55 protein-coding genes (2 of these 55 cut by a window edge) are annotated in these 57671 nt (G+C 51.8%); 37 read left to right on the plus strand and 18 right to left on the minus strand.

Annotated elements, in window-relative coordinates:
- From hrpB to fhuB, 6 genes are all read left to right on the plus strand, one after another.
- On the plus strand, positions 1-577 hold the final stretch of the coding sequence (gene hrpB / locus C7B16_RS02785; protein WP_107179330.1) for an ATP-dependent helicase HrpB. The gene continues 1853 nt to the left of window position 1, outside the view; only the last 577 of its 2430 coding nucleotides appear in the window; its start codon lies beyond the left edge, outside the window; it ends in the stop codon at positions 575-577.
- Between the two features lie 148 nt (positions 578-725).
- Positions 726-3236, plus strand: coding sequence for a bifunctional glycosyl transferase/transpeptidase (gene mrcB / locus C7B16_RS02790; protein ID WP_107179331.1), 2511 nt, complete (start codon positions 726-728; stop codon positions 3234-3236).
- Between the two features lie 225 nt (positions 3237-3461).
- Positions 3462-5720: a ferrichrome porin FhuA gene (gene fhuA / locus C7B16_RS02795; RefSeq protein WP_107179332.1), complete on the plus strand. Its 2259-nt coding sequence runs from the start codon at positions 3462-3464 to the stop codon at positions 5718-5720.
- 49 nt (positions 5721-5769) lie between these two features.
- Positions 5770-6567, plus strand: coding sequence for a Fe3+-hydroxamate ABC transporter ATP-binding protein FhuC (fhuC, locus tag C7B16_RS02800; protein ID WP_105268228.1), 798 nt, complete (start codon positions 5770-5772; stop codon positions 6565-6567).
- Positions 6567-7457, plus strand: a complete 891-nt coding sequence (fhuD, locus tag C7B16_RS02805; RefSeq protein WP_038354977.1) for a Fe(3+)-hydroxamate ABC transporter substrate-binding protein FhuD — start codon at positions 6567-6569, stop codon at positions 7455-7457. The genes fhuC and fhuD overlap by 1 nt, the downstream gene beginning before the upstream one ends.
- Positions 7454-9436, plus strand: a complete 1983-nt coding sequence (fhuB, locus tag C7B16_RS02810) for a Fe(3+)-hydroxamate ABC transporter permease FhuB (protein WP_107179333.1) — start codon at positions 7454-7456, stop codon at positions 9434-9436. The genes fhuD and fhuB overlap by 4 nt, the downstream gene beginning before the upstream one ends.
- Before the next feature lie 34 nt (positions 9437-9470).
- Here fhuB and hemL read toward each other — a convergent pair whose 3' ends face one another.
- A complete protein-coding gene (gene hemL, locus C7B16_RS02815) occupies positions 9471-10751 on the minus strand; it encodes a glutamate-1-semialdehyde 2,1-aminomutase (protein ID WP_000045318.1) in 1281 nt (426 codons plus the stop codon).
- Positions 10752-10916: 165 nt separating this feature from the next.
- Between hemL and C7B16_RS24970 the strand changes: the two genes are divergently transcribed.
- From C7B16_RS24970 to erpA, 4 genes are read left to right on the plus strand one after another with little or no spacing between them, the layout of a single operon-like run.
- Complete coding sequence (locus tag C7B16_RS24970) at positions 10917-10964, plus strand: hypothetical protein (RefSeq protein ID WP_214678600.1); 48 nt, start codon at positions 10917-10919, stop codon at positions 10962-10964.
- An 11-nt stretch (positions 10965-10975) separates the two neighbouring features.
- The gene (gene clcA / locus C7B16_RS02820; protein WP_000845418.1) at positions 10976-12397 is read left to right on the plus strand and encodes a H(+)/Cl(-) exchange transporter ClcA; all 1422 of its coding nucleotides are present in this window, start codon (positions 10976-10978) and stop codon (positions 12395-12397) included.
- Between the two features lie 23 nt (positions 12398-12420).
- Positions 12421-12486 carry a small protein YadW gene (gene yadW / locus C7B16_RS24480; RefSeq protein WP_122983118.1) on the plus strand — a complete coding sequence of 22 codons (66 nt, stop codon included), beginning with the start codon at positions 12421-12423 and terminating at the stop codon, positions 12484-12486.
- Positions 12479-12823 carry an iron-sulfur cluster insertion protein ErpA gene (gene erpA, locus C7B16_RS02825; protein ID WP_001295564.1) on the plus strand — a complete coding sequence of 115 codons (345 nt, stop codon included), beginning with the start codon at positions 12479-12481 and terminating at the stop codon, positions 12821-12823. Before yadW ends, erpA begins: the two co-directional genes overlap by 8 nt.
- 44 nt (positions 12824-12867) lie before the next feature.
- On the opposite strand, the gene C7B16_RS02830 is transcribed toward erpA, so the two are convergent.
- Genes C7B16_RS02830 through mtnN form a run of 3 tightly spaced genes read right to left on the minus strand, consistent with a single transcriptional unit; the run spans position 12868 to position 15020 of the window.
- Positions 12868-13491, minus strand: a complete 624-nt coding sequence (locus C7B16_RS02830; protein ID WP_000964219.1) for a TRIC cation channel family protein — start codon at positions 13489-13491, stop codon at positions 12868-12870.
- A 37-nt stretch (positions 13492-13528) separates the two neighbouring features.
- Positions 13529-14329, minus strand: coding sequence for a vitamin B12 ABC transporter substrate-binding protein BtuF (gene btuF, locus C7B16_RS02835; RefSeq protein WP_001129924.1), 801 nt, complete (start codon positions 14327-14329; stop codon positions 13529-13531).
- Positions 14322-15020 (minus strand): 5'-methylthioadenosine/S-adenosylhomocysteine nucleosidase, encoded by a 699-nt coding sequence (gene mtnN / locus C7B16_RS02840; RefSeq protein ID WP_000689856.1) that lies wholly within the window; start codon positions 15018-15020, stop codon positions 14322-14324. The genes btuF and mtnN overlap by 8 nt, the downstream gene beginning before the upstream one ends.
- An 83-nt stretch (positions 15021-15103) precedes the next feature.
- Between mtnN and dgt the strand changes: the two genes are divergently transcribed.
- The 3 genes from dgt (at position 15104) to cdaR (ending at position 19487) form a co-directional block, all read left to right on the plus strand.
- Positions 15104-16621 carry a dGTPase gene (gene dgt, locus C7B16_RS02845; RefSeq protein ID WP_000192051.1) on the plus strand — a complete coding sequence of 506 codons (1518 nt, stop codon included), beginning with the start codon at positions 15104-15106 and terminating at the stop codon, positions 16619-16621.
- Between the two features lie 129 nt (positions 16622-16750).
- On the plus strand, positions 16751-18175 hold the full coding sequence (gene degP, locus C7B16_RS02855; protein WP_001517772.1) for a serine endoprotease DegP: 1425 nt from the start codon (positions 16751-16753) through the stop codon (positions 18173-18175).
- A 154-nt stretch (positions 18176-18329) separates the two neighbouring features.
- Positions 18330-19487, plus strand: a complete 1158-nt coding sequence (gene cdaR, locus C7B16_RS02860) for a DNA-binding transcriptional regulator CdaR (protein WP_000929415.1) — start codon at positions 18330-18332, stop codon at positions 19485-19487.
- A 63-nt stretch (positions 19488-19550) separates the two neighbouring features.
- On the opposite strand, the gene C7B16_RS02865 is transcribed toward cdaR, so the two are convergent.
- The 5 genes from C7B16_RS02865 to map all read right to left on the minus strand — a co-directional run bounded on the left by C7B16_RS02865 (position 19551) and on the right by map (position 25463).
- Positions 19551-19937 carry a DUF3461 family protein gene (locus tag C7B16_RS02865; RefSeq protein WP_000272188.1) on the minus strand — a complete coding sequence of 129 codons (387 nt, stop codon included), beginning with the start codon at positions 19935-19937 and terminating at the stop codon, positions 19551-19553.
- A 158-nt stretch (positions 19938-20095) separates the two neighbouring features.
- Positions 20096-20908, minus strand: coding sequence for a phosphodiesterase YaeI (gene yaeI, locus C7B16_RS02870; protein WP_107179334.1), 813 nt, complete (start codon positions 20906-20908; stop codon positions 20096-20098).
- Between the two features lie 53 nt (positions 20909-20961).
- On the minus strand, positions 20962-21786 hold the full coding sequence (gene dapD, locus C7B16_RS02875) for a 2,3,4,5-tetrahydropyridine-2,6-dicarboxylate N-succinyltransferase (RefSeq protein WP_107179335.1): 825 nt from the start codon (positions 21784-21786) through the stop codon (positions 20962-20964).
- A gap of 30 nt (positions 21787-21816) precedes the next feature.
- A complete protein-coding gene (gene glnD, locus C7B16_RS02880) occupies positions 21817-24489 on the minus strand; it encodes a bifunctional uridylyltransferase/uridylyl-removing protein GlnD (RefSeq protein WP_107179336.1) in 2673 nt (890 codons plus the stop codon).
- Between the two features lie 179 nt (positions 24490-24668).
- Positions 24669-25463, minus strand: coding sequence for a type I methionyl aminopeptidase (gene map / locus C7B16_RS02885; protein ID WP_107179337.1), 795 nt, complete (start codon positions 25461-25463; stop codon positions 24669-24671).
- A 367-nt stretch (positions 25464-25830) separates the two neighbouring features.
- Between map and rpsB the strand changes: the two genes are divergently transcribed.
- The 20 genes from rpsB to tilS all read left to right on the plus strand — a co-directional run bounded on the left by rpsB (position 25831) and on the right by tilS (position 48052).
- On the plus strand, positions 25831-26556 hold the full coding sequence (gene rpsB, locus C7B16_RS02895; protein WP_000246882.1) for a 30S ribosomal protein S2: 726 nt from the start codon (positions 25831-25833) through the stop codon (positions 26554-26556).
- Positions 26557-26812: 256 nt separating this feature from the next.
- Positions 26813-27664, plus strand: coding sequence for a translation elongation factor Ts (gene tsf / locus C7B16_RS02905; RefSeq protein WP_000818112.1), 852 nt, complete (start codon positions 26813-26815; stop codon positions 27662-27664).
- A gap of 146 nt (positions 27665-27810) precedes the next feature.
- On the plus strand, positions 27811-28536 hold the full coding sequence (gene pyrH / locus C7B16_RS02910) for a UMP kinase (protein WP_000224575.1): 726 nt from the start codon (positions 27811-27813) through the stop codon (positions 28534-28536).
- A 291-nt stretch (positions 28537-28827) separates the two neighbouring features.
- On the plus strand, positions 28828-29385 hold the full coding sequence (frr, locus tag C7B16_RS02915; RefSeq protein WP_000622419.1) for a ribosome recycling factor: 558 nt from the start codon (positions 28828-28830) through the stop codon (positions 29383-29385).
- Positions 29386-29476: 91 nt separating this feature from the next.
- Positions 29477-30673 carry a 1-deoxy-D-xylulose-5-phosphate reductoisomerase gene (ispC, locus tag C7B16_RS02920; RefSeq protein ID WP_105276092.1) on the plus strand — a complete coding sequence of 399 codons (1197 nt, stop codon included), beginning with the start codon at positions 29477-29479 and terminating at the stop codon, positions 30671-30673.
- Positions 30674-30861: 188 nt separating this feature from the next.
- Entirely contained in the window at positions 30862-31620 is a 759-nt protein-coding gene (gene ispU, locus C7B16_RS02925; RefSeq protein ID WP_001517776.1) for a (2E,6E)-farnesyl-diphosphate-specific ditrans,polycis-undecaprenyl-diphosphate synthase, read from the plus strand.
- A 12-nt stretch (positions 31621-31632) separates the two neighbouring features.
- The gene (cdsA, locus tag C7B16_RS02930; RefSeq protein WP_000922453.1) at positions 31633-32490 is read left to right on the plus strand and encodes a phosphatidate cytidylyltransferase; all 858 of its coding nucleotides are present in this window, start codon (positions 31633-31635) and stop codon (positions 32488-32490) included.
- 11 nt (positions 32491-32501) lie between these two features.
- On the plus strand, positions 32502-33854 hold the full coding sequence (gene rseP / locus C7B16_RS02935) for a sigma E protease regulator RseP (RefSeq protein ID WP_000948226.1): 1353 nt from the start codon (positions 32502-32504) through the stop codon (positions 33852-33854).
- Between the two features lie 29 nt (positions 33855-33883).
- The gene (gene bamA / locus C7B16_RS02940) at positions 33884-36316 is read left to right on the plus strand and encodes an outer membrane protein assembly factor BamA (protein WP_001240903.1); all 2433 of its coding nucleotides are present in this window, start codon (positions 33884-33886) and stop codon (positions 36314-36316) included.
- A 121-nt stretch (positions 36317-36437) separates the two neighbouring features.
- Complete coding sequence (gene skp, locus C7B16_RS02945) at positions 36438-36923, plus strand: molecular chaperone Skp (RefSeq protein ID WP_000758958.1); 486 nt, start codon at positions 36438-36440, stop codon at positions 36921-36923.
- A gap of 3 nt (positions 36924-36926) precedes the next feature.
- On the plus strand, positions 36927-37952 hold the full coding sequence (lpxD, locus tag C7B16_RS02950; protein WP_107179338.1) for a UDP-3-O-(3-hydroxymyristoyl)glucosamine N-acyltransferase: 1026 nt from the start codon (positions 36927-36929) through the stop codon (positions 37950-37952).
- Positions 37953-38056: 104 nt separating this feature from the next.
- On the plus strand, positions 38057-38512 hold the full coding sequence (gene fabZ / locus C7B16_RS02955) for a 3-hydroxyacyl-ACP dehydratase FabZ (RefSeq protein ID WP_000210739.1): 456 nt from the start codon (positions 38057-38059) through the stop codon (positions 38510-38512).
- 3 nt (positions 38513-38515) lie between these two features.
- Positions 38516-39304 carry an acyl-ACP--UDP-N-acetylglucosamine O-acyltransferase gene (lpxA, locus tag C7B16_RS02960; RefSeq protein WP_000565976.1) on the plus strand — a complete coding sequence of 263 codons (789 nt, stop codon included), beginning with the start codon at positions 38516-38518 and terminating at the stop codon, positions 39302-39304.
- Complete coding sequence (gene lpxB, locus C7B16_RS02965; RefSeq protein WP_107179339.1) at positions 39304-40452, plus strand: lipid-A-disaccharide synthase; 1149 nt, start codon at positions 39304-39306, stop codon at positions 40450-40452. The genes lpxA and lpxB overlap by 1 nt, the downstream gene beginning before the upstream one ends.
- On the plus strand, positions 40449-41045 hold the full coding sequence (rnhB, locus tag C7B16_RS02970; protein WP_000569435.1) for a ribonuclease HII: 597 nt from the start codon (positions 40449-40451) through the stop codon (positions 41043-41045). The genes lpxB and rnhB overlap by 4 nt, the downstream gene beginning before the upstream one ends.
- A gap of 36 nt (positions 41046-41081) precedes the next feature.
- Positions 41082-44564, plus strand: a complete 3483-nt coding sequence (gene dnaE / locus C7B16_RS02975; protein ID WP_016249634.1) for a DNA polymerase III subunit alpha — start codon at positions 41082-41084, stop codon at positions 44562-44564.
- Between the two features lie 12 nt (positions 44565-44576).
- Positions 44577-45536, plus strand: a complete 960-nt coding sequence (accA, locus tag C7B16_RS02980; RefSeq protein ID WP_000055741.1) for an acetyl-CoA carboxylase carboxyl transferase subunit alpha — start codon at positions 44577-44579, stop codon at positions 45534-45536.
- A gap of 222 nt (positions 45537-45758) precedes the next feature.
- Complete coding sequence (locus C7B16_RS02985) at positions 45759-46013, plus strand: DUF4282 domain-containing protein (RefSeq protein WP_000644312.1); 255 nt, start codon at positions 45759-45761, stop codon at positions 46011-46013.
- 289 nt (positions 46014-46302) lie between these two features.
- Positions 46303-46692 (plus strand): VOC family protein, encoded by a 390-nt coding sequence (locus C7B16_RS02995; protein ID WP_000901101.1) that lies wholly within the window; start codon positions 46303-46305, stop codon positions 46690-46692.
- A gap of 64 nt (positions 46693-46756) precedes the next feature.
- On the plus strand, positions 46757-48052 hold the full coding sequence (gene tilS / locus C7B16_RS03000) for a tRNA lysidine(34) synthetase TilS (RefSeq protein WP_105269568.1): 1296 nt from the start codon (positions 46757-46759) through the stop codon (positions 48050-48052).
- 51 nt (positions 48053-48103) lie between these two features.
- Here tilS and rof read toward each other — a convergent pair whose 3' ends face one another.
- Together rof and C7B16_RS03010 are read right to left on the minus strand one after the other, a co-directional pair.
- Positions 48104-48364: a Rho-binding antiterminator gene (gene rof / locus C7B16_RS03005; RefSeq protein WP_001517780.1), complete on the minus strand. Its 261-nt coding sequence runs from the start codon at positions 48362-48364 to the stop codon at positions 48104-48106.
- Positions 48351-48551, minus strand: coding sequence for a YaeP family protein (locus tag C7B16_RS03010; RefSeq protein ID WP_000417058.1), 201 nt, complete (start codon positions 48549-48551; stop codon positions 48351-48353). The genes rof and C7B16_RS03010 overlap by 14 nt, the downstream gene beginning before the upstream one ends.
- Before the next feature lie 165 nt (positions 48552-48716).
- Here C7B16_RS03010 and C7B16_RS03015 point away from each other — a divergent pair, with 165 nt between their 5' ends.
- The 3 genes from C7B16_RS03015 to nlpE are packed head-to-tail and all read left to right on the plus strand — an operon-like array spanning position 48717 to position 50405.
- Positions 48717-49262, plus strand: a complete 546-nt coding sequence (locus C7B16_RS03015; protein ID WP_001185278.1) for a YaeQ family protein — start codon at positions 48717-48719, stop codon at positions 49260-49262.
- Complete coding sequence (gene arfB / locus C7B16_RS03020) at positions 49259-49681, plus strand: alternative ribosome rescue aminoacyl-tRNA hydrolase ArfB (RefSeq protein ID WP_000635552.1); 423 nt, start codon at positions 49259-49261, stop codon at positions 49679-49681. Before C7B16_RS03015 ends, arfB begins: the two co-directional genes overlap by 4 nt.
- A 13-nt stretch (positions 49682-49694) precedes the next feature.
- Entirely contained in the window at positions 49695-50405 is a 711-nt protein-coding gene (nlpE, locus tag C7B16_RS03025) for an envelope stress response activation lipoprotein NlpE (protein ID WP_107179341.1), read from the plus strand.
- Positions 50406-50660: 255 nt separating this feature from the next.
- Here nlpE and C7B16_RS03030 read toward each other — a convergent pair whose 3' ends face one another.
- From C7B16_RS03030 to metN, 7 genes are all read right to left on the minus strand, one after another.
- Entirely contained in the window at positions 50661-51485 is an 825-nt protein-coding gene (locus C7B16_RS03030) for a YaeF family permuted papain-like enzyme (protein WP_107179342.1), read from the minus strand.
- Between the two features lie 52 nt (positions 51486-51537).
- Positions 51538-53256, minus strand: a complete 1719-nt coding sequence (gene proS / locus C7B16_RS03035; RefSeq protein WP_001260711.1) for a proline--tRNA ligase — start codon at positions 53254-53256, stop codon at positions 51538-51540.
- Between the two features lie 110 nt (positions 53257-53366).
- The gene (gene tsaA, locus C7B16_RS03040) at positions 53367-54074 is read right to left on the minus strand and encodes a tRNA (N6-threonylcarbamoyladenosine(37)-N6)-methyltransferase TrmO (RefSeq protein WP_107179343.1); all 708 of its coding nucleotides are present in this window, start codon (positions 54072-54074) and stop codon (positions 53367-53369) included.
- Positions 54071-54475 carry an Rcs stress response system protein RcsF gene (gene rcsF, locus C7B16_RS03045; RefSeq protein ID WP_001202319.1) on the minus strand — a complete coding sequence of 135 codons (405 nt, stop codon included), beginning with the start codon at positions 54473-54475 and terminating at the stop codon, positions 54071-54073. The genes tsaA and rcsF overlap by 4 nt, the downstream gene beginning before the upstream one ends.
- Positions 54476-54592: 117 nt before the next feature.
- Positions 54593-55408, minus strand: coding sequence for a methionine ABC transporter substrate-binding lipoprotein MetQ (metQ, locus tag C7B16_RS03050; protein WP_000874673.1), 816 nt, complete (start codon positions 55406-55408; stop codon positions 54593-54595).
- Between the two features lie 39 nt (positions 55409-55447).
- On the minus strand, positions 55448-56101 hold the full coding sequence (locus tag C7B16_RS03055) for a methionine ABC transporter permease MetI (RefSeq protein WP_001517783.1): 654 nt from the start codon (positions 56099-56101) through the stop codon (positions 55448-55450).
- The gene (gene metN / locus C7B16_RS03060) at positions 56094-57125 is read right to left on the minus strand and encodes a methionine ABC transporter ATP-binding protein MetN (protein WP_000593986.1); all 1032 of its coding nucleotides are present in this window, start codon (positions 57123-57125) and stop codon (positions 56094-56096) included. The genes C7B16_RS03055 and metN overlap by 8 nt, the downstream gene beginning before the upstream one ends.
- 187 nt (positions 57126-57312) lie before the next feature.
- On the opposite strand from metN, the gene gmhB reads away from it, so the two are divergent.
- A protein-coding gene (gmhB, locus tag C7B16_RS03065; RefSeq protein WP_001140179.1) for a D-glycero-beta-D-manno-heptose 1,7-bisphosphate 7-phosphatase crosses the window boundary here: on the plus strand, positions 57313-57671 show its 5' portion. It continues 214 nt past the right edge of the window; the window shows 359 of its 573 coding nt (coding positions 1-359); the start codon lies at positions 57313-57315; its stop codon lies beyond the right edge, outside the window.

The raw sequence follows: 57671 nt of genomic DNA on the forward strand, positions 1-57671 counted from the left end.
TAAAGGTCTAAACGTTCTTAACTGGACGCCGGAAGCGGAGCAGCTACGCTTGCGTTTGCTGTGTGCTGCAAAGTGGTTACCGGAATATGACTGGCCAGCAATGGATGAGGCGAGCTTGCTGGCGTCGCTGGAAACGTGGCTGCTGCCACATATGGCCGGCGTACATTCGCTGCGTGGCCTGAAATCTCTTGATGTTTATCAGGCGCTGCGCGGATTACTTGATTGGGGAATGCAGCAACGTCTGGATAGTGAATTGCCTGCGCATTACACTGTGCCGACGGGAAGCCGGATCGCCATTCGTTATCATGAAGATAACCCACCCGCGCTGGCGGTGAGAATGCAAGAGATGTTTGGCGAAGCCACTAATCCGACTATCGCTCAGGGGCGCGTGCCGCTGGTGCTGGAATTGCTTTCACCCGCCCAGAGGCCGCTGCAAATCACGCGTGATTTAAGTGCCTTCTGGCAGGGAGCGTATCGCGAGGTGCAAAAAGAGATGAAAGGGCGTTATCCCAAACACGTCTGGCCGGACGACCCGGCGAATACCGCACCGACGCGACGGACGAAAAAGTATTCGTGAGGTTGGTAAACGGGCACGGGCAGTCCCTTCGCCCCGGTTCTCTCCCATAGGGGGAGGGCGAAAAGTACTTTGAGAGATATCTTCTTCTGTCTTGTCACAGAAGAATAGAAAATCGGGCTTTTGCGCCTGAATATTGCGGAGAAAATGTATGGCCGGGAATGACCGCGAGCCAATTGGACGCAAAGGGAAACCGACGCGTCCTGTCAAACAAAAGGTAAGCCGTCGTCGCTACGAAGATGACGACGATTATGATGACTATGAGGATGAAGAACCGATGCCACGCAAAGGTAAGGGCAAAGGGCGTAAGCCTCGTGGTAAACGCGGCTGGCTATGGCTGCTACTGAAACTGGGGATCGTATTTGCGGTGTTAATCGCCGTTTACGGTGTTTATCTCGATCAAAAAATTCGCAGCCGTATTGATGGCAAGGTGTGGCAATTGCCAGCGGCAGTTTATGGTCGGATGGTAAACCTTGAGCCAGACATGACCATCAGCAAGAACGAGATGGTGAAATTGCTGGAGGCCACGCAATATCGTCAGGTGTCGAAGATGACCCGTCCTGGCGAATTTACCGTGCAGGCCAACAGCATTGAGATGATCCGCCGTCCGTTTGATTTCCCGGATAGTAAAGAAGGACAGGTGCGTGCGCGTCTGACTTTTGAGGGCGATCATCTGGCGACTATTGTCAATATGGAGAACAACCGTCAGTTCGGTTTCTTCCGTCTTGATCCGCGTCTGATCACCATGATCTCCTCACCAAACGGCGAACAGCGTCTGTTTGTGCCGCGTAGTGGCTTCCCGGATTTGCTGGTAGATACTTTGCTGGCGACAGAAGACCGTCATTTCTACGAGCATGATGGTATCAGTCTCTACTCCATTGGACGTGCGGTGCTGGCGAACCTGACCGCCGGGCGCACGGTGCAGGGGGCGAGTACGCTGACTCAACAGTTAGTGAAGAACCTGTTCCTCTCTAGCGAACGTTCTTACTGGCGTAAAGCGAACGAAGCCTATATGGCGTTAATCATGGATGCGCGTTACAGCAAAGACCGCATTCTTGAGCTGTATATGAACGAGGTATATCTCGGTCAGAGCGGTGACAACGAAATCCGTGGTTTCCCGCTGGCAAGCCTGTACTACTTTGGTCGTCCGGTAGAAGAGTTGAGCCTTGATCAGCAGGCGCTGTTAGTCGGTATGGTGAAAGGTGCGTCTATCTATAACCCGTGGCGCAACCCGAAACTGGCGCTTGAGCGACGTAACCTGGTACTGCGTCTGCTGCAACAGCAGCAGATTATTGATCAAGAACTCTACGACATGTTGAGCGCACGTCCGCTGGGCGTACAGCCGCGCGGTGGGGTGATCTCTCCGCAGCCTGCCTTTATGCAACTGGTGCGCCAGGAGTTGCAGGCGAAACTGGGCGATAAAGTGAAAGATCTCTCTGGCGTGAAGATCTTCACTACTTTTGACTCGGTGGCTCAGGACGCGGCAGAAAAAGCCGCCGTGGAAGGCATTCCGGCACTGAAGAAACAGCGTAAGTTGAGCGATCTGGAAACGGCGATTGTAGTTGTTGACCGCTTTAGCGGTGAAGTTCGCGCGATGGTCGGTGGCTCCGAACCGCAGTTTGCGGGTTACAACCGTGCGATGCAGGCGCGTCGTTCGATTGGATCACTGGCAAAACCAGCGACCTATCTGACGGCCTTAAGCCAGCCGAAAATCTATCGCCTGAATACGTGGATTGCCGATGCGCCAATCGCGCTGCGTCAGCCTAACGGTCAGGTCTGGTCACCACAGAACGATGACCGCCGTTATAGCGAGAGCGGCAGAGTAATGTTGGTAGATGCGCTGACCCGTTCGATGAACGTACCAACGGTGAATCTGGGGATGGCGTTAGGGTTACCTGCGGTAACGGACACCTGGATTAAACTGGGCGTGCCGAAAGATCAGTTGAATCCGGTTCCGGCAATGTTGCTTGGGGCGCTGAACTTAACGCCAATCGAAGTGGCGCAGGCATTCCAGACTATCGCCAGCGGTGGTAACCGTGCGCCGCTTTCTGCATTGCGTTCAGTTATTGCCGAAGATGGTAAAGTGCTCTATCAGAGCTTCCCGCAGGCGGAACGCGCAGTTCCGGCACAAGCGGCGTATCTGACGCTATGGACCATGCAGCAAGTGGTGCAACGTGGTACTGGTCGCCAATTGGGAGCGAAATACCCGAATCTGCACCTGGCGGGCAAAACCGGGACTACCAACAACAACGTTGATACCTGGTTTGCGGGCATTGACGGCAGCACGGTGACCATCACCTGGGTTGGCCGCGATAACAACCAGCCGACTAAGTTGTACGGTGCCAGCGGGGCGATGTCGATTTACCAGCGTTATCTGGCTAACCAGACGCCAACGCCGCTGAATCTTGTACCGCCGGAAGATATCGTGGATATGGGCGTCGACTACGACGGCAACTTTGTTTGCAGCGGTGGAATGCGTATCTTGCCGGTCTGGACCAGCGATCCGCAATCGCTGTGCCAGCAGAGTGAGATGCAGCAGCAGCCGTCAGGCAATCCGTTTGATCAGTCTTCTCAGCCGCAGCAGCAGCAACCTGCTCAACAGCAGCAGAAGGACAGCGACGGCGTGGCGGGCTGGATTAAGGAAATGTTTGGTAGTAATTAACATTTAACTGTGACCTACCGGATGGCGTGCCGCCATCCGGTAAAATAACATCCTTCCAAAAGCATTAACCCTTTCTTTTCATCTGATTGTTTATTGACCCTTTGGTTGCTTCTCTGATGGGTACTGCTTGCCATCGTCTCGCCGTTTCGAATATTATTTCATCTTTATAATAATCATTCTCGTTTACGTTATCATTCACTTTCACTTTACATCAGAGATATACCAATGGCGCGTTACAAAACTGCTCAGCCAAAACACTCGCTGCGTAAAATCGCAGTCGTAGTAGCCACAGCGGTTAGCGGCATGTCTGTTTATGCACAGGCAGCGGTTGAACCGAAAGAAGAGACTATCACCGTTACCGCTGCACCTGCGCCGCAAGAAAGCGCATGGGGGCCGGCAGCCACTATTGCGGCGCGACAGTCAGCCACCGGTACTAAAACAGATACGCCGATTCAAAAAGTACCGCAGTCTATTTCTGTGGTCACAGCCGAAGAGATGGCGCTACACCAGCCGAAGTCGGTAAAAGAGGCGCTCAGCTACACGCCGGGTGTTGCTGTGGGAACCCGTGGTGCGTCCAACACTTACGATTACTTGATCATCCGCGGATTTGCCGCTGACGGCCAAAGCCAGAACAACTATCTGAATGGCCTGAAGATGCAGGGCAACTTCTATAACGATGCGGTTATCGACCCGTACATGCTGGAGCGCGCTGAAATCATGCGTGGCCCGGTATCTGTGCTTTATGGGAAAAGCAGCCCAGGCGGCCTGTTGAACATGGTCAGCAAGCGCCCGACCACTGAACCGTTGAAAGAAGTGCAGTTTAAAGCCGGGACTGACAGCCTGTTCCAGACCGGTTTTGACTTTAGCGATGCGCTGGATGATGATGGCGTTTACTCTTATCGTCTGACCGGTCTTGCGCGCTCTGCCAATGCCCAGCAAAAGGGCGCGGAAGAGCAGCGTTATGCCATCGCTCCAGCGTTTACCTGGCGTCCGGACGATAAAACCAATTTCACCTTCCTCTCTTACTTCCAGAACGAGCCGGAAACTGGTTATTACGGCTGGTTGCCGAAAGAAGGGACCGTTGATACGCTGCCAAACGGTAAGCGTCTGCCGACTGACTTTAATGAAGGGGCGAAGAACAACACCTATTCTCGTAATGAGAAGATGATTGGCTACAGCTTCGACCACGAATTTAATGACACCTTTACCGTGCGTCAGAACCTGCGCTTTGCGCAAAATAAAGTCTCGCAAAAGAGCGTATATGGCTACGGCATGTGCTCCGATCCGCTGTATACCAAAGACGACGATGCACTCAAGGCAAGTCCATGTTTAAGTATCCCACAGTCAGAATGGAACCATACGCTGACTCGTCAGTACGTTATCGATAACGAGAAATTAGAAAACTTCTCTGTTGATACCCAGTTGCAAAGCAAATTCACAACCGGCTTAGTTGATCACACTCTGCTGACTGGCGTTGACTTTATGCGTATGCGTAATGACATCGACTCCTGGTTTGGCTATGCCGGTTCCGTTGCACCGTCTGATATCTATAATTTAGACCGGAGTGACTTTGATTTTGCCGCTCACCCGAATCCGTCTGGTCCATACCGCGTTCTGATTAAACAGAAACAAACCGGTCTGTATGTTCAGGATCAGGCGCAGTGGGATAAAGTGCTGGTGACTCTGGGCGGTCGCTACGACTGGGCCGATCAGTCATCTTTCAATCGTGATTACGGTAATAAGTCAGAACGTGATGACAAACAGTTCACCTGGCGTGGCGGCGTAAACTACCTGTTTGATAACGGCGTAACACCGTACTTCAGCTACAGTGAATCGTTCGAACCTGCGTCCTTGACCGATGCAGGTGGTAATCTGTTTGCGCCTTCAAAAGGCAAACAGTATGAAGTCGGCATGAAATACGTACCGGAAGAACGCCCAATTGTAGTAACTGGCGCATTGTATCAGCTTACCAAAACTAACAACCTGATGGCGGATCCGAATAATCCAAATTTCTCGGTTGAAGGTGGTGAGATCCGCGCGCGTGGCGTAGAAATCGAAGCAAAAGCGGCGCTGTCGGCAAGTGTTAACGTGGTCGGTTCTTATACCTACACCGATGCGGAATACACCACCGATACTACCTACAAAGGTAATACGCCTGCGCAGGTGCCAAAACACATGGCTTCTCTGTGGGCTGACTATACCTTCTTTGACGGCCCGCTTTCTGGCCTGACGCTGGGTACTGGCGGTCGTTATACTGGCTCCAGCTACGGTGATCCGGCTAACTCCTTTAAAGTGGGAAGTTATACGGTAGTTGATGCGTTAGTGCGTTATGATCTGGCGCGAGTTGGTATGGCTGGCTCCAACGTGGCGCTGCATGTTAACAACCTGTTCGATCGTGAATACGTCGCCAGTTGCTTTAACACCTATGGCTGCTTCTGGGGCGCAGAACGTCAGGTCGTTGCAACCGCAACCTTCCGTTTCTAATTTTCGCTTTGGGCACGGATTTCCGTGCCCGCTTCACAAGTTGGCTGTTATGCAGGAATACACGAATCATTCCGATACCACTTTTGCACTGCGTAATATTTCCTTTCGTGTGCCGGGGCGCACGCTTTTGCATCCGCTGTCGTTAACCTTTCCTGCCGGGAAAGTGACCGGCCTGATTGGTCACAACGGTTCTGGTAAATCCACACTGCTCAAAATGCTGGGACGTCATCAGCCGCCGTCGGAAGGCGAAATTCTTCTTGATGCCCAGCCGTTGGAAAGCTGGAGCAGTAAAGCCTTTGCCCGCAAAGTCGCTTATTTGCCGCAGCAGATTCCTCCGGCTGAAGGGATGACCGTGCGCGAACTGGTGGCGATTGGTCGCTATCCGTGGCACGGCGCGTTGGGGCGATTTGGCGTGGCAGATCGCGAAAAGGTCGAAGAAGCCATCGCTCTTGTCGGCTTAAAACCACTGGCGCATCGGCTGGTGGATAGCCTTTCTGGCGGTGAACGTCAGCGAGCGTGGATCGCCATGCTGGTAGCGCAGGATAGCCGATGCCTGCTGCTGGATGAACCGACCTCGGCGCTGGATATCGCTCATCAGGTTGACGTGTTGGCGCTGGTGCATCGTTTAAGCCAGGAACGCGGCCTGACGGTGATTGCTGTGCTGCACGATATCAATATGGCGGCGCGTTACTGTGATTATCTGGTCGCCCTGCGCGGCGGTGAAATGATTGCTCAGGGAGCGCCTGCGGAAATTATGCGCGGCGAAACCCTCGAAATGATTTATGGCATCCCGATGGGTATTTTGCCGCATCCGGCGGGTGCCGCACCTGTGAGTTTTGTTTATTGATGAGCGGCTTACCTCTTCTTTCGCGTCGTCGACTGTTAACGGCGATGGCGCTTTCTCCGTTGTTATGGCAGATGAATACCGCTCGCGCGGCGGCGATTGATCCGCATCGTATTGTGGCGCTGGAGTGGTTGCCGGTGGAACTGTTACTGGCGCTCGGCATCATGCCTTACGGTGTGGCGGACACCATTAACTATCGACTGTGGGTCAGCGAACCGCCATTACCGGAATCGGTGATTGACGTTGGTTTGCGTACAGAACCTAACCTCGAACTACTGACCGAAATGAAACCGTCGTTTATGGTCTGGTCGGCAGGATATGGCCCTTCGCCAGAAATGCTGGCACGCATTGCACCGGGGCGCGGATTTAACTTCAGCGACGGCAAGCAGCCACTGATGATGGCGCGTAAATCACTGATGGAAATGGCGGATTTGCTCAACCTGCAAAGCGCGGCAGAAAAGCATTTAGCGCAATATGAAAAATTTATCCGCAGTATGAAACCCCGCTTTGTAAAGCGTGGAGCGCGCCCGTTATTGCTGACGTCGCTTCTCGATCCGCGCCATATGCTGGTCTTCGGTCCAAACAGCTTGTTCCAGGAAATTCTCGATGAGTACGGTATTGTGAATGCATGGCAAGGGGAAACCAACTTCTGGGGCAGTACCGCGGTCAGTATTGATCGTCTGGCGGCGTATAAAGATGTTGATGTGCTGTGTTTTGATCACGATAACAGTAAGGACATGGACGCGTTAATGGCGACACCGCTGTGGCAGGCCATGCCGTTTGTCCGTGCAGGGCGTTTTCAACGCGTACCCGCAGTTTGGTTCTATGGCGCGACGCTTTCGGCAATGCACTTTGTGCGCATTCTGGATAACGCCATTGGAGGCCAGGCGTGAGTAAACGAATTGCGCTTTTTCCGGCGTTATTGTTGGCGTTGCTGGTGATTGCCGCTGTGGTGCTCACCTGGATGAACTTCTCGCATGCGCTGCCGCGTAGCCAGTGGACTCAGGCAATCTGGTCGCCGGATATTGACGTCATTGAGCAGATGATTTTTCACTACAGCTTGCTGCCGCGTCTGGCTATTTCGCTGCTGGTTGGCGCGGGTCTGGGGCTGGTTGGCGTGCTGTTTCAGCAAGTGCTACGTAACCCGCTGGCGGAACCGACCACGCTTGGCGTCGCAACGGGCGCGCAACTGGGGATTACCGTCACCACGCTGTGGGTGATTCCTGGTGTGGCGGCAAGTCAGTTCGCCGCGCTGGCGGGGGCTTGTGTGGTTGGCTTAATCGTCTTTGGCGTCGCGTGGGGTAAACGCCTTTCGCCAGTGACGTTGATCCTCGCGGGTCTGGTCGTGAGCCTTTATTGCGGGGCAATCAACCAGTTACTGGTCATTTTTCATCATGACCAGTTGCAAAGCATGTTCCTGTGGAGCACCGGTACGCTGACGCAAACCGACTGGGGCGGCGTTGAACGTTTATGGCCGCAGTTACTGGGCGGCGTGATGCTGACATTGCTACTACTGCGCCCGTTAACCCTGATGGGGCTTGATGATGGCGTGGCGCGCAATCTGGGGCTGGCACTGTCGCTGGCGCGTCTGGCTGCGCTGTCTCTGGCGATTGTTATCAGCGCCTTGCTGGTGAACGCGGTCGGGATTATCGGCTTTATCGGTTTGTTCGCGCCGCTGCTGGCGAAAATGCTGGGCGCGCGTCGTCTGCTGCCGCGGCTGATGCTGGCGTCACTGATTGGGGCACTCATTCTCTGGCTTTCCGATCAGATAATTCTCTGGCTAACCCGCGTATGGATGGAAGTTTCCACCGGATCGGTCACTGCACTGATTGGTGCGCCGCTGCTGCTATGGCTGCTGCCACGTTTACGCAGCATTAGCGCGCCGGATATGAAGGTTAACGATCGGGTCGCGATTGAACGCCAACATGTGCTGGCGTTTGCCCTCGCTGGTGGTGTGCTGCTGCTGATTGTCGTAGTGGTGGCGCTGTCGTTTGGTCGTGATTCGCAAGGCTGGACGTGGGCGAGTGGGGTACTGCTTGAGGATTTAATGCCCTGGCGCTGGCCGCGAATTATGGCGGCACTGTTTGCAGGCGTGATGCTGGCAGTGGCTGGCTGTATTATTCAGCGGCTGACCGGAAACCCGATGGCAAGCCCCGAAGTGCTGGGGATCAGCTCTGGTGCGGCGTTTGGCGTAGTGCTGATGCTGTTTCTGGTGCCGGGAAACGCCTTTGGCTGGTTGCTGCCCGCGGGAAGTCTCGGTGCGGCGGTGACGCTGTTGATCATTATGATCGCCGCCGGGCGCGGTGGATTTTCACCACATCGGATGCTGCTGGCGGGGATGGCATTAAGCACCGCGTTCACTATGCTGCTGATGATGTTGCAGGCGAGCGGCGATCCACGTATGGCGCAAGTGCTGACCTGGATTTCCGGTTCGACCTACAATGCCACCGATGCGCAGGTCTGGCGCACCGGAATTGTGATGGTGATTTTGCTGGCAATTACGCCGCTGTGCCGTCGCTGGCTGACCATTTTACCGCTGGGTGGTGATACCGCACGAGCCGTGGGGATGGCGCTGACGCCGACGCGAGTTGCGTTGCTGATGCTGGCGGCCTGTCTGACGGCGACCGCGACAATGACCATTGGGCCATTGAGTTTTGTTGGTCTGATGGCACCACATATTGCACGGATGATGGGCTTTCGACGGACGATGCCGCACATTGTGATTTCGGCGCTGGTGGGTGGTTTGCTGCTGGTGTTTGCGGACTGGTGCGGGCGGATGGTGTTGTTTCCGTTCCAGATCCCGGCGGGATTATTGTCGACGTTTATCGGCGCGCCGTATTTTATTTATTTGCTGAGAAAGCAGAGCCGTTAATAAAATGCCTCGCCCGGTGGGCGAGGCAAAATCATCACAACTTAGCAAACACCCGACGTGCGGCATCGATGGTGTTATTGATATCTTCCATGCTGTGCGCCACGGACATAAAGCCCGCTTCAAACGCTGACGGTGCCAGGTAAACACCTTCGTCCAGCATCATATGGAAGAAACGCTTAAAGCGTTCCACGTCACAGGCCATTACGTCCTGATAACACGTCACTGACCCGGCATCGGTAAAGAAAATACCGAACATGCCGCCAACGTGGTTCACAACCAGAGGAATCCCCGCTTCTTCTGCCGCTTCCAACAAGCCTTCCGCCAGACGTGTTGTCAGCTCATCCAGTGTCTCGTGAACACCCGGCTGCGCGACTTCATTCAGACAGGCGAAACCGGCTGCCATCGCAATTGGGTTACCGGAAAGTGTACCCGCCTGATACACCGGGCCGGTCGGGGCCAGCGCATCCATCACATCACGACGGCCGCCGAAGGCACCAACAGGCATCCCGCCGCCAATGATTTTGCCCAGACAGGTGAGATCCGGCACGACACCGTAATAATCCTGTGCACCCGCCAGCGCCACGCGGAAGCCGGTCATTACTTCATCAATGATTAGCAACGCGCCAAACTCGTCACACAGCGCGCGCAGACCCGGCAGAAACTCCGGCAACGGCGGAACGCAGTTCATGTTACCGGCTACCGGTTCAACGATAATACAGGCAATTTCTTCCGGGTACTGCTCAAACGCGGCGCGTACAGACGCCAGATCGTTATAGGTACAGGTTAAGGTATGTTTGGCGAAATCCGCCGGAACGCCCGGAGAGTTCGGTTGACCCAGCGTCAGTGCGCCAGATCCTGCTTTCACTAACAGACAGTCGGCGTGGCCGTGGTAACAACCTTCGAATTTAATGATTTTATCGCGGCCGGTAAAACCACGGGCGAGGCGGATAGCGCTCATCGTCGCTTCGGTGCCGGAGTTCACCATACGCACCATATCCATCGTCGGCACCAGTTCGGTCACCAGTTCCGCCATTTTTACTTCCATTTCGGTCGGCGCACCAAAGCTCAGACCGCGCCCGGCGGCTTCAATTACTGCGTTACGGATCGCCGGGTGGTTATGGCCCAGCACCATCGGCCCCCAGGAACCGACATAATCGATATACGCTTTGCCATCAACATCGTACAGATAAGCGCCGTCCGCTTTTTCGATAAACAGTGGAGTGCCGCCCACGCCGGTAAAAGCGCGAACAGGGGAGTTCACACCGCCAGGGATCAGCTCGCGCGCTGCGCTGTAAAGATTTTCAGACTTACTCATGGAGGGTTCCTGATTCGTAGAAAAAGTGAATGGCTGCTATTCTATGTTACTCATAACAAGTTAAATACTCGTCAAGCATCAGGTTGCTTGTACTGCGGCAACCCGGATTTCTAAGAGTATAAAAGTTTTGCGCATTTGAAACATTACGCTTTGCAAAGGATTTTCATCGAACGAGCGAGTAGAATGCCGTCATCTTATTTGTATGACCAATAAGTGATCATTGGATGAAAACTGATACACCCTCTTCTGAAATACCGCAGGCTGCGCGTCTGCGACGCAGACAACTGATTCGTCAACTTCTTGAGCGCGACAAAACGCCATTAGCCATTTTGTTTATGGCTGCGGTCGTTGGCACCCTTGTCGGGCTGGCAGCAGTAGCTTTTGACAAAGGCGTCGCCTGGTTGCAGAACCAACGTATGGGCGCGCTGGTACATACTGCCGACAATTACCCACTTTTGTTGACCGTCGCTTTTCTCTGTTCGGCGGTGCTGGCGATGTTCGGTTATTTTTTGGTGCGCAAATACGCGCCGGAAGCAGGTGGTTCGGGTATTCCGGAAATTGAAGGCGCGCTGGAAGATCAACGTCCCGTCCGCTGGTGGCGTGTATTGCCGGTGAAGTTCTTTGGTGGTCTGGGAACGTTGGGCGGTGGCATGGTGCTGGGACGTGAAGGGCCAACCGTACAGATCGGCGGTAACATTGGCCGCATGGTGCTTGATATTTTCCGCATGAAAGGTGATGAAGCTCGTCACACGTTGCTGGCAACCGGTGCGGCGGCGGGGCTGGCGGCGGCCTTTAACGCGCCGCTCGCGGGCATTCTTTTTATTATCGAAGAGATGCGTCCGCAATTCCGCTATACGCTAATTTCGATTAAAGCGGTATTTATTGGCGTCATTATGTCGACCATTATGTACCGGATATTTAATCACGAAGTCGCGTTAATTGACGTAGGTAAACTCTCTGATGCGCCGCTCAATACGCTCTGGCTTTATCTGATCCTCGGTATTATTTTTGGTATCTTCGGCCCTATTTTTAATAAATGGGTGCTGGGGATGCAGGATTTGTTGCACCGTGTGCACGGCGGCAATATCACGAAATGGGTGCTGATGGGTGGTGCGATTGGCGGCCTGTGTGGCTTGCTTGGTTTCGTTGCGCCAGAAACTTCGGGCGGCGGTTTTAACCTGATTCCTATCGCGACAGCAGGGAATTTCAGCATGGGAATGCTGATTTTTATTTTTGTTGCGCGGGTGATCACCACACTGCTCTGCTTTTCTTCTGGTGCACCGGGCGGTATTTTCGCCCCGATGCTGGCGCTTGGTACGGTTTTGGGAACGGCATTTGGCATGGTCGCTACGGAACTGTTTCCGCAATATCACCTTGAAGCAGGGACATTTGCTATTGCTGGAATGGGCGCGTTACTGGCGGCATCCGTTCGTGCGCCGCTAACCGGGATAATATTGGTACTTGAGATGACAGATAACTATCAGCTCATTTTGCCAATGATTATTACTGGTCTTGGCGCAACACTATTAGCACAATTTACCGGCGGAAAACCGCTATACTCAGCGATTCTTGCCCGCACGCTGGCAAAACAGGAAGCGGAACAACTGGCGCGAAGCAAGGCCGCGGCTGCCAGCGAGAATACTTGAACGAAATACCAGGGTATTAGATAATGGCGCTTATTATTGGGTTAGAATTTGCCCAATTGCCGATGTCGTTTGGAGCAAAATATGAGTGATGACGTAGCACTGCCGCTGGAATTTACCGACGCAGCAGCCAACAAAGTTAAAAGCCTGATCGCTGATGAAGATAACCCGAATCTGAAGTTACGCGTGTATATCACTGGTGGCGGTTGCAGCGGCTTCCAGTATGGTTTCACCTTTGATGATCAGGTGAACGAAGGCGATATGACTATCGAAAAACAGGGCGTAGGCCTGGTGGTTGACCCGATGAGTCTGCAATACCTGGTCGGCGGTTCCGTTGACTATACCGAAGGTCTGGAAGGTTCACGTTTCATCGTGACCAACCCGAACGCGAAAAGCACCTGCGGTTGCGGTTCTTCCTTCAGCATCTAATCTGCTTTTAATATGCCGGATAACCTATCCGGCATATCTTCTCTTCAACGTCCATTATCATCCAGTGCAAACGTCGGTAGTTTAAGATGCCAACGGATAGCTGCCAGCCGAATCAATAGCGTTACAACCATCCCCATCATACTGGCTGTTTCCAGCGGTACGGAGAACGTGTAATGGGCTGTAGCGTGGACAATACCGCCGATAATGCAGGCCGTCGCGTAGATTTCTGTGCGTAATATCATCGGGATTTCACGCGCCAGTACATCCCGGATGATCCCGCCGCCAACGCCGGTGATCACACCCATACAAACGGCAATCAGTGGGCCTGCTTCCGCATTAAAGGCTTTGTTGACACCAATACCAACAAACACCGCCAGGCCAACCGCGTCAAGCACAGGCAGCATCCATTTTGGTAAGCGTCTTGGCTGGCGTACCAGAACGATAGTCAACATACTGGTCACCATCGCGACGACCAGGTCTGTGGGATCTTTCACCCAAAATACCGGACCGTGATCCAGCGCCATGTCGCGAATTGTCCCGCCACCTACTGCGGTAACCACGCCCAGAACCAGGACGCCAAAAGGGTCCATACGCAATTTTCCGGCTAGCAAAACGCCGGAGATGGCAAATACCGCTGTGCCGACTATATCCAGCCAATAGACGAGCATTTCTCAATCCCCACTGAGCACCTGAAAATATCAGGCGCTAATCCACCTGTGAAAGCGCATTACAGAGTTGTTGTGCAGCGAGGATAATACGTGGGCTTGCGCGTTCAAACCAGTCGCTCGTGAGAGGAATAACGGGAATTTTGAGCTGTTCGCCCCAGTATTGCTTTATTTTAGGAATTTTATCCGCTCCGCCCGTGATGACAATAGCCTGTGGGGCGCGTGCTAATACCTGTTCGCGGCTAACCTGCGGCCAGGGAACCCGGCTGTCTTTAAAGATGTTTTCTCCGCCGCAAACTTCCAGCACCTGGTTCTGAATCGACTCTTTTCCGCTGGTGAACGGCGGATTAATGCCGAATTGTAAGAAAACACGTTTTTTAGGTTTATCAGCATATTGCGCTTTCAGTTGCGCATACTGTTCCAGTAAGGTTTGCGCGGCTTGCCCGGCTTTGTCTGGCTGCGGGCTCCAGGGTGCCAGTTGGCGTAGCGCATCAGCAATTTGTTCAATGCTTGTCGCATCGACCCACATCACTTTTATTCCCAGCGAAATCAGTTGGTCAACCTGCCGCTCGGCATTGCCCCCGCGCCAGGCAATCACCAGATCGGGCTTCAGCGCCACGATGCGCTCCAGATTCATCCCCTGCCAGGTGGAAACCTGCTCAATCTTCCGGGCTTCTGGTGGATAGTCGGAATAACTGCTGACCCCTACCGGGGTGATCCCGGCGGCAAAGGCAAGTTCAGTGTTGGCGGGAGAAAGAGTGATAACGCGCGGCGCGGCGTTGAGCCACAGCGGCGCGAGAAAAGACAGGGCGACCAGCGCCCTGAACAGTGACTTAGCCATGAGTCAGTTTCTGCACCAGTGACTCAACCATCAGGCTGGACTGTTTGGCTGCAACGGCCAGAAATTCGTCGAAGCTGAGATGAGACTGCTGATCGGCCACGTCAGAGATGGCGCGTACCACCACAAACGGTACGTTAAAATTGTGGCAGACATGAGCGATAGCCGTCGCTTCCATCTCTACCGCAATGGCTTGCGGGAAGTTGTGACGGATTTTCGCCAGAGCAACGGAGCCGTTGATGAAAGCGTCACCACTGACAATCAGACCGCGCACGGCGTTAAGATTCAGTTCGGCAATGCAGGACTCGGCAGCCGCGATCAATTTATCATCAGCTTTGAAGCCTGCCGGGCAGCCAGGTAGCTGACCGTATTCGTAGCCAAATGCCGTCACGTCGGCGTCGTGATAACGTGTTTCGTCAGAGACAACGATATCGCCTACTTTCAGCGTTGATGCCAGCCCCCCCGCAGAACCGGTGTTAATAATCACATCTGGCTTGCAGTGCTCCAGCAGTAGAGTCGCACCCAGCGCCGCAGCGACTTTACCGATACCCGATTTCAGAAGCGCAACCTCGGTTCCGTTCAGTTGACCCGTGTAGATTTCACAGCCACCCAGGCGGAGAGTTTGACGGTTTTCGATTTTGTCACGCAGCAGCGTAACTTCTTCTTCCATTGCACCAATGATGCCGATTTTCATAGATTTACTCGCGATAAGCCCGATTTGAGGGCATAGTTTATCATGCGCTTAAGGGGAAGCGTATTTCTCACGCGGGAGAGGACATGACACAGATTGATTTCCGAAAAAAAATAAACTGGCATCGTCGTTATCGTTCACCGCAGGGCGTTAAAACCGAGCATGAGATCCTGCGGATCTTTGAAAGCGATCGGGGACGTATTATCAACTCCCCGGCAATTCGCCGTCTGCAACAAAAGACCCAGGTCTTCCCACTTGAGCGTAATGCCGCCGTGCGCACGCGTCTTACCCACTCTATGGAAGTGCAGCAGGTAGGGCGCTATATCGCCAAAGAGATATTAAGTCGTCTGAAAGAGCTTAAATTGTTGGAGGAGTATGGTCTGGACGAGCTGACCGGCCCCTTTGAAAGCATTGTTGAGATGTCATGCCTGATGCACGATATCGGTAACCCGCCGTTTGGTCATTTTGGCGAAGCGGCGATTAATGACTGGTTTCGCCAGCGTTTGTACCCGGGGGATGCCGAAAGTCAGCCGCTGACCGATGATCGCTGTCGTGTGGCAACGTTGCGATTAAGGGAAGGAGAGGAACCGCTTAATGAATTGCGGCGCAAAATTCGTCAGGATTTATGTCATTTTGAAGGCAATGCGCAGGGGATTCGCCTGGTGCATACATTGATGCGGATGAATCTCACCTGGGCGCAGGTTGGCGGTATTTTAAAATATACCCGTCCGGCGTGGTGGCGTGGTGATACGCCTGAGACGCATAACTATTTAATGAAAAAGCCGGGCTATTATCTTTCCGAAGAAGTCTATATTTCCCGTTTGCGTAAAGAACTTAATTTGGCTCTTTACAGTCGTTTTCCATTAACGTGGATTATGGAAGCTGCCGACGATATCTCTTATTGTGTGGCTGATCTTGAAGATGCGGTTGAGAAAAGAATATTTACCGTTGAACAGCTTTATCATCATCTCCACGAGGCATGGGGTCAGCATGAGAAAGGTTCGCTGTTTGCACAGGTAGTAGAAAATGCCTGGGAAAAATCACGCTCAAATAGCTTAAGTCGCAGCACGGAAGATCAGTTTTTTATGTATTTACGGGTTAATACTCTCAATAAACTGGTGCCTTATGCGGCACAACGATTTATTGATAATTTACCGACGATTTTTGCCGGAACGTTTAATCATGCGCTGTTGGAAGATGCCAGTGAATGTAGCGATCTTCTGAAGTTATATAAAAATGTCGCCGTAAAACATGTATTTAGCCATCCAGATGTCGAGCAGCTTGAATTACAGGGCTACCGGGTGATTAGTGGGTTATTAGAGATTTATCGTCCTTTATTAAGTTTGTCGTTATCAGACTTTACTGAACTGGTAGAAAAAGAACGGGTGAAACGTTTCCCGATTGAATCGCGCTTATTCCACAAGCTCTCCACGCGCCATCGGCTGGCCTATGTCGAGGCCGTCAGTAAATTATCGTCAGATTCTCCTGAATTTCCTCTATGGGAATATTATTATCGCTGCCGCCTGCTACAGGATTATATCAGCGGTATGACAGACCTCTATGCGTGGGATGAATACCGGCGTCTGATGGCTGTAGAACAATAACCAGGCTTTTGTAAAGACGGACAATAAATTTTTACTTTTTGCAGAAACTTTAGTTCGGAACTTCGCGCTATAAAACGAATCTGAAGAACACAGCAATTTTGCGTTATCTGTTAATCGAGACTGAAATACATGAAAAAAACCACATTAGCACTGAGTGCACTGGCTCTGAGTTTAGGTTTGGCGTTATCTCCGCTCTCTGCAACGGCGGCTGAGACTTCTTCAGCAACGACAGCCCAGCAGATGCCAAGCCTTGCACCGATGCTCGAAAAGGTGATGCCTTCAGTGGTCAGCATTAACGTAGAAGGTAGCACAACCGTTAATACGCCGCGTATGCCGCGTAATTTCCAGCAGTTCTTCGGTGATGATTCTCCGTTCTGCCAGGACGGTTCTCCGTTCCAGAGTTCTCCGTTCTGCCAGGGTGGCCAGGGCGGTAACGGCGGCGGTCAGCAACAAAAATTCATGGCGCTGGGTTCCGGTGTCATCATTGATGCCGATAAAGGCTATGTTGTTACCAACAACCACGTTGTTGATAACGCGACGGTCATTAAAGTTCAACTGAGCGATGGCCGTAAGTTCGACGCGAAGATGGTTGGCAAAGATCCGCGCTCTGATATCGCGCTGATCCAGATCCAGAATCCGAAAAACCTGACTGCAATTAAGATGGCGGATTCCGATGCGCTGCGTGTAGGTGATTACACCGTAGCAATCGGCAACCCGTTCGGTCTGGGCGAGACGGTAACTTCCGGTATCGTCTCTGCACTGGGACGTAGCGGCCTGAACGCCGAAAACTACGAAAACTTCATCCAGACCGATGCCGCAATCAACCGCGGTAACTCCGGTGGCGCGCTGGTTAACCTGAACGGCGAACTGATCGGCATTAACACCGCGATCCTCGCGCCGGACGGCGGTAACATCGGTATCGGTTTTGCTATCCCGAGTAACATGGTGAAAAACCTGACCTCGCAGATGGTGGAATTCGGCCAGGTGAAACGCGGCGAGCTGGGTATTATGGGAACCGAGCTGAACTCTGAACTGGCGAAAGCAATGAAAGTTGACGCCCAGCGCGGTGCTTTCGTAAGTCAGGTTCTGCCGAACTCTTCCGCTGCGAAAGCTGGCATTAAAGCGGGTGATGTGATCACCTCACTGAACGGTAAACCGATCAGCAGCTTTGCCGCGCTGCGTGCCCAGGTTGGCACCATGCCGGTGGGTAGCAAACTGACCCTGGGCTTACTGCGCGATGGTAAGCAGGTTAACGTGAACCTGGAACTGCAGCAGAGCAGCCAGAATCAGGTTGATTCCAGCTCCATCTTCAACGGTATTGAAGGCGCAGAGATGAGCAACAAAGGCAAAGATCAGGGCGTGGTAGTGAACAACGTGAAAACGGGCACTCCGGCTGCACAGATCGGCCTGAAAAAAGGTGATGTGATTATTGGCGCGAACCAGCAGGCAGTGAAAAATATTGCTGAACTGCGTAAAGTTCTCGACAGCAAACCGTCTGTTCTGGCACTGAACATTCAGCGCGGCGACAGCACCATCTACCTGTTAATGCAGTAATCTCCCTCAACCCCTTCCTGCAAACGGGAAGGGGTTCTCTTTTCAATTTGTGACTCCCTCCACAACTCCATATTTCTGCATTGTCCTTTGTGCATTTGCACAATGCTGTGCGTTGCGTACTTCCTTATGCTAAACCGTGCTCAACGGAGGGCTTATGGCTGGCTGGCATCTTGATACCAAAATGGCGCAGGATATCGTGGCGCGCACTATGCGCATTATCGATACCAATATCAACGTAATGGATGCTCGCGGGCGAATTATCGGCAGCGGCGATCGTGAGCGTATTGGTGAATTGCACGAAGGTGCATTGCTGGTACTTTCGCAGGGGCGAGTAGTCGATATTGATGATGCCGTGGCGCGCCATCTGCATGGTGTGCGACAGGGGATCAATCTACCGTTACGGCTTGAGGGCGAAATTGTCGGCGTGATCGGACTGACCGGTGAACCGGAGCATTTGCGTAAATATGGCGAGCTGGTCTGTATGACGGCAGAAATGATGCTGGAACAGTCACGGTTGATGCACCTGCTGGCGCAGGATAGCCGACTGCGTGAAGAGCTGGTGATGCATCTGATTCAGGCTGAGGAGAGTACGCCAGCATTAACCGAATGGGCGCAGAGGTTGGGCATCGATCTCAATCAACCCCGCGTAGTAGCCATTGTCGAGGTCGACAGCGGTCAGCTTGGCGTCGATAGCGCGATGGCGGAATTACAGCAACTGCAAAACGCGCTGACTATGCCGGAACGTAATAATCTGGTTGCGATTGTTTCGCTGACTGAAATGGTGGTGCTAAAACCGGCGTTGAATCAGTTTGGGCGCTGGGATGCGGAAGATCATCGTAAGCGAGTTGAACAACTCATTACCCGCATGAAAGAGTATGGTCAGTTACGTTTCCGCGTTTCGCTGGGTAACTATTTTACCGGTCATGGCAGTATTGCCCGTTCTTATCGCACGGCGAAAACGACGATGGTCGTCGGTAAGCAGCGAATGCCAGAAAATCGCTGCTATTTTTATCAGGATCTGATGTTGCCTGTTTTACTTGATAGTTTGCGCGGTGACTGGCAAGCCAACGAACTGGCTCGTCCTCTGGCACGGCTCAAAGCGATGGATAATAACGGTTTGCTACGGCGTACGCTGGCGGCGTGGTTTCGCCATAATGTGCAGCCGCTGGCAACGTCAAAGGCGTTGTTTATCCATCGTAATACGCTGGAGTATCGTCTCAACCGTATCTCTGAATTGACTGGGCTGGATTTGGGTAATTTTGATGACAGGCTGTTGCTGTATGTGGCGTTGCAACTGGATGAAGAGCGGTAGGTTCATAACAAAATTAAAGCCGGGTGATACTTTACCCGGCTCGCAGAATGACATCAGTTACTATTATTTGCGTGTCAGCTTTTCCAGATCCGCCTCAATTTCGCTGATCTTATTGGTCACCACTGACTCCAGGTGACGCAAGTCATCGAGAATTTTACGTTTAAGATCCACTTCGCTACGATCGCGTTGGCAGATTTGATCAAGCTCATCAATGATATAACGCAGATTCGGGCTGATCTCCTGAACTTCTTTATAGCCCTGACCCACACCATCTGCAACCACCGTTTTGCGCTGACGTGGATATTTAAACTTCACGCTCTTGGCAAAAAACTCACCTTTATCTTTCTGGAAATAGATTTTCAGAATATCGTTGTTGGCTTCCTGCCGGAGGCTGTAACGATCAATTTCTTCAGGATTGGTAATACCCAGACTTTTCAGATTGTCGTACATAGCGTTACCTCAAAATGAGTCAGTAAATTGTGCTTATCTTAGCATTTGGCCTGGCCCGCCCGGCTCGACTGTGATCGCAGAAAGCCTTTTTCCAGACTTCTATCATGGCGTAAAAATTAAAAAATTACCTGCTTTATTCTGGCGATAGATTTTACGTTCTACACCAGTTCCAGTATCGTCACTTCCGGACGGCAGTTAAGCCGCAGCCCATACAAACTTCCCACGCCGCGGGTCGTATAGATTTTTCGTTCACCAAACGTATTTAACCCGGTGACGTAGCGTTTATCTTCGACTGGTGCAAAAGATTCGCCAACCAATGGCACGCGTAGCTGCCTGCCATGAGTATGACCGCACAGCATCAGATCCCAGGGGGCATCACGCATGACTTCTTTGCTGTCGGGATTATGTGCCAGCACCAGCCGTGGCAGATTAGCGTCGTTTACGCCGGGAGGGTTACATTGCCCGGCCCATAAATCCCCTGTGCCAACCAGTTCAAATTGTCGATTCTGTGTGGAGAGAACCGTTGCCTCGTTAAACAACACCTTGATACCAGCCGATTTCAGCGCTTCGCTAATTAAGCGATTCTTTTGCGTACCGACGGGGCGATCGTGGTTGCCGTAACAGGCAAATGTCGGCGCACATTCGGCAAGGGGAGATAGTACGCCACCAAACGCCGAAAAATTCAGCGGCATATCAAATAGTACGTAGTCGCCGCCCAGCAATATCAAATCGGGATTTTGCGCCACTCCAAGGGCAATGGCTTCTGATATCAGGGTGAGTGGAACAAAGCGGGAGTAATGGAGATCGGCAAGAAAAAGAATTTTGAACGGTGCGGCTTTATCTTTAAAAAAGGCGATGTGCTGATGGGTTAATTCAAGCCAGCCGGGTTCCAGGTAATGTATATAGCCGAAACCTGAGCCTGCGGCTAACGTTGCGGTGGCAGCCTGTAAAAAACGTCGGCGTGAAATCATCATCTTTCCCTGCAAAGAAAACGGGCAGCATCATGCTGCCCGTGTACATACTCTTAATCGATGGTACGTAGCAGTTCGTTGATGCCGACTTTACCGCGGGTTTTCGCGTCAACTTTCTTAACAATAACAGCACAGTAAAGGCTGTATTTACCATCTTTCGACGGCAGGTTGCCAGAAACAACTACAGAACCTGCCGGAACGCGACCATAGTGGATTTCACCCGTTTCACGGTCGTAAATACGGGTGCTCTGACCGATGTATACGCCCATGGAAATAACGGAACCTTCTTCGACAATTACGCCTTCAACGACTTCAGAACGCGCGCCGATGAAGCAGTTATCTTCAATGATGGTCGGGTTAGCCTGCAGCGGCTCCAGCACACCACCGATACCTACACCGCCAGACAGGTGCACGTTTTTACCAATCTGCGCACAGGAACCGACTGTGGCCCAGGTATCAACCATCGTACCTTCATCAACGTATGCACCGATGTTGACATAAGACGGCATCAGCACAGTGTTACGGGCGATAAACGCACCCTGACGCACTGCCGCGGGTGGCACCACGCGGAAGCCTTCTTTCTGGAAACGTGCTTCGTCGTAGTTGGCGAATTTCATCGGCACTTTATCGAAGTAGCGGCTTTCTGCTCCTTCTACCACCTGATTATCATTAATACGGAAAGAGAGCAGCACCGCTTTTTTTAACCACTGATGCGTCACCCACTGACCGTAAATTTTTTCCGCAACACGCAGTGCGCCGGAATCCAGCAGGGCGATCACCTGATTTACCGCTTCGCGGGTAACGGTGTCTGCATTGGCTGGCGTGATCTCGGCACGGCGTTCAAAAGCGGTCTCAATAATGTTCTGTAACTGCTGCATTGTTAAACTCTTTTCATATCAGTAAACACATCACCCTTTATCGTTTGGATTGAGGGCCTCTGTCAACCGCTGATGTACTTCCTGCTGCAACTCGTTATTAAGTGCACGTCGGTCAGCGGTGGCGATTATGAATAAATCTTCTACTCGCTCACCAATGGTTGTAATTCTGGCACCATGAAGCGAAATTCCCAGATCGGCAAAAATTTTCCCTACCCGTGCCAGCAGTCCAGGCTGGTCGAGAGCAATCAGCTCGAGGAATGATTTTCGGTCGGTATGGGTTGGCAAAAACGTCACTTCGGTTTCAACGGTAAAATGACGCAGTTTGGCGGGTTGACGACGCGGCTGAGGTGGCTGCCAGCTACTTTGTGTCAGTACCTGCTCCAGACCAAAACGAATAACTTCATGGCGATCAGTGGACAGAGGGCTGCCATCTGGCTCCAGCACGATGAAGGTATCCATCGCCATACCGTCGCGGGTGGTGAAAATTTGCGCGTCATGAACGCTTAAATTGCGACGGTCTAACTCGGCACAAACGGCGGCAAACAGGTATGGGCGGTCCGGGCTCCAGATAAAAATCTCGGTGCCACCGCGCGTGGCTTGCGGGCTAAGTAATACCAGCGGCTTACTTAAATCGTGCTGTAATAAATGGCGCGCGTGCCAGGCCAGTTGATTTGGGCTATGGCGGACAAAATAGTTAGCGCGATAGCGCGACCAAATTTGGTGCAGCGCCTCTTCGTCGATGTTATCCATGCGCAACAGAGCCAGCGCCTGAAGCTGGTGATGGCGAACCCGTTCGCGCATATCCGGCGTATTTTGCATTCCGCGTCGTAGCTGCTTTTCGGTAGCAAAATAGAGCTCACGCAACAGACTTTGCTTCCAGCTATTCCACAGCGTTTCGTTAGTGGCACAAATATCAGCCACCGTCAGGCATACCAGATAGCGCAGACGATTTTCCGTTTGTACTTCTTCGGCAAACTGTTTGATGACTTCCGGGTCCTGAATATCACGGCGCTGAGCGGTTACCGACATTAGCAAGTGCTGGCGAACCAGCCAGGCCACCAGTTGCGTTTCGCGCGAGTTCAGCCCGTGGAGTTCAGCAAAATTCACCACGTCTTGTGCGCCGAGTATGGAGTGATCGCCGCCGCGTCCTTTGGCGATATCATGAAACAATGCGGCGATGAAAATCAGCTCCGGCGATGGCAGGCGTGGCCAGACATCCACACACAACGGGTGGCGAGGGCGCGTCTCTTCACTGGCAAAACTTTCCAGTTTCAGCATCACGCGAATGGTGTGTTCATCCACTGTGTAAGCGTGGAACAAGTCAAACTGCATCTGCCCGACGATATGCGACCACTGCGGCATATAGGCACCGAGCACGCTATGACGATGCATTGGCAAAAGTCCGCGACGCACTGCACCAGGGTGTCGAAGAATGCTTAAAAACAGTTTTCGCGCTTCCGGAATATTACACAGCGGTTGTTGCAGATGGCGACGGGCATGGCGCAACTGACGCAGCGTGGTGGAGTAAATACCAGTGATCGCGCTATTGCGCACCATGGTGTAAAACATGCGCAAGATGGCTTCCGGCTGGCGCATAAACAGCGTTTCATCGCGTAGGTCGATCAGCGTACCACGTAGCTGAAATTCATCGTCAATCGGACGTGGTTTTTCATCTGCGGGGAGGGCGAGGATGGCTTCATCGAACAGTTGCAGCAGCATCTGGTTGAGTTCGCTGACGCGACGCGTGACGCGGAAATAATCCTTCATCATTCGTTCGACCGGTTCGTTACCTTCGCCACTGTAATTCAGACGCTGGGCGACGCTTAACTGGCGATCAAACAGCAGTCGGTTATCGTAACGGCTAACGACCAGATGCAGGGCAAAGCGAATGCGCCACAATATATGCAGACACTCGTTTAATTCCGCCCGCTCCGCAGACGTTAAGAAGCCAAACCCCACCATTTCATCCAGCGATGTAGCACCGAAATGTCGGCGGGCGACCCATTGCAGGGTGTGGATATCACGCAAGCCGCCGGGGCTGCTTTTGATATCTGGTTCGAGGTTGTAACTGGTGCCGTGATAACGCTGGTGGCGCTGGTTTTGCTCCTCAACTTTCGCCGCGTAGAACTTGTCAGAAGGCCAGAATCCTTCGCTGAAAATATGCTTTTGCAGTTCGAGAAATAGCGCCACATCGCCAATCAACAGACGTGATTCAATTAAATTGGTGGCGACGGTTAAATCCGATAACCCTTCCAACATACACTCTTCAAGGGTGCGCACGCTATGACCGACTTCCAGCTTCACATCCCAGAGCAGCGTTAACAGTTCGCCCACTTTTTGCGCCTGATCGTCCGGGAGTTTTTTACGACTTAAGATCAGTAAATCGATATCTGAAAGCGGATGTAACTCGCCGCGACCATAGCCACCGACGGCAACCAGCGCCAGATCGGCAATCTGGCTGAAACCCGCTTCTATCCATAAACGTTGCAGGAGCTGGTCGATAAACTCAGTGCGCGCCTCAATCAATTGTTCCGCAGAAATCCCGCTGTCAAAGGCATCGCCCAGCCAACGCTGGAAAGTGTCGATATAGGCTTTTATTCCACAGACGGTTAATTCATCTCGGGGCCAGACGCCAGGGTTTTGCGGTTGACCGGGAAGGGTGGGGAGAGCGGTGTTTGCGTACTGTTCTGGAAGGGTATTCATTGTGCGCCACCCATAAGATTAAATTATCGCATTAAAAAAGCCGGCATTCGCCGGCTTCAGATTGTTGACAAAGTACGCTTTGTTCATGCCGGATGCGGCGTGAACGCCTTATCCGGCCTACAACTTCTTGCAAATGGAGAAGGTAGGACGCATCAGGCAATTTTGCGTTTGTCTTCCTCTTATTCGTCGTGCGAGATTATCGCCGGGATGGTGTCATCCTTGCGTAGCGTCAGAATTTCGCAGCCGTTATCGGTCACTACAATAGTATGCTCGTATTGTGCAGACAAGCTGCGATCTTTGGTTTTTACCGTCCAGCCATCTTTCATGGTGCGGATCTCTTTTTTACCCGCGTTGACCATTGGCTCGATGGTGAAGGTCATCCCCGGTTTCAGCACGACGTTGGTTTCTGGGGAGTCATAGTGCAGCACTTGCGGCTCTTCATGGAAGCCGCGACCAATGCCGTGCCCGCAATATTCACGAACGACGGAGAAGCCTTCTGCTTCGACAAATTTCTGAATTGCCGCGCCGATTTCACGCAGATTAATGCCCGGTTTTACCATACGCAGCGCCAGATACAGGCTCTCTTGCGTAATGCGACACAGGCGTTCGCCCATGATGGTCGGTTTACCGACGATAAACATTTTTGAGGTGTCGCCGTGGAAACCATCTTTGATTACGGTGACGTCAATGTTAACGATGTCGCCGTCTTTCAGCAGTTTGGCGTCGTCCGGGATACCGTGGCACACCACTTCATTAATAGAAATGCAAACGGATTTCGGATAACCGTGATAGCCGAGGCAGGCAGAAACTGCGTGTTGCTGATTAACAATATAATCATTACAGATGCGATCCAGTTCGCCGGTGCTGACGCCCGGTTTAACATACGGTTCGATCATTTCCAGCACTTCGGCAGCCAGGCGGCCAGCGATGCGCATTTTTTCGATATCTTCAGGGGTCTTGATTGAGATAGCCATTAATTCTGTCCATCAGCGTCGGTGATACCGACAATATATATTTAAGTGCTGTCAATGGTATCACACCCTGCCAAATTGAGAATCATTCTGAACTTCGCGAAACGTGCCACCGAGGGTTTCCTGTAATAGAAAATTCATCGTGTGATGTTGTACACCGCACCAACAATTATTGGAGTCCACGGCGTATTTGTGGTATAAAGCGCGCCGGACTTCCGATCCATTTCGTATACACAGACTGGACGGAAGCGACAATCTCACTTTGTGTAACAACACACACGTATCGGCACATATTCCGGGGTGCCCTTTGGGGTCGGTAATATGGGATACGTGGAGGCATAACCCCAACTTTTATATAGAGGTTTTAATCATGGCAACTGTTTCCATGCGCGACATGCTCAAGGCTGGTGTTCACTTCGGTCACCAGACCCGTTACTGGAACCCGAAAATGAAGCCGTTCATTTTCGGTGCGCGTAACAAAGTTCACATCATCAACCTTGAGAAAACTGTACCGATGTTCAACGAAGCTCTGGCTGAACTGAACAAGATTGCTTCTCGCAAAGGTAAAATCCTTTTCGTTGGTACTAAACGCGCTGCAAGCGAAGCGGTGAAAGACGCTGCTCTGAGCTGCGACCAGTTCTTTGTGAACCATCGCTGGCTGGGCGGTATGCTGACTAACTGGAAAACCGTTCGTCAGTCCATCAAACGTCTGAAAGATCTGGAAACTCAGTCTCAGGACGGTACTTTCGACAAGCTGACCAAGAAAGAAGCGCTGATGCGCACTCGTGAGCTGGAGAAACTGGAAAACAGCCTGGGCGGTATCAAAGACATGGGCGGTCTGCCGGACGCTCTGTTTGTAATCGATGCTGACCACGAACACATTGCTATCAAAGAAGCAAACAACCTGGGTATTCCGGTATTTGCTATCGTTGATACCAACTCTGATCCGGACGGTGTTGACTTCGTTATCCCGGGTAACGACGACGCAATCCGTGCTGTAACCCTGTACCTGGGCGCTGTTGCTGCAACCGTTCGTGAAGGCCGTTCTCAGGATCTGGCTTCCCAGGCGGAAGAAAGCTTCGTAGAAGCTGAGTAATAAGGCTTGATAACTCCCCCGAAATAGTTCGAGTTGCAGGAAGGCGGCAAGCTCGAGGATCCCAGAGAGCTTACTTAAGTAAGTGACCTGAGTGAGCGAGCGAAGACAACGCGCCTGCAGCTTGAAATATGAAGGGGAGAGCCCTTATAGACCAGGTAGTACACGTTTGGTTAGGGGGCCTGCATATGGCCCCCTTTTTCACTTTTATATCTGTGCGGTTTAATTCCGGGCAGATCACATCTCCGAGGATTTTAGAATGGCTGAAATTACCGCATCCCTGGTAAAAGAGCTGCGTGAGCGTACTGGCGCAGGCATGATGGATTGCAAAAAAGCACTGACTGAAGCTAACGGCGACATCGAGCTGGCAATCGAAAACATGCGTAAGTCTGGTGCGATCAAAGCAGCGAAAAAAGCAGGCAACGTTGCTGCTGACGGCGTGATCAAAACCAAAATCGACGGCAACTACGGCATCATTCTGGAAGTTAACTGCCAGACTGACTTCGTGGCAAAAGATGCTGGTTTCCAGGCGTTCGCAGACAAAGTGCTGGACGCAGCGGTTGCTGGCAAAATCACTGACGTTGAAGTTCTGAAAGCACAGTTCGAAGAAGAACGTGTTGCGCTGGTAGCGAAAATCGGTGAAAACATCAACATTCGCCGTGTTGCTGCGCTGGAAGGCGACGTTCTGGGTTCTTATCAGCACGGCGCGCGTATCGGCGTTCTGGTTGCTGCTAAAGGCGCTGACGAAGAGCTGGTTAAACACATCGCTATGCATGTTGCTGCAAGCAAACCAGAATTCATCAAACCGGAAGACGTATCCGCTGAAGTGGTAGAGAAAGAATACCAGGTACAGTTGGACATCGCGATGCAGTCTGGTAAGCCGAAAGAAATCGCAGAGAAAATGGTTGAAGGCCGCATGAAGAAATTCACCGGCGAAGTTTCTCTGACCGGTCAGCCGTTCGTTATGGAACCGGCAAAAACTGTTGGTCAACTGCTGAAAGAGCATAACGCTGAAGTGACTGGCTTCATCCGCTTCGAAGTGGGTGAAGGCATCGAGAAAGTTGAGACTGACTTTGCAGCAGAAGTTGCTGCGATGTCCAAGCAGTCTTAATTATCGAAAAGGAGCCGCCTGAGGGCGGCTTCTTTTTGCGCCCATCTTGTAAATTCAGCTAACCCTTATGGGGCTGCGCTGAAAAGCGACGTACAATGTCGCCAGTATTAATTCATTTCAATCGTTGACAGTCTCAGGAAAGAAACATGGCTACCAATGCAAAACCCGTCTATAAACGCATTCTGCTTAAGTTAAGTGGCGAAGCTCTGCAGGGCACTGAAGGCTTCGGTATTGATGCAAGCATACTGGATCGCATGGCTCAGGAAATCAAAGAACTGGTTGAACTGGGTATTCAGGTTGGTGTGGTGATTGGTGGGGGTAACCTGTTCCGTGGTGCTGGTCTGGCGAAAGCGGGTATGAACCGCGTTGTGGGCGACCACATGGGCATGCTGGCGACCGTGATGAACGGCCTGGCAATGCGTGATGCACTGCACCGCGCCTATGTGAACGCTCGTCTGATGTCCGCTATTCCATTGAATGGCGTGTGTGACAGCTACAGTTGGGCCGAAGCTATCAGCCTGTTGCGTAATAACCGTGTGGTGATCCTCTCTGCCGGTACTGGTAACCCATTCTTCACCACTGACTCTGCAGCTTGCCTGCGTGGTATCGAAATTGAAGCCGATGTGGTGCTGAAAGCAACCAAAGTTGACGGTGTGTTTACCGCTGACCCAGCGCAAGATCCAACTGCAACTATGTACGAGCAGTTGACCTACAGTGAAGTGCTGGAGAAAGAACTGAAAGTGATGGACCTGGCTGCCTTTACGCTGGCTCGTGACCACAAATTACCGATTCGTGTTTTCAACATGAACAAACCGGGTGCGCTGCGCCGTGTGGTAATGGGTGAAAAAGAAGGGACTTTGATTACGGAATAATTCCCGTAATGGATAAATAAGGGTAAGATTCCGCATAAGTATCGCGGGGGCGTAAGTCTGATTATAAGGCGTTATTGTTTCAGGCAGTTTGGTCACGGCCAGCGCGCAACAACCGGAGCGTACAAAAGTACGTGAGGATTGCGAGCACTGCCCAGGGTCAAAATGGCAAATAAAATAGTCTAATAATCCAGACGATTACCCGTAATATGTTTAATCAGGGCTATACTTAGCACACTTCCACTGTGTGTGACTGTCTGGTCTGACTGAGACAAGTTTTCAAGGATTCGTAACGTGATTAGCGATATCAGAAAAGATGCTGAAGTACGCATGGACAAATGCGTAGAAGCGTTCAAAACCCAAATCAGCAAAATACGCACGGGTCGTGCTTCTCCCAGCCTGCTGGATGGCATTGTCGTGGAATATTACGGCACGCCGACGCCGCTGCGTCAACTGGCAAGCGTAACGGTAGAAGATTCCCGTACACTGAAAATCAACGTGTTTGATCGTTCAATGTCTCCGGCCGTTGAAAAAGCGATTATGGCGTCCGACCTCGGCCTGAACCCGAACTCTGCGGGTAGCGACATTCGTGTTCCACTGCCTCCGCTGACGGAAGAACGTCGTAAAGATCTGACCAAAATCGTTCGTGGTGAAGCAGAACAAGCACGTGTTGCGGTGCGTAACGTGCGCCGTGACGCGAACGACAAAGTGAAAGCACTGTTGAAAGAAAAAGAGATCAGCGAAGATGATGATCGCCGTTCTCAAGACGATGTACAGAAACTGACTGACGCTGCAATCAAGAAAATTGAAGCGGCGCTGGCAGACAAAGAAGCAGAACTGATGCAGTTCTGATTTCTTGAACGACAAAAACGCCGCTCAGTAGATCCTTGCGGATCGGCTGGCGGCGTTTTGCTTTTTATTCTGTCTCAACTCTGGATGTTTCATGAAGCAACTCACCATTCTGGGCTCGACCGGCTCGATTGGTTGCAGCACGCTGGACGTGGTGCGCCATAATCCCGAACACTTCCGCGTAGTTGCGCTGGTGGCAGGAAAAAATGTCACTCGCATGGTAGAACAGTGCCTGGAATTCTCTCCCCGCTATGCTGTTATGGACGATGAAGCGAGTGCGAAACTTCTTAAAACGACGCTACAACAACAAGGTAGCCGCACCGAAGTCTTAAGTGGCCAGCAGGCTGCTTGCGATATGGCGGCGCTTGACGATGTTGATCAGGTGATGGCTGCGATTGTCGGTGCCGCAGGCCTGCTACCTACGCTTGCCGCGATCCGCGCGGGTAAAACCATACTGCTGGCAAACAAAGAATCACTGGTCACTTGTGGACGTCTGTTCATGGACGCCGTAAAGCAGAGCAAAGCGCAGTTATTACCCGTCGATAGCGAACACAACGCCATTTTTCAGAGTTTACCGCAACCTATTCAGCACAATCTGGGATACGCTGACCTTGAGCAAAATGGCGTGGTGTCCATTTTACTTACCGGGTCTGGTGGCCCTTTCCGTGAGACGCCATTGCGTGATTTGGCAACAATGACGCCAGATCAAGCTTGTCGTCATCCGAACTGGTCGATGGGACGTAAAATTTCCGTCGATTCGGCCACCATGATGAACAAAGGTCTGGAATACATTGAAGCGCGCTGGTTGTTTAACGCCTGCGCCAGCCAGATGGAAGTGCTGATTCATCCGCAGTCAGTGATTCACTCAATGGTGCGTTATCAGGACGGCAGTGTTCTGGCGCAGTTGGGTGAACCCGACATGCGAACGCCAATTGCCCACACCATGGCATGGCCGAATCGCGTGAACTCTGGCGTGAAGCCGCTCGATTTTTGCAAACTGAGTGCGTTGACATTTTCCGCACCGGATTATGAACGTTATCCATGTCTGAAACTGGCGATGGATGCGTTTGAACAAGGCCAGGCTGCGACGACGGCATTGAACGCCGCAAACGAAATTAGTGTTGCAGCCTTCCTTGCGCAACGGATTCGTTTTACGGATATCGCCGCGTTGAATTTATCCGTGCTGGAAAAAATGGATATGCGCGAACCACAATGCGTGGACGATGTGTTGTCTGTTGATGTCAATGCGCGCGAGGTCGCCAGAAAAGAGGTGATGCGTCTCGCAAGCTGAGGATAATCCGGCTACAGAGAGTCGTGCTATTTGTTAGCGTAGGGCTTCAGTGATATAGTCTGCGCCATCTGATCGTAAGTAGTTGGCTTTCTAAGGTCAGGTATGCCGTGGTTTGACACGGCTTTTTTTTGTATAGGCTTCAGTATTCCTGAGTACCGTAAACCCTTTCAGGGAATAAGAAACGCGTGATGTTGTCTGCTACTCAACCACTTAGCGAAAAATTGCCAGTTCATGGCTGTCGCCATGTCGCGATCATTATGGATGGCAACGGGCGCTGGGCAAAAAAGCAAGGGAAAATTCGTGCCTTCGGGCATAAAGCCGGGGCTAAATCGGTCCGTCGGGCGGTCTCTTTTGCGGCCAACAACGGTATTGAGGCGTTAACGCTGTATGCCTTTAGTAGTGAAAACTGGAACCGACCAGCGCAGGAAGTCAGTGCGTTAATGGAACTGTTTGTGTGGGCGCTTGATAGCGAAGTAAAAAGCCTGCATCGGCATAACGTGCGTCTGCGTATTATTGGCGATACCAGTCGCTTTAACTCGCGTTTGCAAGAACGTATTCGTAAATCTGAAGCGTTAACTGCCGGGAATACCGGTCTGACGTTGAATATTGCGGCGAACTACGGTGGACGTTGGGATATAGTCCAGGGCGTCAGGCAACTGGCTGAAAAGGTGCAGCAAGGAAATCTGCAACCGGATCAGATAGATGAAGAGATGCTAAACCAGCATGTCTGTATGCATGAACTGGCCCCTGTAGATTTAGTAATTAGGACTGGGGGAGAGCATCGCATTAGTAACTTTTTGCTTTGGCAAATTGCCTATGCCGAACTTTACTTTACAGATGTTCTCTGGCCCGATTTCGATGAACAAGACTTTGAAGGGGCGTTAAATGCCTTTGCTAATCGAGAGCGTCGTTTCGGCGGCACCGAGCCTGGTGATGAAACAGCCTGATGGGGGTCGCTTTTGCTGAAGTATCGCCTGATATCTGCTTTTGTTTTAATACCCGTAGTCATCGCGGCACTGTTTCTGTTGCCGCCGGTGGGGTTCGCTATTGTTACGCTGGTGGTCTGTATGCTGGCAGCGTGGGAATGGGGACAGCTTAGCGGTTTTACCACTCGCTCGCAGCGGGTATGGCTGGCGGTGCTGTGCGGGTTATTGCTGGCGCTGATGCTTTTTCTGTTGCCAGAATATCACCGAAATATCCATCAACCGCTGGTTGAAGTCTCGCTTTGGGCTTCGCTTGGCTGGTGGGTTGCTGCGTTGTTATTGGTGTTATTCTACCCCGGTTCTGCGGCAATCTGGCGAAACTCCAAAACATTGCGCATTATCTTTGGTGTATTAACCATTGTTCCCTTCTTTTGGGGCATGCTGGCGTTACGGACATGGCACTATGACGAGAATCATTACAGTGGCGCGATATGGCTGCTCTATGTCATGATCCTGGTCTGGGGAGCCGACTCTGGCGCATATATGTTTGGCAAATTGTTTGGCAAACATAAGTTGGCACCGAAGGTTTCTCCAGGCAAGACCTGGCAGGGCTTTATTGGCGGACTCGCGACCGCAGCGGTAATCTCATGGGGTTACGGCATGTGGGCGAATTTGAACGTTGCACCTATCACCTTACTCATTTGCTCTATTGTCGCGGCGTTAGCCTCAGTGTTAGGCGACTTGACCGAGAGCATGTTTAAGCGTGAAGCAGGAATTAAGGACAGCGGTCATTTAATTCCAGGACACGGCGGTATTTTGGATCGTATTGATAGCCTGACGGCTGCGGTGCCGGTCTTTGCTTGTCTGTTGTTGCTGGTATTCAGGACGCTTTGACGGAAGGTATTATGCTGAGTTTTCTCTGGGATTTGGCTTCGTTCATCGTTGCACTGGGTGTGCTTATCACCGTGCATGAATTTGGTCATTTCTGGGTTGCCCGGCGTTGTGGTGTCCGCGTTGAGCGATTCTCGATAGGCTTTGGTAAGGCGCTCTGGCGCCGGACTGATAAGTCAGGCACTGAATATGTCATCGCCCTGATCCCGTTGGGCGGTTATGTCAAAATGCTGGATGAGCGCGCAGAACCGGTTGTTCCGGAACTCCGCCACCAGGCCTTCAATAATAAATCTGTCGGCCAACGTGCGGCGATTATAGCCGCAGGTCCGGTTGCAAACTTCATTTTTGCTATCTTTGCCTACTGGCTGGTTTTTATCATTGGCGTGCCTGGTGTTCGTCCGGTGGTTGGCGAAATATTGCCCAACTCGATAGCTGCGCAAGCACAAATTGCACCAGGTACGGAACTAAAAGCCGTTGATGGTATCGAAACGCCTGATTGGGATGCTGTGCGTTTGCAGTTGGTCGATAAAATTGGCGATGAAAGTACCACCGTTACCGTAGCACCATTCGGCAGCGACCAGCGACGCGATGTAAGGCTCGATTTACGTCACTGGGCGTTTGAGCCTGATAAAGAAGATCCTGTATCTTCTTTGGGGATTCGTCCCCGTGGGCCGCAAATTGAACCTGTACTGGAAAATGTGCAGCCAAACTCAGCGGCAAGCAAGGCGGGTTTGCAAGCAGGCGACAGGATCGTTAAAGTCGATGGTCAGCCATTAACGCAATGGGTGGCGTTTGTGATGCTTGTCCGGGATAACCCGGGTAAAGCCTTAGCGTTGGAAATTGAAAGGCAGGGGAGTCCCTTGTCTTTAACATTAGTCCCGGAGAGCAAACCGGGTAATGGCAAGGCGATTGGCTTTGTCGGTATTGAGCCGAAAGTCATTCCTTTGCCAGATGAGTATAAAGTTGTACGCCAGTATGGGCCGTTCAACGCCATCGTCGAAGCCACGGACAAAACGTGGCAGTTGATGAAGCTGACGGTCAGTATGCTGGGAAAATTGATCACCGGTGATGTGAAACTGAACAACCTCAGTGGGCCGATCTCTATCGCCAAGGGGGCTGGGATGACAGCGGAACTCGGGGTTGTTTATTATCTGCCGTTTCTTGCGCTTATTAGCGTGAACTTAGGGATAATTAACCTGTTTCCGTTGCCCGTACTTGACGGGGGGCATCTGCTGTTCCTTGCGATCGAAAAGATCAAGGGCGGACCGGTATCCGAGCGGGTTCAAGACTTTTGTTATCGCATTGGCTCGATTCTGCTGGTGTTGTTAATGGGGCTTGCACTTTTCAATGATTTCTCTCGGTTATGAGAGTTAGTTAGGAAGAACGCATAATAACGATGGCGATGAAAAAGTTGCTCATAGCGTCGCTGCTGTTTAGCAGCGCCACCGTATACGGTGCTGAAGGGTTCGTAGTGAAAGACATTCATTTCGAAGGCCTTCAGCGTGTCGCCGTTGGTGCGGCCCTCCTCAGTATGCCGGTGCGCACAGGCGACACGGTTAATGATGAAGATATCAGTAATACCATTCGCGCTCTGTTTGCTACCGGCAACTTTGAGGATGTTCGCGTCCTTCGTGATGGTGATACCCTTCTGGTTCAGGTAAAAGAACGTCCGACCATTGCCAGCATCACTTTCTCCGGTAACAAATCGGTGAAAGATGACATGCTGAAGCAAAACCTCGAGGCTTCTGGCGTGCGTGTGGGCGAATCTCTTGATCGCACCACCATTGCTGATATCGAAAAAGGTCTGGAAGACTTCTACTACAGCGTCGGTAAATACAGCGCCAGCGTAAAAGCTGTCGTGACACCACTGCCGCGTAACCGTGTTGACCTTAAACTGGTGTTCCAGGAAGGTGTGTCAGCAGAAATCCAGCAAATCAACATTGTTGGTAACCATGCCTTCACCACCGACGAACTGATCTCTCATTTCCAACTGCGTGACGAAGTGCCGTGGTGGAACGTGGTAGGTGATCGTAAATACCAGAAACAGAAACTGGCGGGCGACCTTGAAACCCTGCGCAGTTACTATCTGGATCGCGGTTATGCCCGTTTCAACATTGACTCGACTCAGGTCAGTCTGACGCCGGATAAGAAAGGTATCTACGTCACGGTGAACATCACCGAAGGCGATCAGTATAAGCTCTCTGGTGTTGAAGTGAGCGGCAATCTTGCCGGCCACTCCGCTGAAATTGAGCAACTGACGAAAATCGAGCCGGGTGAGCTGTATAACGGCACCAAAGTGACCAAAATGGAAGATGATATTAAAAAGCTTCTCGGTCGCTATGGTTATGCCTATCCGCGCGTACAGTCGATGCCTGAAATTAACGATGCCGACAAAACCGTTAAATTACGTGTGAATGTCGATGCGGGTAACCGTTTCTACGTGCGTAAGATCCGTTTTGAAGGTAACGACACATCGAAAGATGCCGTCCTGCGCCGTGAAATGCGCCAGATGGAAGGTGCCTGGTTAGGCAGCGATCTGGTTGATCAGGGTAAAGAACGTCTGAATCGTCTGGGCTTCTTTGAAACGGTTGATACCGATACCCAACGTGTCCCGGGTAGTCCGGACCAGGTTGATGTGGTTTACAAGGTCAAAGAACGTAACACCGGTAGCTTCAACTTCGGTATTGGTTACGGTACAGAAAGTGGCGTGAGCTTCCAGGCGGGCGTACAGCAGGATAACTGGTTAGGTACGGGTTATGCTGTTGGTATTAACGGTACTAAAAACGATTACCAGACCTATGCTGAACTGTCCGTTACCAACCCATACTTCACTGTAGATGGCGTAAGCCTTGGTGGTCGTGTCTTCTATAATGACTTCCAGGCAGATGACGCCGACCTGTCCGACTATACCAACAAGAGTTATGGTACAGACGTGACGTTAGGCTTCCCGGTTAACGAATACAACTCGCTGCGTGCAGGTCTGGGTTATGTACATAACTCCTTGTCTAACATGCAGCCGCAGGTCGCGATGTGGCGTTATCTCTACTCTATGGGTGAACATCCGAGCACCTCTGATCAAGATAACAGCTTCAAAACGGACGACTTCACGTTCAACTATGGCTGGACCTATAACAAGCTCGACCGTGGTTACTTCCCGACGGATGGTTCGCGTGTCAACCTGACGGGTAAAGTGACCATTCCGGGATCGGATAACGAATACTACAAAGTGACGTTAGACACGGCGACCTATGTGCCGATCGACGACGATCACAAATGGGTTGTGCTGGGCCGTACTCGTTGGGGTTACGGTGATGGCTTAGGCGGCAAAGAGATGCCGTTCTATGAAAACTTCTATGCCGGTGGTTCCAGCACCGTGCGTGGCTTCCAGTCCAACACCATTGGTCCGAAAGCGGTTTACTTCCCGCATCAGGCCAGTAATTATGATCCGGACTACGACTACGAATGTGCGACTCAGGACGGCGCAAAAGATCTGTGTAAATCGGATGATGCTGTAGGCGGTAACGCCATGGCGGTTGCCAGCCTCGAACTCATCACCCCGACACCGTTCATTAGCGACAAGTATGCTAACTCAGTCCGCACTTCCTTCTTCTGGGATATGGGTACTGTTTGGGATACAAACTGGGATTCCAGCCAATATTCTGGATATCCGGACTATAGTGATCCAAGCAATATCCGTATGTCTGCGGGTATCGCATTACAATGGATGTCCCCATTGGGGCCGTTGGTGTTCTCCTACGCCCAGCCGTTCAAAAAGTACGATGGAGACAAAGCAGAACAGTTCCAGTTTAACATTGGTAAAACCTGGTAAGTGTTCTCCATAAAGGAATGTAGTGGTAGTGTAGCGATGACTTTTGGCGATCTTTATAAGATCGCCGGGCCACGCAAAGAACTGCACCTTCCGGTGCAAATGGGATGGTAAGGAGTTTATTGTGAAAAAGTGGTTATTAGCTGCAGGTCTCGGTTTAGCACTGGCAACTTCTGCTCAGGCGGCTGACAAAATTGCAATCGTCAATATGGGTAGCCTGTTCCAGCAGGTAGCACAGAAAACCGGTGTTTCTAACACGCTGGAAAATGAGTTCAAAGGCCGTGCCAGCGAACTGCAGCGTATGGAAACCGATCTGCAGGCTAAAATGAAAAAGCTGCAGTCCATGAAAGCCGGTAGCGATCGTACTAAGCTGGAAAAAGACGTGATGGCTCAGCGCCAGACTTTTGCTCAGAAAGCGCAGGCTTTTGAACAAGATCGCGCACGTCGTTCCAACGAAGAACGCGGCAAACTGGTTACTCGTATCCAGACTGCTGTGAAATCCGTTGCCAGCAGCCAGAGCATCGATCTGGTTGTTGATGCAAACGCCGTTGCTTACAACAGCAGCGATGTAAAAGACATCACTGCCGACGTACTGAAACAGGTTAAATAAGTAATGCCTTCAATTCGACTGGCTGATTTAGCGCAGCAGTTGGATGCAGAACTACACGGTGATGGCGATATCGTCATCACCGGCGTTGCGTCCATGCAATCTGCACAAACAGGTCATATTACGTTCATGGTTAATCCTAAATACCGTGAATATTTAGGCTTGTGCCAGGCGTCCGCGGTTGTGATGACCCAGGACGATCTTCCTTTCGCGAAAAGTGCCGCACTGGTAGTGAAGAATCCCTACCTGACTTACGCGCGCATGGCGCAAATTTTAGATACCACGCCGCAGCCCGCGCAGAACATTGCACCAAGTGCGGTGATTGATGCAACGGCGAAGCTGGGTAACAACGTCTCAATTGGCGCTAACGCGGTCATTGAGTCCGGCGTTGAGCTGGGTGATAACGTGATTATCGGTGCCGGTTGCTTCGTTGGTAAAAACAGCAAAATCGGCGCAGGTTCGCGCCTTTGGGCGAACGTAACCATTTACCATGAGATCCAGATCGGTCAGAATTGCCTGATCCAATCCGGAACTGTGATCGGTGCAGACGGCTTTGGCTATGCCAACGATCGTGGTAACTGGGTGAAGATCCCACAGATTGGTCGCGTGATTATTGGCGATCGCGTGGAGATTGGTGCCTGTACTACCATCGATCGCGGCGCGCTGGATGACACGGTGATCGGCAATGGCGTGATCATTGATAATCAGTGTCAGATTGCACATAACGTCGTGATTGGCGACAATACGGCGGTTGCCGGTGGCGTCATTATGGCGGGCAGCCTGAAAATTGGTCGTTACTGCATGATCGGCGGTGCCAGCGTAATCAACGGGCATATGGAAATATGCGATAAAGTGACGGTTACGGGCATGGGTATGGTGATGCGTCCTATTACTGAACCTGGCGTCTATTCCTCAGGCATTCCGCTGCAACCCAACAAAGTCTGGCGCAAAACCGCTGCACTGGTGATGAACATTGATGATATGAGCAAGCGTCTGAAATCGCTTGAGCGCAAGGTTAATCAGCAAGACTAACGTTCCATCTATTGTTCGCCAAACTTTACGGCCTGTCTCATTCTTACGATTGCGGCAGGCCGTGTTATTATTATCGTTTCTTATATTTTGACAGGAAGAGTATCTTGACTACTAACACTCATACTCTGCAGATTGAAGAGATTTTAGAACTTCTACCGCACCGTTTCCCATTCTTACTGGTGGATCGCGTGCTGGATTTTGAAGAAGGTCGTTTTCTGCGCGCAGTTAAAAATGTCTCTGTCAATGAGCCATTCTTCCAGGGCCATTTCCCTGGAAAACCGATTTTCCCGGGAGTGCTGATTCTGGAAGCTATGGCACAGGCAACAGGTATTCTGGCGTTTAAAAGCGTAGGAAAACTGGAACCGGGTGAACTTTACTACTTCGCCGGTATTGATGAAGCGCGCTTCAAGCGCCCGGTTGTACCAGGCGATCAAATGATCATGGAAGTCACTTTCGAAAAAACGCGCCGTGGCCTGACCCGTTTTAAAGGGGTTGCTCTGGTCGACGGTAAGGTAGTTTGCGAAGCAACGATGATGTGTGCTCGTAGCCGGGAGGCCTGATACGTGATTGATAAATCCGCCTTTGTGCATCCAACCGCCATTGTGGAAGAGGGCGCGTCGATTGGTGCCAACGCTCACATTGGTCCTTTTTGTATCGTTGGACCCCATGTCGAAATTGGTGAGAATACCGTACTGAAATCTCACGTTGTCGTGAATGGTCATACTAAAATTGGCCGCGACAATGAGATTTATCAGTTCGCCTCCATCGGTGAAGTTAACCAGGATCTGAAATATGCTGGCGAACCGACCCGTGTGGAGATTGGCGATCGTAACCGCATTCGCGAAAGCGTCACCATTCATCGTGGCACAGTCCAGGGCGGTGGATTGACGAAGGTGGGCAGCGACAACTTACTGATGATCAATGCGCACATTGCGCACGATTGTACGGTAGGTAACCGCTGCATTCTCGCCAACAACGCAACGCTGGCGGGGCACGTATCGGTAGACGACTTTGCGATCATCGGCGGCATGACCGCAGTCCATCAGTTCTGCATCATTGGTGCGCATGTGATGGTTGGCGGTTGCTCCGGTGTGGCACAGGACGTCCCTCCTTATGTCATTGCGCAGGGTAACCACGCAACGCCGTTCGGTGTCAATATCGAAGGGCTGAAGCGCCGCGGATTCAGCCGTGAGGCGATTACCGCTATCCGCAATGCGTACAAGCTGATTTATCGCAGCGGTAAAACGCTTGATGAAGTGAAACCGGAAATTGCTGAACTGGCGGAAACGCATCCGGAAGTGAAAGCCTTTGCCGATTTCTTTGCTCGCTCAACGCGCGGTCTGATTCGTTAATGGCTGAACAGCGTCCATTAACGATTGCCCTGGTCGCCGGAGAAACCTCCGGCGATATCCTGGGGGCCGGTTTAATCCGCGCTGTGAAAGAACGTGTGCCCAACGCCCGCTTTGTCGGTGTTGCCGGGCCACGGATGCAGGCTGAAGGCTGCGAAGCCTGGTACGAAATGGAAGAACTGGCGGTGATGGGCATTGTTGAAGTGCTTGGTCGTCTGCGTCGCTTACTGCATATTCGTGCCGATCTGACAAAGCGTTTTGGCGAACTGAAGCCAGATGTTTTTGTTGGCATTGATGCGCCTGACTTCAATATTACCCTCGAAGGTAACCTCAAAAAGCAGGGTATCAAAACCATTCATTATGTCAGTCCGTCCGTGTGGGCGTGGCGACAGAAACGCGTTTTCAAAATAGGCAGAGCCACTGATTTAGTCCTCGCATTTCTGCCTTTCGAAAAAGCGTTTTACGACAAATACAACGTGCCGTGCCGTTTTATCGGCCACACAATGGCTGATGCCATGCCGTTAGATCCAGATAAAAATGCCGCACGAGATGTGTTGGGGATCCCTCACGATGCCCACTGCCTGGCGTTGCTGCCGGGGAGCCGTGGCGCGGAAGTCGAAATGCTTAGTGCCGATTTCCTGAAAACGGCCCAGCTTTTGCGCCAGACATATCCGGATCTTGAGATTGTGGTGCCGCTGGTGAATGCCAAACGCCGCGAGCAGTTTGAACGCATCAAAGCTGAAGTCGCGCCAGACCTGTCGGTTCATTTGCTGGATGGGATGGGCCGTGAGGCGATGGTCGCCAGCGATGCGGCGCTACTAGCGTCGGGCACGGCAGCACTGGAGTGTATGCTGGCGAAATGCCCGATGGTGGTGGGCTATCGTATGAAGCCTTTCACCTTCTGGCTGGCGAAACGGCTGGTGAAAACTGATTATGTCTCACTGCCAAATTTGCTGGCGGGCAGAGAGTTAGTCAAAGAGTTATTGCAGGAAGAGTGTGAGCCGCAAAAACTGGCTGCGGCGCTGTTACCGCTGTTGGCGAATGGTAAAACCAGCCATGCGATGCACGACACTTTCCGCGAGCTGCATCAGCAGATCCGCTGCAATGCCGATGAGCAGGCGGCGCAGGCCGTTCTGGAGTTAGCACAATGATCGAATTTGTTTATCCGCATACGCAGCTTGTTGCAGGTGTGGATGAAGTTGGGCGCGGGCCGTTGGTCGGTGCGGTCGTTACCGCTGCCGTGATCCTCGATCCGGCGCGCCCGATTGTCGGGTTGAATGATTCCAAAAAGCTGAGTGAAAAACGCCGTCTGGCGCTCTGTGAAGAGATCAAAGAGAAGGCGTTAAGCTGGAGTCTGGGTCGCGCGGAACCTCATGAAATCGACGAACTGAATATTTTACACGCAACCATGCTGGCGATGCAGCGTGCCGTAGCGGGGCTGCATATTGCGCCGGAATATGTGTTGATTGATGGTAACCGCTGCCCGAAATTACCGATGCCATCGATGGCGGTTGTTAAAGGCGACAGTCGCGTGCCGGAAATCAGTGCGGCGTCTATCCTGGCGAAAGTGACACGCGATGCTGAAATGGCGGAGCTGGACATCATTTACCCACAATATGGATTTGCCCAACACAAAGGGTATCCAACGGCTTTTCATCTGGAAAAACTGGCTGAACACGGTGCGACCGAACACCATCGGCGCAGCTTTGGCCCTGTCAAACGCGCACTGGGACTTGCGTCCTGATTCTTGTGTCGAGATTAAGTAAACCGGAATCTGAAGATGTCTGAACCACGTTTCGTTCACCTACGGGTGCACAGCGACTACTCGATGATCGATGGTCTGGCAAAAACCGCGCCGCTGGTAAAAAAGGCGGCGGCGTTGGGGATGCCGGCGCTGGCGATCACTGATTTCACCAACCTTTGCGGTCTGGTGAAGTTCTACGGAGCGGGACATGGCGCAGGGATTAAGCCTATCGTCGGGGCGGATTTTAATGTCCAGTGCGACCTGCTGGGTGATGAGTTAACCCACCTGACGGTGCTGGCGGCGAACAATACCGGCTATCAGAATCTGACGTTGCTGATCTCAAAAGCGTATCAGCGCGGGTATGGTGCCGCCGGGCCGATCATCGATCGCGACTGGCTTATCGAATTAAACGCAGGGTTGATCCTCCTCTCCGGCGGACGCATGGGCGACGTCGGGCGCAGCCTTTTGCGTGGTAACAGCGCACTGGTAGATGAGTGTGTCGCGTTTTATGAAGAGCACTTCCCGGATCGCTATTTTCTCGAATTGATTCGCACCGGCAGGCCGGATGAAGAAAGCTATTTGCACGCGGCGGTGGAACTGGCGGAAAGGCGCGGTTTGCCTGTTGTGGCAACCAACGACGTGCGCTTTATTGACAGCAGTGATTTCGACGCGCACGAAATCCGCGTCGCGATCCACGACGGCTTTACCCTCGACGATCCCAAACGTCCGCGTAACTATTCGCCGCAGCAATATATGCGTAGCGAAGAGGAGATGTGCGAGCTGTTTGCCGACATCCCGGAAGCTCTTGCTAACACCGTGGAGATTGCCAAACGTTGTAACGTGACCGTGCGTCTTGGTGAATACTTCCTGCCGCAGTTCCCGACCGGGGACATGAGCACCGAAGATTATCTGGTTAAGCGAGCAAAAGAAGGTCTGGAAGAGCGTCTGGCATTTTTATTCCCTGACGAAGAAGAACGTCTTAAGCGCCGCCCGGAATATGACGAGCGTCTGGATACTGAACTCCAGGTTATCAACCAGATGGGCTTCCCTGGCTACTTCCTCATCGTTATGGAATTTATCCAGTGGTCGAAGGATAACGGTGTACCGGTAGGGCCTGGCCGTGGTTCCGGTGCGGGGTCACTGGTGGCCTACGCGCTGAAAATCACTGACCTCGATCCGCTAGAATTCGACCTGCTGTTCGAACGTTTCCTTAACCCGGAACGTGTCTCCATGCCTGACTTCGACGTTGACTTCTGTATGGAGAAACGCGACCAGGTTATCGAACATGTGGCGGACATGTACGGTCGCGATGCGGTATCGCAGATCATCACCTTCGGTACGATGGCGGCAAAAGCGGTGATCCGCGACGTAGGTCGCGTGCTGGGGCATCCGTATGGCTTTGTCGATCGTATCTCGAAACTGATCCCGCCAGATCCGGGGATGACGCTGGCGAAAGCGTTTGAAGCCGAGCCGCAGTTGCCAGAAATTTACGAAGCGGATGAAGAAGTTAAGGCGCTGATCGACATGGCGCGTAAACTGGAAGGGGTTACCCGTAACGCGGGTAAACACGCCGGTGGGGTGGTTATCGCGCCGACCAAAATTACCGATTTTGCGCCGCTTTATTGCGATGAAGAAGGCAAACATCCGGTCACTCAGTTTGATAAAAGCGACGTTGAATACGCCGGACTGGTGAAGTTTGACTTCCTCGGCCTGCGTACTCTCACCATCATCAACTGGGCGCTGGAGATGATCAACAAGCGGCGGGCGAAAAATGGCGAGCCGCCGCTGGATATCGCCGCGATCCCGCTGGATGACAAGAAAAGTTTCGACATGCTGCAACGCTCGGAAACCACAGCGGTATTCCAGCTTGAATCGCGCGGCATGAAAGATTTGATCAAGCGTCTACAACCTGACTGCTTCGAAGATATGATCGCACTGGTGGCGCTGTTCCGCCCAGGTCCGTTGCAATCAGGGATGGTGGATAACTTTATCGACCGTAAACATGGTCGCGAGGAGATCTCCTACCCAGACGTGCAGTGGCAGCATGAAAGCCTGAAACCGGTTCTGGAGCCAACTTACGGTATTATCCTGTATCAGGAACAGGTAATGCAGATTGCCCAGGTACTTTCTGGCTATACCCTCGGCGGCGCGGATATGCTGCGTCGTGCGATGGGTAAGAAAAAGCCGGAAGAGATGGCCAAGCAGCGTTCTGTTTTTGCCGAAGGTGCAGAAAAGAACGGCATCAATGCCGAACTGGCGATGAAAATCTTCGACCTGGTAGAGAAATTCGCGGGTTACGGATTTAACAAATCGCACTCTGCGGCCTATGCTTTGGTGTCTTATCAAACGTTATGGCTGAAAGCGCACTATCCGGCAGAGTTTATGGCGGCGGTAATGACTGCCGATATGGACAATACCGAGAAAGTGGTTGGCCTGGTGGATGAGTGCTGGCGGATGGGCCTTAAAATCCTGCCGCCAGATATAAACTCCGGTCTTTACCATTTCCACGTCAACGATGACGGGGAAATCGTGTATGGTATTGGCGCTATCAAAGGGGTGGGTGAAGGGCCAATTGAGGCCATCATCGAAGCCCGTAATAAAGGTGGCTACTTCCGCGAACTGTTTGATCTTTGCGCCCGTACCGACACCAAAAAACTGAACCGGCGGGTGCTGGAAAAACTGATCATGTCAGGGGCATTTGACCGCCTGGGGCCACACCGCGCGGCGTTAATGAACTCGCTGGGCGATGCGTTAAAAGCGGCAGATCAACACGCGAAAGCGGAAGCCATCGGCCAGGCCGATATGTTCGGCGTGCTGGCAGAAGAGCCGGAACAAATTGAACAATCCTACGCTAGCTGCCAGCCGTGGCCGGAGCAGGTGGTGTTAGATGGGGAGCGCGAAACGTTGGGTCTGTACCTGACGGGCCACCCGATCAACCAGTATTTAAAAGAGATTGAGCGTTATGTCGGAGGCGTAAGGCTGAAAGACATGCACCCGACAGAACGTGGTAAAGTCACCACGGCTGCGGGGCTCGTTGTTGCCGCGCGGGTTATGGTCACCAAGCGCGGCAATCGTATCGGTATCTGCACGCTGGATGACCGTTCCGGGCGGCTGGAAGTGATGTTATTTACTGACGCCCTGGATAAATACCAGCAATTGCTGGAAAAAGACCGCATACTTATCGTCAGCGGACAGGTCAGCTTTGATGACTTCAGCGGTGGGCTTAAAATGACCGCTCGCGAAGTGATGGATATTGACGAAGCCCGGGAAAAATATGCTCGCGGGCTTGCTATCTCGCTGACGGACAGGCAAATTGATGACCAGCTTTTAAACCGACTCCGTCAGTCTCTGGAACCCCACCGCTCTGGGACAATTCCAGTACATCTCTACTATCAGAGGGCGGATGCACGTGCACGGTTGCGTTTTGGCGCGACGTGGCGTGTCTCTCCGAGCGATCGTTTGTTAAACGATCTCCGTGGCCTCATTGGTTCGGAGCAGGTGGAACTGGAGTTTGACTAATACAGGAATACTATGAGTCTGAATTTCCTTGATTTTGAACAGCCGATTGCAGAGCTGGAAGCGAAAATCGATTCTCTGACTGCGGTTAGCCGCCAGGATGAGAAACTGGATATTAACATCGATGAAGAAGTGCATCGTCTGCGTGAAAAAAGCGTAGAACTGACGCGTAAAATCTTCGCCGATCTCGGTGCATGGCAGATTGCCCAACTGGCACGCCATCCACAGCGCCCTTATACCCTGGATTACGTTCGCCTGGCATTTGATGAATTTGACGAACTGGCAGGCGACCGCGCGTATGCAGATGACAAAGCTATCGTCGGTGGTATCGCCCGTCTTGACGGTCGTCCGGTGATGATCATTGGTCATCAGAAAGGCCGTGAAACCAAAGAGAAAATTCGTCGTAACTTTGGTATGCCAGCGCCAGAAGGTTACCGCAAAGCACTGCGTCTGATGCAAATGGCTGAACGCTTTAAGATGCCAATCATCACCTTTATCGACACCCCTGGGGCTTATCCGGGTGTGGGCGCAGAAGAACGTGGTCAGTCTGAAGCCATCGCGCGTAACCTGCGTGAAATGTCTCGCCTCGGCGTACCGGTCGTTTGTACGGTTATCGGTGAAGGTGGTTCTGGCGGTGCGCTGGCCATTGGCGTGGGCGATAAAGTGAATATGCTGCAATACAGCACCTATTCCGTTATCTCGCCGGAAGGTTGTGCCTCTATCCTCTGGAAGAGCGCAGACAAGGCCCCGCTGGCGGCTGAAGCGATGGGCATCATCGCTCCGCGTCTGAAAGAACTGAAACTGATTGACTCCATCATCCCGGAACCGCTGGGCGGCGCTCACCGTAACCCGGAAGCGATGGCTGCGTCTCTGAAAGCGCAACTGCTGGCGGATCTGGCCGATCTCGACGTGTTAAGCACTGAGGATTTAAAAAATCGTCGTTATCAGCGACTGATGAGCTACGGTTACGCGTAATCAGCAAATTTTCTGAAAAGGGTCACTTCGGTGGCCTTTTTTTCTATGTAGTTTATTTAGTCATATTATAAATACATTTAGATAATCTTTCTTTCGTTTTCCCCTGCCATAAAATTCTTGAACTCATGTTGATAACTCCGATTTCGGAGGCATATACAAATATACACAGTGGTCAAAAATAATATAAATTTATCAATCTCATAGAATTTTTAAGGATAAAATATGAAAGCAATTTTAGGATTCGATCATCTTCTTATGCCGCGTGTTCTGGTGTTTTTTTACTGGCTGGCTATGGTGCTGACACTGATAGGCGGTGTCTTCTCCATATTTAGCGGAAACATTATCTTAGGGGTAGCTTATACCGTCATTGGCCTTATAAGCTGTCGTATGACTTTCGAATTAATTATGATAGCGTTTAAGAATAACGAATATTTGCGCCGCATTGCCGAGAGTGTTAGCAAGAATAGTGCAGAGTAATCCCCCACAAAACGCTTCACCAAACCGCATCTCAACCGCTATTACAGGCGTTTGAGATGTTGTTTTAAAATCAGAGTATACTCTAAATAATTCGAGTTGTAGGAAGGCGACAAGCGAGTGAATCACCAGGAGCTTATATAAGTAAGTGACTGGTGTGAGCGAACGCAGACGCAGCACATGCAACTTAAAGTATGACGAGTATAAATGTCTGATTCATCTTTCCTGTAATTTGTGCGTATTATCAATATATAGCGATGCACGTGCGTATCATATCAATGCAGGAGATTCTATGTTGGGTTTAAAACAGGTTCACCATATTGCGATTATTGCGACGGATTATGCGGTGAGCAAAGCCTTCTACTGCGATATTCTCGGCTTCACGCTGCAAAGCGAAGTTTATCGCGAAGCGCGTGATTCGTGGAAAGGGGATTTGGCGCTTAACGGGCAGTACGTGATTGAGCTTTTCTCATTTCCATTCCCACCGGAGCGCCCCAGCCGACCGGAAGCCTGCGGCCTGCGCCATCTGGCATTTAGCGTTGATGATATTGATACGGCAGTGGCGCACCTTGAGAGCCATAATGTGAAATGTGAAGCGATACGTGTCGACCCGTATACGCAAAAACGCTTTACGTTCTTTAACGATCCTGACGGGCTGCCACTGGAACTGTATGAGCAGTAAGGCTTGTCATCGCCGCATTTGCCCGGTAACGTGCCGGGCATCTCTATTGTAGATTCGCACTATCATGACACTCACGCTGAATACTCAACTTCTCGCCTCACGCCAGATTCTGGTGGCCTTTAGTGGCGGACTGGACTCCACCGTTTTACTGCATCAACTGGTGCAGTGGCGGGCTGAAAATCCGGACGTCACGTTACGCGCTATCCATGTGCATCACGGTTTAAGTGCTAATGCTGATGCCTGGGTCGTGCATTGTGAAAATATCTGCCAGCAGTGGCAGGTGCCGCTGGTGGTTGAGCGCGTGCAGCTTGCGCAAGAGGGGTTAGGCATTGAGGCCCAGGCACGGCAGGCGCGTTATCAGGCATTTGCCCGAACGCTGTTACCCGGAGAAGTTCTGGTCACTGCACAACATCTTAACGATCAATGTGAAACCTTTTTGCTGGCGTTAAAACGTGGCAGTGGCCCTGCCGGGCTTTCCGCTATGGGAGAAGTATCTGATTTTGCCGGAACCCGGCTTATCCGCCCGTTGCTCACTCGCACACGTGGAGAGCTGGAGCAGTGGGCACATAAACGTGGCTTACGCTGGATTGAAGACGAAAGTAATCAGGACGATAGCTACGATCGTAACTTCCTGCGCCTGCACGTGGTGCCGTTATTACAGCAGCGTTGGCCGCATTTTGCCGAAGCAACGGCACGCAGCGCCACGCTTTGCGCTGAACAAGAGAGCCTGTTGGATGAACTGCTGGCGGATGATTTAGCGCACTGCCAAACGTCGCAGGGAACGCTACAGATTGCGCCAATGATGGCGATGAGCGATGTCCGCCGCGCGGCGATTATCCGCCGCTGGCTGGCTGGGCTGAATGCGCCGATGCCTTCCCGCGATGCGCTGGTACGGATTTGGCAAGAAGTTGCACTGGCGCGGGAAGATGCTTCCCCCTGTTTGCGCTTTGGCGCGTTTGAAATCCGTCGCTATCTGTCGCAACTGTGGTGGATTAAATCCGTTGCCGGGCAAAGCGAAACCATTGTGCCGTGGCTGGCGTGGCAACAGCCGCTGGAATTACCGGCTGATCTGGGAAGTGTGCAGTTTACTGCGGGAGGAGATATTCGTCCTCCGCGTGCTGACGAAGCGGTTAGCGTTCGTTTTAAGGCGTCGGGATTGCTGCACATTGTCGGGCGCAACGGTGGACGTAAGTTAAAGAAAATCTGGCAGGAACTGGGCGTGCCGCCGTGGCTGCGTGATACTACGCCACTGCTGTTTTATGGCGAAACGTTGATTGCGGCAGCGGGAATTTTTGTTACACGTGAAGGCTTTGCTGAAGATGAGGCTGGTGTAAGTTTTTTCTGGCAGAGAAATAGTTAGTTCAGCGTAGCCGGATAAGACGCGCTATGCGTCGCATCCGGCAAAAGTGAATCAGGACTCACTTACCACTACCGTACCGATTTCCGGATGGCTAAAGCTGGTAATTTTATCCAGGCGCAACTCGCGGGTTTCGCCAGCGACATCGACGACCAGATATTCCACATTTTTGCGGGACACTAAATCATTGGCTTTGCCCTGCAATTTTTCGCCATCTTTCAGCTCCAGCGTCAGCAACAGGTGATGCTGGCAGGCGAGCTCAAGATTATCGTAATCATCACAATTGATAGGTTGATACGTATCATTCATTGACATAATCGCTCACCAGTAAGTTTGCCGCAGCGTATGCTGCTTTTTCCCTGACAGCCTCTGAAAGGGCATCGTCGGCAGCCATTTCATTCAGCACTTTCAAAACGCAGCCCAGCGCGTCCGGAACGTATCCTAAGTCTCCGCTGGCGATTTCCGCGTACCGCTTGCGTATTAACTCACAATATTTTTCCACATGCCCTCCTGTCAGCACTCTGACTTAACCGTGGATGCAAGTCTAAGCCTACGAAGATAAACCCTGTTTCGCAAGGTGACTATACCACACTCATTTCTGCAATATCAGCGCCGCAACTGCACGTATTCCGTTACAATGGCCTCCTGATTCGAAAGGAGTTTTCTTATGGCGCTTAAAGCGACAATTTATAAAGCGACGGTTAATGTGGCCGATCTTGACCGCAACCAGTTTCTCGATGCCTCTCTGACGCTGGCGCGCCACCCTTCAGAAACTCAGGAGCGCATGATGCTGCGCCTTCTGGCATGGCTGAAATATGCCGATGAACGTCTGCAATTTACCCGTGGTTTGTGTGCCGATGACGAGCCGGAAGCGTGGCTGCGTAATGATCATTTAGGTATTGATTTGTGGATTGAACTGGGGCTGCCGGACGAGCGGCGAATTAAGAAAGCCTGCACCCAGGCCGCGGAAGTGGCGCTGTTTGCCTATAATAGTCGGGCGGCGCAGATCTGGTGGCAGCAAAATCAGAACAAATGCGCGCAGTTTGCCAATCTTTCCGTCTGGTATCTGGACGACGAGCAACTGGCAAAAGTGAGTGCCTTTGCCGATCGCACCATGACACTACAGGCAACGATTCAGGACGGCATTATCTGGTTATCGGATGATAAGAATAATCTGGAAGTAAACTTAACTGTCTGGCAACAACCGTCATGATTGTGATTTCCCGACATGTTGCTATCCCCGATGGCGAGCTTGAGATCACCGCCATTCGTGCTCAGGGGGCGGGCGGGCAGCATGTCAATAAGACCTCAACGGCTATTCATCTGCGTTTTGACATTCGGGCCTCCAGCCTGCCAGAGTATTACAAAGAGCGCCTGCTCGCCGCCAGCCATCACCTGATTAGTAGTGATGGTGTGATTGTCATTAAGGCTCAGGAATACCGCAGCCAGGAACTGAACCGCGAAGCGGCGCTGGCCCGACTGGTGGCAGTGATTAAAGAATTAACAACGGTACAAAAATCCCGACGACCGACGCGACCTACCCGTGCATCGAAAGAGCGCAGGCTGGTATCGAAAGCACAAAAATCAACCGTGAAGGCGTTGCGTGGCAAAGTGCGCAGCGGTCGGGAATAAAAAGAAGGAATTGATGGTGAGAAAAGCGATAGTAGCAGCGATGACTGTAATCAGTCTCTTTACTCTAATGGGATGTAATAATCGGGCCGAAGTAGATATGCTTTCCCCAGCGCAGGCCGCCGAGCTGAAACCGATGCCGCAAAGCTGGCGTGGTGTGCTGCCGTGTGCTGATTGTGAAGGGATCGAAACCTCTTTGTTTCTCGAAAAAGATGGAACCTGGGTAATGAGTGAGCGCTATCTGGGCGCTCGTGAAGAGCCTTCATCTTTTGCTTCCTACGGTACATGGGCGAGAACCGCAGACAAACTTGTATTAACCGACACTAAAGGCGAAAAGTCATATTATCGGGCAAAAGGTGATGCGCTGGAGATGCTCGATCGTGAAGGTAATCCGATTGAATCGCAGTTCAACTACACACTGGAACCGGCAAAATCCAGCTTGCCCATGACGCCGATGACCATGCGTGGCATGTATTTTTATATGGCTGACGCAGCAACTTTTACTGATTGTGCGACCGGAAAACGATTCGCGGTGGCAAATAACGCAGAGCTGGAACGAGGCTATCTGGCTGCTCGCGGCAGCAGTGAAAAACCGGTGCTGCTGTCAGTAGAAGGTCACTTTACGCTTGAGGCTAATCCGGATATCGGGGCACCGACTAAGGTATTAGCGCCCGATACGGCTGGTAAATTTTTCCCGAACCAGGATTGCAGTAGTTTGGGGCAGTAAACCTGCTTGTGGCAGAAACAAACGCAAAATTGCCTGATGCGCTACGCTTATCAGGCCTACAGAGTAGATTGCAATGTTTTGAATTAGCACGATTTTGTAGGTCGAATAAGATGTTCACACCGCATCAGGCATTCTGTGCACAACGCCTGATGCGACGCTGGCGCGTCTTATCATGCCTACAAAACACCCCCATTCCTTAGGAGTGATCAAACGTTTAATCCACATCCGGCATAAACACTCTGAGACTGGCTTTTATCACCGGGTCAGTCCAACGAAGCGACCCGTTTTGATATAAATCCCTGGTTTCAGATGCCCAACATACTGTAACTGTGCTTCTGGCTTAAACGCAGAGACATCGCCAGCACGCATATGTATCAGATCGGCAGGACTAATCCAACCTGACTGCGCCAGCGTAAGCGGATGCCCGGCTTTGGCAAATGCATCCGTGACAAATTCCGAACAAAACCACGATTTTTTGTCCCCCTCGCCAACACTGCTTAACTGCGCTTTCGCCAGGCCGCTGACGCACTGTTGGCGGAAATCTGCGGAAAAAGGATTCAGTGAGCACATCTGGCGGGTCACCATAAACGGAATAAATTCGATAATGCCGCGATAGTTATACCCGCTATCTTTGATTTTGTTGGCGAACGCGGTGATATCTGTGGCTTGTTGCGGGGTAAGATCCGGGGCTCGTAAGACGAAAAGCTTATCACTATGCTTCATGGCTTTTTTCAGGGAAACAATCTGGACGCCAGCGCCTGTCGCTTCTGCGACGTTATTATCACCTAAATAGATGGCAACGTGACTCACCGAGGAAGTGCTGAAGACGCGGATACCGAATGAGGTTATCCCAAGGCTTGAGGAGAACAGCAAATCGCCGGGCTTGAGGTCAGATTCAGTTATTTCAGTTATTGATTGTTCGGTAAAAGAGCTTTGATGCTGGAATTTGACTGCCCATGTTTTCGCCTCGGCATCTACCGCTGTGGCTGATGAGTCTGGCTGACTAATATCAACGGTACAGGCCGAAAGTAAAAGAAAGCAAGGGAGAAGCAGACGACAGTACGCCTTTGGTTTATTCATTTTATACAATCCATGTAAAAAAGGGTCCTGAAATTCAGGACCCTTTCTGGCATCAGCCTTTAATCTGTTTCACCAGATAATCGACGATGTCACCGGTCTTAATTAATTGCTTCTCGCCGTTACGACGGTATTTGTATTCGATATCGTCGTTGTCGAGGTTACGGTCGCCCAGCACGATAGTGTGTGGAATACCGATCAGTTCCATATCGGCAAACATCACGCCCGGACGTTCTTTACGGTCATCCAGCAGGACTTCGATTCCCTGCGCACGCAGTTCGCTGTAAAGTTTCTCGGCCAGTTCTTGTACGCGGAAGGATTTGTGCATGTTCATCGGCAGAATAGCTACCTGGAACGGTGCGATCGCGTCAGGCCATACGATGCCGCGCTCGTCGTAGTTTTGCTCAATCGCCGCAGCCACTACACGCGTAACCCCAATACCGTAGCAACCCATAGTCAGGATCTGGTTGCGGCCATCTTCGCCCTGTACGGAGGCTTTCAGAGCTTCAGAATACTTAGTACCCAACTGGAAGATGTGACCGACTTCGATACCGCGTTTGATCAGCAGCGTACCCTGACCATCCGGGCTTGGATCGCCAGCCACTACGTTACGGATGTCAGCAACTTCCGGGGTTGCGACATCGCGATCCCAGTTGATACCAAAGTAGTGTTTACCGTCGATGTTAGCACCGGCAGCAAAATCACTCATCGCCGCAACGGTACGGTCAATTACAACCGGAATCGGCATGTTTACCGGACCCAGTGAACCCGGGCCTGCTTTAACGACGGCACGAATTTCTTCTTCGGTTGCGAAAGTCAGTGGGCTGGCAACCTGCGGCAGTTTCTCCGCTTTTACTTCGTTCAGTTCGTGGTCACCGCGCACCAGCAGCGCAACCAGCGGGAAGCTGCTGCCTTCAACAGCTTTAACCAGCAGTGTTTTAACGGTTTTTTCAATCGGCAGATTGAACTGTTCAACCAGTTCAGCGATGGTTTTCGCGTTCGGTGTATCAACCAGCGTCATTTCCTGAGTTGCAGCAGCGCGCGGTTCTTTCGGCGCGATAGCTTCTGCCAGTTCAATGTTAGCTGCGTAGTCAGAGGTGTCGGAGAAGACCACATCGTCTTCACCGCTCTGTGCCAGCACCTGGAATTCGTGAGAGGCGCTGCCGCCGATAGAACCGGTGTCGGCCTGTACGGCGCGGAAATCCAGCCCCATACGGCTGAAGATTTTGCTGTAGGCCGCATACATTGCATCGTAGGTTTCCTGCAAGGATTCCTGAGAAGTGTGGAAAGAGTAAGCATCTTTCATCAGGAATTCGCGGGAACGCATGACGCCGAAACGTGGACGAACTTCATCACGGAACTTGGTCTGGATCTGATAGAAGTTCAGCGGTAACTGTTTGTAAGAACTCAGCTCATTACGAATCAGGTCGGTAATAACTTCTTCATGAGTTGGGCCGAGTACGAACGGACGCTCGCCACGGTCAACAAAACGCAGCAGTTCCGGACCGTACTGTTCCCAACGACCACTCTCTTGCCACAGATCGGCTGGCTGAACCACTGGCATCGACACCTCGATCGCACCGGCGTTGTTCATCTCTTCACGCACGATGTTTTCGACTTTTTTCAGAACGCGCACGCCGGTCGGCAGCCAGGTATATAACCCGGAGGCCAGCTTGCGGATCATCCCGGCGCGTAGCATCAGTTGATGGCTGATCACCTCGGCGTCGGCAGGTGTCTCCTTGAGAGTGGAGAGCAGGTATTGGCTAGTACGCATGTTGTTACGGTTCCAGTTGGAAGGTAGAACAGGCTCAAGGCGAGCCTGGGACAAAAAAAGTGATTTAGTTTACCAGTGCAGAAGAAATGTCAAAAGAGAAGGGCGTGAATTTAACGCGCTTCCAGCGCAAAGACTTCAAAACCAGTCTCGGTGACTCGCCAGCGGACGTTAAAATCATGCAGCCAGACGGCATAGGTTTTACCTGTGTCTTCACCTTTACGATAGGCCGGGCGCGGGTCCTGCGCCAGTACTTCGCGGATAAACAGCGTTAACTGCGGATAACGCTTCTCCAGCGTCAAAAGTTGCTTTTCGACGTCTGCGGTAAATCTCACCGCCATCTCTGCTACTGGCGCGCTTTGCGCATAGCTGGCGCTGGCATCGGGAAGCGATTCGGCAAAGGGGAGGTAAGGTTTTATATCTACCACCGGCGTACCATCGACCAGATCCAGACCGCCGAGCTTCAGAATCACGTTATCTTTATGGCAAACAACCTCTTTCAGCTCTACCAGTGACATCCCAATCGGGTTAGGGCGAAAAGTAGAACGCGTGGCGAAAACGCCCATTCTGGCGTTACCGCCGAGACGAGGCGGACGCACAGTCGGGCGCCAGCCACCTTCCATCGTTTGATGAAAGACGAAAAGGATCCATAAATGGCTGAACGCTTCCAGGCCGCGTACGACATCGGCCTGGTTGTAAGGAGCAATAAGGTGCAGTTCTCCGTTGGCGCTTTTTACCAGCCCAGGCTGGCGCGGAACGGCGAATTTTTCTTTATAGGGTGAGCGAATAACACCTATTTGCTCAAACTGGAAACTGCTCATTTCGCCGTAATGTTAAGCGCTGAACCGATGCACACAGCCTGACGATAGCAGCCTGGCGTACCGCTGGTGACTTCACAGCTATGCAGTAATACCGCATTGGCTTTCATTTTGGAGGCATTGATTTGCATCCGCTTACGTGCGGTTGGGATGCTCGGTGGAGAATCCTGATTAGAGGCCTGGCAAGAGTCGCCACTGACTTCACCGAGATCGCGGAACGGTTTGCCGACTAATTCTTCAGCATTGGTATAAATTCGGACCGGCGTGGCGCGCGGCGCTTTCGGTTTTGCAGGCTCCGCTTTCGGCTGGGGTGCAGTGCTTTGAACGGATTCGACAGGGGATCTGCTTAACATAGAACAGCCGCTTAGCATGAGTGCTAATAAACAGATCGGTAAAGCACGCATAGTATTTCCTCAATGTATGATCAAAACGTCAATATTGAATCAGGCGCTTGTAAAAATGACAAGACGGGCAAGCGCCCGTCCTGAATGATATTACAAATTGTGGAAACAGCCTAAAAATTACCAGCCTTTAACCGCACCGCCGTTAAACACTTTATTTGCCGCTTCATAAACTTCATCAGACTGATAAGCCTGGACGAATTTCTTCACGTTTTCCGCGTCTTTGTTATCTTCACGGGTCACGATCAGGTTTACGTAAGGAGACTCTTTGTCTTCCACGAAGATACCGTCTTTCGCCGGAGTCAGGCCAATCTGGCTGGCATAGGTGGTGTTGATAACCGCCAGAGCAATCTGTGCATCATCCAGGGAACGTGGCAATTGCGGTGCTTCCAGCTCAACAATTTTCAGATTTTTAGGATTCTCAACCACATCAAGCACGGTCGGCAGCAGACCTACGCCATCTTTCAGCTTGATCAACCCCACTTTTTGCAGCAGCAGCAGTGAACGGCCGAGGTTAGTCGGATCATTCGGTACGGCAACCTGTGCTTCATTGGGTAGTTCATCCAGTGATTTGATTTTCTTGGAATAACCGGCAATCGGATAAACAAAAGTATTACCTACTGCAACCAGTTTGTAGCCACGATCCTTCAGTTGCTGATCGAGGTACGGTTTGTGCTGGAAGGCGTTGGCGTCGATATCGCCTTTGCTTAATGCTTCGTTCGGTAGCACGTAGTCGTTGAAGGTGACCAGCTCAACGTCCAGGCCATATTTGTCTTTCGCAACTTTCTGCGCGACTTCTGCAACTTGCTGTTCGGCACCGACAATCACGCCGACTTTAATGTGGTTTGGATCTTTTTCATCCTGACCGCAGCCTACCAGTGCCAGTGATCCAATCAGGGCTCCCACTGCCGCAAAGGTTTTGAGTTTGAACGCCATACCTTATTCCTTCTTCAATTATTTATGTTGTGTTGAACGTTACTTGCGAGTGACAGCCCGGACGATGCGATCGCCTGCGAACTGAATTAAATAAACCAGAATGACCAGCAATACCAGCACCGTATTCATCACCGTTGCGTTATAGCCGATGTAACCATATTGATAGCCAATCTGACCCAAACCACCGGCTCCGACTGCACCACCCATCGCGGAATAACCGACCAGAGTAATCAGGGTGATAGTTGCGGCATTTACCAGACCCGGCAACGCCTCTGGTAACAGCACTTTGCGCACGATCTGCATCGGTGTGGCACCCATTGCGCGGGAGGCTTCAATCAACCCGGTTGGGATCTCCAGCAGGGCGTTTTCGACCATACGGGCAATAAACGGTGCTGCGCCAACTGTCAGCGGAACAATCGCCGCCTGCAAACCAATCGATGTGCCGACAATAATGCGAGTAAACGGAATCATCCATACCAGTAAAATAATGAACGGAATGGAACGGAAAATGTTCACAATCGCAGATACGGTACGATACAACTTCGCGTTAGCAATAATTTGCCCCGGACGTGTGACATAAAGCAGGACGCCAACCGGCAGACCAATCACAAAACCGAAAAAACCGGATACGAAGGTCATTGCCAGCGTTTCCCATACGCCACGAACCAGCAACCACATCATCGGCTCAGACATAACCCAGTACCTCTACTTTTACATGGTGTTCTTGCAGCCAGGCAATGGCGGCTTGCGTATCTTGTTGTGTACCGTGCATTTCGGTCAGCATGATGCCGAACTTAACGCCTCCGGCGTAATCCATCTGCGCGCTAATAATGTTGTTATTAACGTTGAAACGACGTGCGGTTTCAGAAAGCAACGGGGCATCTACTGACTGACCGGTAAACTCCAGGCGCAGCATGGGGACACAATCAGTGAACGGCTCCGCTTGCAGACGTTCCTGATAATCTTCCGGGATATCCAGATGCAGGGTCGACTGAATAAATTTCTGTGCCAGCGGCGTTTTCGGATGCGAGAACACTTCACTTACTGTGTCTTGCTCGATCAACTCACCATTGCTGATAACCGCCACGCAATCACAAATACGCTTCACAACGTCCATTTCGTGGGTGATTAACAGAATCGTCAAACCCAGACGGCGGTTGATGTCTTTCAGCAGTTCGAGAATAGAACGCGTGGTTGCCGGGTCCAGTGCGCTGGTGGCCTCATCGCACAGCAACACTTTGGGATTGCTGGCTAATGCGCGAGCAATCGCCACACGCTGTTTCTGCCCACCGGAAAGATTCGACGGGTAGCTATCATGTTTGTCGCCAAGACCAACCAGCGCCAGTAATTCCGTCACGCGACGTTTGATCTCCTCTTTTGGCGTGTTGTCCAGCTCCAGCGGCAGTGCCACGTTACCAAAAACAGTACGCGAAGAGAGCAGGTTAAAGTGCTGGAAAATCATGCCAATATGACGGCGCGCTTTGGTCAACTCGGATTCTGACAGCGTGGTCAGTTCCTGGCCATCGACCAGAACGCTACCCTCGGTTGGGCGCTCCAGCAGGTTTACACAACGGATAAGCGTACTCTTACCCGCGCCAGAGGCACCGATAACGCCATAAATTTGTCCGGCTGGCACATGCAGACTGACGTTGTTTAACGCCTGGATAGTGCGGGTGCCCTGGTGGAACACTTTGGTGATATTCGAAAGTTTTATCATTGATTATTTATTATCGTCATTAAGTTAGTCGTGGCATTTCGACTGCCTGATACGGTCAAAGCCGTCAATGAAATGGATGTTAAGGCATCCAGACGTCTAAATCAATCAGGTTTATACGAAGAGCACTTTCTTGCAGGTCGAAACATGCGATACTAGCGGCACATGCCTTATTAAGGAGCTATAAAAGGTGGCGAAGAGCGTACCCGCAATTTTTCTTGACCGTGACGGCACCATTAATGTCGATCACGGCTATGTCCATGAGATCGATAACTTTGAATTTATCGACGGTGTCATTGACGCCATGCGTGAGCTTAAAAAAATGGGCTTTGCGCTGGTGGTGGTAACGAACCAGTCTGGTATTGCGCGCGGCAAATTTACTGAAGCGCAGTTTGAAACGCTGACCGAGTGGATGGACTGGTCGCTGGCGGACCGTGATGTCGATCTGGATGGCATCTATTATTGCCCGCATCATCCGCAGGGCAGTGTTGAAGAGTTTCGCCAGGTCTGCGATTGCCGTAAACCACATCCAGGAATGCTTTTGTCAGC

This window comes from Escherichia sp. 20412-1 (assembly GCF_003027595.1).
GTDB classification, from domain to species: Bacteria; Pseudomonadota; Gammaproteobacteria; order Enterobacterales; family Enterobacteriaceae; genus Escherichia; species Escherichia marmotae.

Coding starts and splice junctions, on each gene's coding strand:
- ispU (WP_001517776.1), top strand. CDS start 30,862: ATGTTGTCTGCTACTCAACCACTTAGCGAAAAATTGCCAGTTCATGGC.
- mrcB (WP_107179331.1), top strand. CDS start 726: ATGGCCGGGAATGACCGCGAGCCAATTGGACGCAAAGGGAAACCGACG.
- C7B16_RS02865 (WP_000272188.1), bottom strand. CDS start 19,937: ATGTACGACAATCTGAAAAGTCTGGGTATTACCAATCCTGAAGAAATT.
- C7B16_RS03015 (WP_001185278.1), top strand. CDS start 48,717: ATGGCGCTTAAAGCGACAATTTATAAAGCGACGGTTAATGTGGCCGAT.
- accA (WP_000055741.1), top strand. CDS start 44,577: ATGAGTCTGAATTTCCTTGATTTTGAACAGCCGATTGCAGAGCTGGAA.
- arfB (WP_000635552.1), top strand. CDS start 49,259: ATGATTGTGATTTCCCGACATGTTGCTATCCCCGATGGCGAGCTTGAG.
- bamA (WP_001240903.1), top strand. CDS start 33,884: ATGGCGATGAAAAAGTTGCTCATAGCGTCGCTGCTGTTTAGCAGCGCC.
- dgt (WP_000192051.1), top strand. CDS start 15,104: ATGACACAGATTGATTTCCGAAAAAAAATAAACTGGCATCGTCGTTAT.
- yaeI (WP_107179334.1), bottom strand. CDS start 20,908: ATGATTTCACGCCGACGTTTTTTACAGGCTGCCACCGCAACGTTAGCC.
- ispC (WP_105276092.1), top strand. CDS start 29,477: ATGAAGCAACTCACCATTCTGGGCTCGACCGGCTCGATTGGTTGCAGC.
- mtnN (WP_000689856.1), bottom strand. CDS start 15,020: ATGAAAATCGGCATCATTGGTGCAATGGAAGAAGAAGTTACGCTGCTG.
- cdaR (WP_000929415.1), top strand. CDS start 18,330: ATGGCTGGCTGGCATCTTGATACCAAAATGGCGCAGGATATCGTGGCG.
- rnhB (WP_000569435.1), top strand. CDS start 40,449: ATGATCGAATTTGTTTATCCGCATACGCAGCTTGTTGCAGGTGTGGAT.
- rpsB (WP_000246882.1), top strand. CDS start 25,831: ATGGCAACTGTTTCCATGCGCGACATGCTCAAGGCTGGTGTTCACTTC.
- C7B16_RS03055 (WP_001517783.1), bottom strand. CDS start 56,101: ATGTCTGAGCCGATGATGTGGTTGCTGGTTCGTGGCGTATGGGAAACG.
- fhuA (WP_107179332.1), top strand. CDS start 3,462: ATGGCGCGTTACAAAACTGCTCAGCCAAAACACTCGCTGCGTAAAATC.
- fhuC (WP_105268228.1), top strand. CDS start 5,770: ATGCAGGAATACACGAATCATTCCGATACCACTTTTGCACTGCGTAAT.
- C7B16_RS03030 (WP_107179342.1), bottom strand. CDS start 51,485: ATGAATAAACCAAAGGCGTACTGTCGTCTGCTTCTCCCTTGCTTTCTT.
- lpxB (WP_107179339.1), top strand. CDS start 39,304: ATGGCTGAACAGCGTCCATTAACGATTGCCCTGGTCGCCGGAGAAACC.
- rseP (WP_000948226.1), top strand. CDS start 32,502: ATGCTGAGTTTTCTCTGGGATTTGGCTTCGTTCATCGTTGCACTGGGT.
- C7B16_RS02830 (WP_000964219.1), bottom strand. CDS start 13,491: ATGCTCGTCTATTGGCTGGATATAGTCGGCACAGCGGTATTTGCCATC.
- rcsF (WP_001202319.1), bottom strand. CDS start 54,475: ATGCGTGCTTTACCGATCTGTTTATTAGCACTCATGCTAAGCGGCTGT.
- btuF (WP_001129924.1), bottom strand. CDS start 14,329: ATGGCTAAGTCACTGTTCAGGGCGCTGGTCGCCCTGTCTTTTCTCGCG.
- nlpE (WP_107179341.1), top strand. CDS start 49,695: ATGGTGAGAAAAGCGATAGTAGCAGCGATGACTGTAATCAGTCTCTTT.
- glnD (WP_107179336.1), bottom strand. CDS start 24,489: ATGAATACCCTTCCAGAACAGTACGCAAACACCGCTCTCCCCACCCTT.
- pyrH (WP_000224575.1), top strand. CDS start 27,811: ATGGCTACCAATGCAAAACCCGTCTATAAACGCATTCTGCTTAAGTTA.
- tilS (WP_105269568.1), top strand. CDS start 46,757: ATGACACTCACGCTGAATACTCAACTTCTCGCCTCACGCCAGATTCTG.
- proS (WP_001260711.1), bottom strand. CDS start 53,256: ATGCGTACTAGCCAATACCTGCTCTCCACTCTCAAGGAGACACCTGCC.
- tsaA (WP_107179343.1), bottom strand. CDS start 54,074: ATGAGCAGTTTCCAGTTTGAGCAAATAGGTGTTATTCGCTCACCCTAT.
- hemL (WP_000045318.1), bottom strand. CDS start 10,751: ATGAGTAAGTCTGAAAATCTTTACAGCGCAGCGCGCGAGCTGATCCCT.
- metN (WP_000593986.1), bottom strand. CDS start 57,125: ATGATAAAACTTTCGAATATCACCAAAGTGTTCCACCAGGGCACCCGC.
- C7B16_RS02985 (WP_000644312.1), top strand. CDS start 45,759: ATGAAAGCAATTTTAGGATTCGATCATCTTCTTATGCCGCGTGTTCTG.
- erpA (WP_001295564.1), top strand. CDS start 12,479: ATGAGTGATGACGTAGCACTGCCGCTGGAATTTACCGACGCAGCAGCC.
- degP (WP_001517772.1), top strand. CDS start 16,751: ATGAAAAAAACCACATTAGCACTGAGTGCACTGGCTCTGAGTTTAGGT.
- rof (WP_001517780.1), bottom strand. CDS start 48,364: ATGTCAATGAATGATACGTATCAACCTATCAATTGTGATGATTACGAT.
- dnaE (WP_016249634.1), top strand. CDS start 41,082: ATGTCTGAACCACGTTTCGTTCACCTACGGGTGCACAGCGACTACTCG.
- dapD (WP_107179335.1), bottom strand. CDS start 21,786: ATGCAGCAGTTACAGAACATTATTGAGACCGCTTTTGAACGCCGTGCC.
- fhuD (WP_038354977.1), top strand. CDS start 6,567: ATGAGCGGCTTACCTCTTCTTTCGCGTCGTCGACTGTTAACGGCGATG.
- metQ (WP_000874673.1), bottom strand. CDS start 55,408: ATGGCGTTCAAACTCAAAACCTTTGCGGCAGTGGGAGCCCTGATTGGA.
- clcA (WP_000845418.1), top strand. CDS start 10,976: ATGAAAACTGATACACCCTCTTCTGAAATACCGCAGGCTGCGCGTCTG.
- lpxD (WP_107179338.1), top strand. CDS start 36,927: ATGCCTTCAATTCGACTGGCTGATTTAGCGCAGCAGTTGGATGCAGAA.
- map (WP_107179337.1), bottom strand. CDS start 25,463: ATGGCTATCTCAATCAAGACCCCTGAAGATATCGAAAAAATGCGCATC.
- tsf (WP_000818112.1), top strand. CDS start 26,813: ATGGCTGAAATTACCGCATCCCTGGTAAAAGAGCTGCGTGAGCGTACT.
- C7B16_RS02995 (WP_000901101.1), top strand. CDS start 46,303: ATGTTGGGTTTAAAACAGGTTCACCATATTGCGATTATTGCGACGGAT.